Genomic DNA, 57671 nt, shown 5'->3' with positions numbered 1-57671 from the left:
TGCCATCACGCTGTGACTATAATGCTTAAGCGTCTGGTTAAGCGAGTTATGAATAAAACAGCGCTTAACCGCACGACTTATATTAAAGGCTTATGCTTTAACCGCATCGACAATTTTTTGCGCCGCATCTGCTAGGCCTTGAGCTGAAATGATTTTCACATCAGATTGCTCTAGTAGCTCAGCACCTTTTTCAGCGTTATTACCTTCTAGACGGACAACGACAGGCACTTTTACGTTCACTTCTTTAACTGCTTCGATAATCGCTTCGGCAATCATGTCACAACGTACGATACCGCCGAAGATGTTGATTAGAACGCCTTCAACACTGCTGTCTTCTAGAATGATTTTGAACGCTTCAACAACGCGATCTTTGGTTGCACCGCCGCCAACGTCCAAGAAGTTAGCAGGTTTGCCGCCGTACAATTTGATGATGTCCATGGTCGCCATCGCAAGACCAGCACCGTTTACCATACAACCGATGTTACCTTCTAGGGCAACATAGTTTAGGTCAAATTCAGCTGCTTTGAGCTCGCGCTCGTTTTCTTGCGTTTTATCTTGTAGTGCTGCAATTTTAGGCAGGCGATATAAAGCGTTTGAGTCAATACCGATTTTGCCATCAACACAAACGATTTCGCCATTTTCGCGAACCGCTAATGGATTGATTTCTAATAATGCAAAATCATTGTCAACGAATGCTTGATAAGCGCCGCTCATCAATTTTACAAACTGGTTGATTTGCTTGCCTTCAAGACCCAGTTTAAATGCCACTTCACGTGCTTGGTAAGGCATTAAACCAACTAATGGATCAACGCTTACTTTAAAGATTTTTTCTGGAGTTTCGCTTGCGACTTCTTCGATATCAACGCCGCCTTCGGTTGATGCCATAAAAGTGACGCGACGCGTAGAACGGTCTACAACTGCACCAAGATATAGCTCAGTTTGTACTGGGTACATATCTTCTGCAACCAATACGAAGTTAACTGGTTGGCCTTCTGCGTCAGTCTGGAATGTAACCAGATTGGTACCGATAAGCTCTTCAGCAACTTGCTTTGCTTCTTCGCGAGTTTTAACGAGCTTCACACCGCCCGCTTTACCACGGCCACCAGCATGAACCTGCGCTTTAATAACCGCAATATCAGTAGGCGTCTTATCAAAAGCAGCAGCAGCTTCGTCGCCATTATGGGCGATGATGCCTTCTTGAATGGGCAAACCGTAGCTTTTTAATAGCTCTTTTGCTTGATACTCATGTAAATTCATTGATTGTATCCTTTATTTTTTACAATTAATAAAAAGTGAAAACAAGTGCAAGGCAGAATAACGCTGCCACACTTATGATGGCGGTGACCGTTATCATAATAGTGATAGCGGCCGCACCATCCGGTTAAACTTGATATTGACTCAAATGCTTTTCATTTTAAGCAAGTTAATCTCAAAAACTATTTACGTTTTTTACGCTGTATGGCATGAATCGCACGGCCATCTGCTGATAAAGCGGCTTCATGAACCGCTTCAGAAATGGTTGGATGCGCAAATGTCATCAACTGCAAATCTTCGATACTAGACACAAATTCCATCGCAATCATACCTTGATGGACAATATCGCCCGCACCAGCAGAAATGGCATGCATACCTAACAAACGATCTGTCTTAGCATCAGCAACAACTTTGATAGAGCCTTGTGCTTCACTTTGGGCAAGTGCACGGCCGTTCGCTGCTAGGTTAAATGAACCAGTTTTGACTTCATAACCCGCTTCAGTCGCTTCTTGCTCGGTCAAACCAACCCATGCAATTTCTGGATGGGTATAAATGACGTTGATAATGGTGTCATAGTTAACTTGTGCTTTTTCGCCATGAATGCGCTCAACCGCCATCATGCCTTCTTCCATCGCTTTATGCGCAAGCATAGGGCCACGAACCAAGTCACCGATTGCATAAACGCCGTCAAGGTTGGTTTTACATTGGTCATCGACATCGATAAGGCCGCGTTCAGTCAACGTGATACCACTGTCTGCGCCCAATAGTTTTTCAGAGTAAGCACGGCGACCAACACAAACAATCAGTTTATCAAAGCTTTCATCCGAGGCTTCGCCTTTTGCTTCGCTGGTCACGACAACTTGATCGCCTTTTACTTCAGCATTGGTTACTTTGGTATCAACGCGGATATCAAGACCTTGCTTTTTCAGCATTTTACCCGCTTCTTTAGCAATGTCTTTGTCAGCCGCTGCTAGGAAGCTTGGTAGCGCTTCATAGACAACCACTTCTGCGCCCAAGCGGCGCCATACTGAACCTAGCTCAAGACCAATGACGCCTGCGCCAATGACGCCTAAACGCTTTGGTACTTCGGTGAAATCAAGCGCGCCAGTAGAATCAACAATACGGTCGCCGTCAGTTTTTGCCACAGGAATATCGATAGGCACCGAACCTGCTGCAAGAATGACGTTTTTGGCGGTAATAGTCGTTTCACTTTCGTCTTCTAGAGCGGTAAATTTAACTTTTTTATCCGCACCTTTCCCGTCTTCTAATGTGCCCCAGCCTTGTAGCCAGTCAACGCCATTGCCTTTTAGCAATGCCGCCACGCCGCCAGTCAATTGCTTAACGATAGCTTCTTTACGGCCAATCATTTGCTCGATATCGATAGCAACGTCACCGGTGCTGATACCATGTTCAGCAAGGTCATGCTTGGTCGCTTCATAACGATGTGATGAATCAAGTAAGGCTTTTGATGGGATACAACCGACGTTTAAGCAAGTACCACCCAGTGCTGGCTCACCTTTATACACGCGTTTTTCGATACAAGCCACGCTCATACCCAATTGACCTGCACGAATAGCGGCTTCGTAACCACCAGGACCGCCGCCGATGACGACTAAATCATAATTGTCTTTCATAGTACGTTCCTATTTTTAATTTGGTTCTAATTTATTTCTAATTTTATGAGGATTTAAATGACTGGTTAGACTACTGAATGATAAATGACACTTTTATTCTGTCGTTAATACACCGCAAAAAGAGTTGCATTTATTTGACAATAAACCACAATCACCTCGTCCAAAGTGAAAAAGCTTGTATCAGTGGTTACCGATACAAGCTTAAAAGCTTACAGGTCTAGGAGTAGCATGGTTGGATCTTCGACCAACTCTTTGATAGTAACTAAGAACTGTACCGCTTCTTTGCCGTCAATCATACGATGGTCATATGATAGTGCTAGGTACATCATTGGTAAAATTTCAACTTTACCGTCGACTGCCATTGGGCGGTCGTTGATAGCGTGCATACCTAAGATAGCAGTTTGTGGTGGATTCAAGATAGGCGTTGACATGAGTGAACCAAAGACGCCGCCGTTTGAAATAGTGAACGTACCGCCAGTCATGTCATCAAGACCAAGTTTACCTTGTTGTGCTTTACCACCAAACTCACGAATCTTAGCTTCAACATCAGACATGCTCATGCGGTCGGTATCACGCAATACAGGAACGACCAAACCACGATCTGAAGATACGGCAACACCGATATCATAGTAGCCGTGATAAACGATGTCATCGCCGTCTAGAGAAGCGTTAACCGCTGGGAAGCGTTTTAGTGCTTCAGTCGCCGCTTTAATAAACAATGACATAAAGCCTAGACGTACGCCATGACGCTTTTCAAATTGCTCTTTATACTTAGCACGCATATCCATCAACGGTTTCATGTTGACTTCGTTAAACGTGGTTAGCATCGCTGTTTCTTGTGAGGCAGCCAGTAGACGGTTAGCAACTGTTTTACGTAGACGCGTCATTGGTACGCGTTTTTCAGTACGCTCACCGGTTGATTCAGCAACTGGACGACCGCTATCAGATTTGATAGAGCTATCAGCTTTTAGCGTTGGGTTTGCCATGTCGGTTTTGGTTACACGACCACCGCGGCCACTGCCTTCGACGTTTTTAGGATCAACGCCAGATTCTTTCGCCGCTTTTCGTACCGCAGGACTTTGGTCTTTATGATCCGCTTCGTCTTTTTTATCTGTGGCTTGGACTGGCTCACCGCCATCGGTAGCTTGTTTCGGCTGTACTGGCGCTGCTGGTTGGTCTGGGTCAACTGCAGGCTCATCCGCGCTATCGCTGCTACCACCAGCAGAACTACCGCTAGCACCAGCTTCAAACTCGGCGATTAGCTCGTCTGACAAAATTGTATCGTCAACTTGCTTAACGATTTTGGTAACCACACCGTTATCAGGTGCAACCACTTCTAATACTACTTTATCAGTTTCGATTTCAGCCAATAAGTCGTCGCGGCTAACTTCTTGACCTTCAGTGACATGCCATTCCACGAGGGTGCCATCGGCAACCGATTCTGGAAAAACGGGGGCTTTAATTTCAGCCATCGATATACTCCTTAGATATTGATATTACTCTTTATTATTAAGTCGTGATAGGCAGTCAATACCATTCTCAATCGTCTTACTTTAATGGTAATAGCGGTACGGACTGTTATCGCCTGATTCGTGTATCTTATATAATCTGTTGCTTAAGCCAACTACTATTTAGATAGCTCATCCACACTGATACCAAGACTACCAGCAATAAGCGCTTGCTGTTGCTGAACATGTAGTTTTGGAGATCCTGTCGCTGGCGCCGCACTAGCAGGACGCGCAACTGGCTCCATGACTTTTGCCTTGGTTGGATGCGGCACAACAATGCGGAACATATGCGGCGCTAAATAGTACCAAGCGCCTTGGTTAAGTGGCTCTTCTTGCGTCCAAACAATCTCAGCTAAGTTACTATATTTTTCAATCTCAGCAATCAAACGCTCTTCTGGTAATGGGTATAGCTGCTCGATACGCACAATCGCTACGTGATCTAAACCTAGCGCACGGCGTTGTTCTAATAAGTCATAGTAAACTTTACCGCCGCACAGCACCATACGCGTTACGTTGTCGGCATTTTGCTGATCGATCTCTGGCAATACTGTCTCAAACTTGCCGTTCGCCAGCTCTTCTAGGGTTGAAGTTGCCAATTTATGACGTAGTAAACTCTTCGGTGACATGACGATTAATGGCTTACGAATCGGACGTACCGCTTGACGACGTAGGGCATGATAGATTTGCGCTGGGGTCGTTGGCGTAATCACTTGCATGTTGTCTTCAGCACATAACTGCAAGAAACGTTCAAGACGAGCAGATGAATGCTCAGGACCTTGACCTTCAAAGCCGTGTGGTAACAACATCGTTAGACCACAAACGCGCTGCCACTTAGTCTCACCACTTGAGATAAACTGGTCAATCACCACTTGTGCACCGTTCACGAAGTCACCAAACTGTGCTTCCCAAACAATCAGCGCATTTGGCACAGTCGTTGCATAACCATATTCAAAGGCTAGTACCGCTTCTTCTGATAACAATGAGTTATAGGTCGCAAAGCGCGCTTGCGTCTCACTGATATGTGAAAGGGGTACATACATGCTGCCGTCATTGACGTTATAGATTTCACTGTGACGATGCGAAAACGTACCACGGCCCACATCTTCACCAGTAATACGTACCAAGACATTGTCATGGTCAACCAATGATGCATATGCTAGTGTTTCAGCGGCGCCCCAGTTAAGTGGCTCTTCGCCTGTTTGCATGGCTAAACGCTGTTCGACCATTTTTTGTACTTGGCGTTGTAGCTTGTAACCTTCTGGCATTTCTGCCATACGGCGACCATAGCCTTTTAGCACTTCGATATCGACGCTGGTATCCCAATCGTCAACCAAATCATGACCTAAGTAAGGTTTCCAATCAACGAATAATTCTTCGTTAGGTTGACTCACTAGAGAGCTGGCAACGTATTCACCGCGGTCTAATGACTCACGATATTCATCTTCGTACTTTTGAGCTTCACTCTCACTCAACACGCCGGCTTTGATCAGTTGCTGTGCGTAAATAGTGCGAGTGGTTGGTAATTTTTTAATCACCGCATACATGAGTGGCTGAGTCGCTGATGGCTCATCGGCTTCGTTATGACCGTTACGGCGATAGCAGAATAAGTCAATGATAATGTCTTTATCAAACTCATGACGGTAATCTAATGCCAATTGTGCCGCGAAAACCACTGATTCAGGATCGTCACCGTTTACGTGCAAGATAGGTGCGTGCACCATTTTTGCAACATCAGTACAATACTCAGTCGAGCGCGCATCTTCTTGACGGCTGGTGGTAAAACCAACTTGGTTATTAATAACAATATGTACTGTACCGCCCGTGGTATAAGCGCGGGTTTGTGACATTTGGAAAGTTTCTTGCACCACACCTTGACCTGCAAAAGCCGCATCGCCATGAATAACAATCGGTAGTACAGAGTTGCCTGTTTTATTATCTTGTAGTGGTTGGTCATTACGGCGAACTTGACGCGCGCGTACCGAACCTTGCAATACTGGTGCGACAATCTCAAGGTGCGATGGGTTAAACGCCAATGCCAAATGCGCCTCACCGCCCGGTGTCATCACGTTCGATGAAAAACCATTGTGATATTTAACGTCACCTGAGCCTTTTTCTGGCTGCACTTTACCATCGAACTCATCAAACAAATCGGCAGGGTTTTTACCCAAGATATTAACCAACAAGTTTAAACGACCACGGTGAGCCATACCAATAACCATCTCTTTAGTACCATAACCGCCAGCACGTTGGATGATTTCATTGATAGCAGGAATAAAGCTCTCACCACCTTCTAGACCAAAGCGCTTAACACCCGTATATTTACGAGCCAAATATTTTTCTAAGCCTTCAGCAGCGGTTAAACGCTCAAGGATTGAGAGACGTTTTTCTTTATCAAACTCGATATAACCTAGATTGGTTTCTAGGTATTTTTCCATCCAGCGCTTTTCGGTGCTGGTGGTCACGTGCATATACTCCGTACCGATATAACGGCAGTAGACGCGCTCCATGATCTCGATGATTTCACGTAGCGTCGCTTCATCTTTACCAATATTTAAATCATTGGTTGGGAATACGGTATCAAGGTCGGCTTCAGAAAGATTGTGATAAGCAAGGGTTAAATCTTCCACTTCTGCACGTGGATGCAAATCTAATGGGTCAAGCTTAGCGCGGCGATGACCACGGCGGCGATAGGCTGAAATCAGCTGCTGCACGCCCATTTGTTTTGGGTCAGCACAATTTGAATCGCCAGCTTGTGAGCCAGAGGTGTCAGTATTTACTTTGTTCGCCGTTTGATTGCGCGCAAGCAACAAGAACTGATCTTTAATAGCATTGTGCTTGGCATCATTTGGCGTCTTGTATTGTTCAAAATACGCCTGCCAATCGTTATCAACGCTACTAGGATCATCTAGATATTGCTCATAGAGCGCTTCGATATATTGAGCATTGTCGGCAGCCAGTTCAGTATGATCTAGGCTCGCAGTTTCTTTAGTTATACTATTCATAATAATCGTCTATTTGATAGATAAATGAATGGAATCGTGCTTATTATTGTGTTGTTCGTTATAGGTTAGCGACATCAATCGTCGCTTTTTACCGTTAAAACTTGTCTTAACATTATCTTTTTATTAACCATATCTATAAGTTACCGCTTCTGGTCAATTAAAAACATCGTACCCAAGCTATCTCGTTATAAAAAAGATAATTGCAATACCATGCTTACTATTAAAATTATTTGTGAACGGTCGGTTTTCTTTAGTGGCTCGTTTGACAACATTAATTTATATATAATGCTTGCAACTATAACTAAATTATTAATAGCATGGTTTTACTCAAAAAATTTTGTCTTCAGTTAGCCTTTTAATTGGCTATTTTCGCTGAAGTGGCTTGCTATGGTAGAAAAATATAGGCGATATTACGCCAAACATACATTGCCGTATAGAGTAACATGCCTACCCTGTGGGCCATAGTTTGTTTGTTCAATACTAGGTATTTACGTAATGAATATCTATTATCATTTTTCGCAACTTTGTATCTGTAACACTAAACAATATTACCACATTCAATTATATAGGGAGACGGGCGATATAGCATGTCTTCTTACATACAAGCAACGTATTGTTAATACAGCCTTACTTACCCTCACGGATTTGCCACTGGCCCTCAACAATACCGCTCACGATATCAATATGGTCGTGTTAATAAAAAAAACAATGGCTTATCACTTAATAAATAGCTAAATGCTAATATTTTTTAATAAAAAACACCACCTAATGATAGGTGGTGTTTTTGATGGCGCTATTATAAAGCTAATTGAACATAAAAGGTAGACTAACCTGCATGATCAAGCAGTAAATTACGTAGATGACCAATGGCTTTGGTTGGATTCAAACCTTTTGGACAGACTGAAACACAGTTCATAATACCGCGGCAACGGAACAAGCTAAACGGATCGTCTAAACGTGCTAAACGCGCACGAGTGTCAGTATCACGGCTGTCAGAAACGAAACGGTTGGCATTCAATAGTGCTGCTGGCCCCAAGAACTTATCAGGGTTCCACCAGAACGATGGGCAGCTGGTTGAACAGCATGCACATAAGATACACTCATACAAACCGTTCAATTTTTCGCGTTGCTCAGGTGACTGCAAACGCTCTGTTGCTGGCGCTGGCTGGTCATTGATTAAGAACGGATGAACTTTTTCGTACTGCTCGTAAAATTGGTTCATATCGACAACCAAATCACGGACAACCGGTAAACCTGGTAACGGACGAACCGTTACTTTTTCAGGCAAGGTATTCATGTTGATTAGACATGCAAGACCATTTTTACCATTGATGTTCATGCCGTCAGAACCGCAAATACCTTCACGGCACGAGCGACGGAAGGTAAGTGTTTCATCTTCCTTTTTTAGGCGTAATAACACGTCAAGCAACATACGATCTGAGTCTAACAACTCAATCGTATAAGTTTGCATGCGCGGCGCTGCGTCCACATCAGGATCGTAGCGATAGATTTCGATGGTGCGAGTACCTCGGCTCATAATGCTAAACTCCACACGTAGATGATGGCGGGCTGACAAACCTTACAATCTAAAGACTGTAAACTATCAGCGCTGGTATGTCTAAATCTCAGCGCTGATAGCGGCCTGTCGCTGGCGGTCACCTTTTTAATAAATTAATAAGGGATAAAACGTTTTTTTTACAGTGCGTAAAAATCATGCGCACCCAGTCTAGAATTAATAGACGCGGACTTTTGGCTCGATATAATCGACGGTCAATGGCACTTTACGAACCGGCTTATAGATAATCTTATTGCCTTCAGAATACCATAAGGTATGCTTCATCCATTCTCTATCATTACGGCCGTTTGGTGCGTATTCATCATCTTCTGGACGATCATAGTCAGACACACTGTGCGCGCCGCGACTTTCGTGACGCTTAGCCGCTGATATCATCGTAGCTTTTGCCACTTCATACAAGTTAGCAACTTCGAACGCTTCGATACGCGCAGTGTTAAAGACTTGTGATTTATCCGCCAAATGGATTTGGTCGATTTTTTCACCTAGCGCTAGGATTTTCTCAACGCCTTCGTCCATCATCGCTTGCGTACGGAATACGCTGGCATGCGTTTGCATGGTTGCACGAATCTCGTCAGCGACGTCTTGCGCATTGTAGCCTGAAGTTGATTGTTGCAATTTGTCCAAACGACGCACAGTGAAATCAAGCACGTGTGGATCAAGCGGCTTGTAGTTATGATCTGCATGATGGAACTCATCAACGATATGCTTACCAGCAGCGCGACCAAAGACCAATAAATCAAGCAGTGAGTTGGTACCTAAACGGTTGGCACCGTGGACACTGACACACGCACACTCACCGATAGCATAAAGACCTTTAACGACGTTGCCTTTAGCATATAAACCGTCTTCATCGGTACCCGCTTCTAGATCCGGTACAATCACTTGACCATGGATAGTCGTTGGAATACCACCCATCATATAGTGAATGGTTGGGATGACTGGAATTGGCTCTTTAGTGATGTCAACGTTGGCGAAGTTCTTACCAATCTCAAATACTGATGGTAGACGCTTCATGATGGTTTCAACGCCTAAATGCGTCATATCCATTACGATATGGTCAGCATTTGGACCACAACCACGGCCTTCTTTGATTTCTTGGTCCATAGAGCGTGATACTAAATCACGTGGTGCCAAGTCTTTTACGGTTGGGGCATAACGCTCCATAAAGGCTTCGCCATCTTTATTACGTAAGATAGCGCCTTCACCGCGGCAACCTTCGGTCAATAGTACGCCTGCACCATGAACGCCCGTTGGGTGGAACTGCCAGAATTCCATGTCTTGTAGTGGAATACCTGCGCGAACCGCCATGCCAATACCGTCACCAGTATTGATATAAGCGTTGGTAGAGGCAGCAAAGATACGACCTGCGCCGCCTGTCGCTAATACAGTGATTGGCGACTGGAATACCGCAACAGTACCCGTTTCTTGTTCAATAGCGATGACGCCATTGATGTTACCAGCGTCGTCTTTGATCAAATCAAGGGCAATCCACTCGATAAAGAACTCAGTACCTTGCTGTAGATTTTTTTGATATAGCGTATGTAGTAGCGCGTGACCGGTACGGTCAGCAGCAGCACACGCACGCTGTACGGCTTTTTCGCCATAGTTTGAAGTATGACCACCGAATGGGCGCTGATAAATCGTGCCATCTTCGTTACGGTCAAACGGCATACCCATGTGCTCAAGCTCATACACCACTTTTGGCGCTTCACGGCACATGTACTCAATAGCGTCTTGGTCACCTAACCAATCTGACCCTTTAACGGTGTCATAAAAGTGAAAGTGCCAGTTATCATTGCTCATGTTACCCAAACTTGCACCGATACCGCCTTGAGCAGCAACGGTGTGCGAACGGGTTGGGAATACTTTGGTCAAGACTGCAACCTTCATGCCCGCTTCCGCTAAATGCAATGAGGCACGCATACCTGAGCCGCCGCCACCAACGATGACCGCGTCGTAGTTCAGGGTTTTAATATTACTAATGGTATTATCTTGTCTAGTTGCCATTACGGTTTTCCTAATGCCTGTTAATGCTTAGAAGTAAATAAAAAGGGTGGTCTGTATCTTATTGTGCGTTAACGCTAGCAAGCTTTTGCTGCAACGCTACTGACAATAATCAAAATACAATACAGACAGCCTTCAACCACTTAATTTGCATATCTATCGTTATATTGGGCTTGCTCACTTGTTCACAGCTTTTTCTATTAAATAAGCGTCATTTACCGTATCAGTAATTGTGAATTCAATGTGCGCCCAACGCTATGATTAGCTATGACTATTTTGGCTACTAACGGATGTCTATCACCTAAGCACTTTAAAGTACGTTATTTAAAATAAACGCTTTCAAATAAGCGAATCATCGCCAATGCTGTCAGCTTTATCCGTTGTTATGGTTAGATATTTAATTTATAAAAATCAGATAAATCAATATCTAAACCTATGATTAATGGTTAAACCGCAACAACACCGAAGCCGTTACCCCAAAAAATCATAATGCCCCAAAATAGGAAAACTAAAATAGCGATAATCATTAATGACTGTAGCACTAAACGTAGACCTGCTGCGCTTGAGCCCAGTTTGCCAGTGGTAATATAGTCAGTAAATACCGTCCACATACCAACCCAAGCATGACCAGCCAACGCCAAGACGGCCAATAAGCTGAACAGACGCATCGGTAAACTGGTCATAAAATCAGACCATTCAACGAAGCTTACATTGCCATGAGTTAAGAAGAAGCACAGTAATACCACACTGTATACGGCTAAAACCACACCACTGATACGCTGGACAATCCAATCACGTGAACCTGAGCCGGTTAGACCAGTAGCGCTTTTGATTCCTGAATCATTTTTCATTAGAACATCACCCATACAAATGACGCGACAATTAAGATTGCTGCAATTACAAAGCTAATCATAGAAGCGGCACGGCCAGATTTTAGCTCCTCATTCATACCCATATCAGCAAATAAATGCTTGATACCCATCACAAAGTGATAAGCGATGGCGGCGACGAAAATCCACGCCAAAAAGCGAACAAGGACATTGTCAAATATGGCTTCAAAACTCTCAGGCGACGCCAAAGAATTCTGTAATATCCATAACATGACAGGAATAAGTAGAAATAAAATAATGCCAGAGATACGATGCAAGATTGAAGCTATCGCAATCGGTGAGCGATTAACGCTAATCACTTGGCTTAAGGGCAGATCAATAGGTCGGTTGCTTTTCACAGCGGGCATCCTTTTTGCGGTTATACTCCTGTATCTGCTATCAACGCTTGGTACAAATACACTTCTATAAGCGGCGAGCAACACATGAGATGAATAAGGTAAGGAAGGGCTAGCTGACGTTATTTCATTTGCGCTAAATTTGATAGATAGATTTTATATAGTAAACACGCTCTCTATATATCGTTTCTATGAGACCTTTTTCTATAAGGCTTCTATAGATTTCTATAAGGACTCTATAGACGGCTCAACCTCGCTTGTGGAACAGATAATCCCTACCAATAACAAGCTGTCTGCGTGTTTTATAATAGTAAGCACGCAGCATGGGATAAATCGATTAACTAGTCTATTTTTACTGCTTGCCATCAACAAAAAAAGATAACGCCAGGGTGTCATCTCTATATTATCATTTTTTATTAAGGTAAACTTCACTGTTGGATATCTAAAAATAGAACAGTTAACAAGAATATTTAAGCGATAAGCTGGGTTCTGGTCTATAAAGCGAACGTCCAATCATAAAAAAGCAGCAGTAAAGCTAGGCTTTATCAGCGACTTAATTACGTTGATTTATCAATTTGCGCAAAGCTAGTGCCAGTTAAATCCCTCCAATTATAAAATGACTGCGCCATAATTACAAATTTATCCCCTAAATAGTGGTTATCGGTGATTATTTAACAAAAAGCTAGCTATTAGTAAGACGAATTTATTAGTATTGGTGTATCAGAATCACTTTTTGACCCCAAATAATCTGTCGGCTACTCATACTCTGTCTAACGCATGGTCCATTGAGGCAAATAGTAAAAGTGTTTATTTTGCGATAAGGTGTTAATTTTTATAATGTTAATGAGAATCATTACTTTAGAAGTAAACAGCGGACATGCGGCTAAATTACCAAATAGACATATTTTGATACAAAGTTTACAGTCGTTTAGTACGACTAATGCACACCTATTACAGACATTACTGCTAAAAGTCTTTTCAAAACCTCAGTAATTACTGCTAATATAGCCTGCATATTAAATGGGTTAGAATTTTTTGACCGTTTAACAAGTGAAGACGCGAGGGTATGCGTCGATATAATTTTATTCCAACAAGTTAAAAACAATGGAGAGCAGTTTATGGCTGACAACAATGCCAAATTAAGCGTAAATGGTAAAGAATACGAATTTCCTATTATTGAAGGTACTTTAGGGCGTCCAGTTATCGATATTGCTGCTCTACAAGATTCAGGCTTTTGGTCTTATGACCCAGGTTTTAAAGTAACCGCTCCTGTTGAATCTAAGATTACTTACATTGATGGCGGTAAAGGTGAGTTATTACACCGTGGCTACCCTATCGACCAGTTAGCAAACAATGCTGAATACTTAGAAGTGGCGTATGCACTGATTCATGGTGATCTACCAAACGCTGAGCAAAAAGCAGATTTCTATGAAAAGGTTCGTAAACATACGGGTGTTCATGACCAATTACGTAAATTCTTTGAAGGTTTCCGCCGTGACGCGCATCCAATGGCGATTATGGTTGGTGTCGTTGGTGCTTTATCCGCGTTTTATCATGACAACTTAGACGTCAGCAACGAAGCACACCGTGAAATCACCGCTATCCGTCTAATCGCTAAAATGCCAACGCTTGCAGCGATGAGTTATAAATACTCGCAAGGCGAACCGTTCATGTATCCACGTAATGATTTTAATTACGCAGAAAACTTCTTATACATGATGTTCGCAACGCCTGCTGATGTTGACTACGAAACCAATGACGTGATTACTCGCGCGATGGACAAAATCTTTACTTTGCATGCTGACCACGAGCAAAACGCTTCAACCTCTACTGTACGTCTAGCAGGCTCTACTGGTGCTAACCCTTATGCGTGTATCGCTGCAGGTATCGCCGCCCTTTGGGGTCCATCACATGGCGGCGCTAACGAAGCTGTCCTTGAGATGCTAGATGAAATTGGTTCGGTAGAAAACGTTCCTGAATTTATGGAAAAAGTGAAAAGCCGTGAAGTAAAACTGATGGGCTTTGGTCACCGTGTTTACAAAAACTTTGACCCACGCGCACAAGTGATGAAAGAAACTTGTGACGAAGTATTGGGCGCATTGGGTATCAATGATCCTAAGCTTGAGCTTGCTATGGCACTTGAGAAAATCGCTTTAGAAGACCCGTACTTCGTTGAGCGCAACCTGTATCCAAACGTTGATTTTTACTCTGGCATTATCTTAAAAGCCATCGGTATCCCAACGTCAATGTTTACTGTTATCTTCTCACTCGCGCGTACTTCTGGCTGGATCAGTCATTGGTTAGAAATGCACAGCGCTCCGTTCAAAATCGGTCGCCCACGTCAATTATATACTGGTGAGACGCATCGCGACTTCATTAAAGTTGAAGACCGGAAATAGTAAGCTGTTATTGGCAGCATAAAAAATCCCGCGACTGAGCGGGATTTTTTTATGGTCTAAATTTAATAACATCATGACTACTTATGCTTTATTGAAATTCTTTTAAGGTCTGCTCATATTTTGCAATTTGCTCATCATAACCTTGGATGGTTTCATTAAATTTTGCCATCAGTCTCTCAAACTCTTGCTGTTGGTCGATTTTCATTTGCTGCATATCCATGACCTGTTGGGCTTCTATTTGCTCCCAAACCTGATGCTGGATAATCAAACGCGCCAGCGCCGGACTTTTTGCACTTAGTCGACCAGCGATTTCTGCATGTTCAAATAACTGCGGCGTCAAGGTGGCAATGTTAATCAAGGTATCAACCTCTTCTGCACTAAGCGGCGTAGTCACAGGTTGATAAAGCGCCTCTATCGCTTGCTGATAGCTTTCTATAATCTGCTCATCTGTCAACATCACAGGTTTGCGCGGCTCAAGACTGATACGTTTTAGCACCGTTAAATCGCGCTCGCCAACCTCGGTACTGGTATTAATATTCGCGTCCGTAGTAGCATTAGCGTCAACTTCAGAGTCATTGCTAACGTCTGACTCACTATTGCTATTGTCCGTATCAGCGGCTGAATTCGTAGCAGTTGATTTTGCTATTTGCTCAGAATCGGTAGTATTTGCAACTGGATTAGCAGTATTAGACGGCTTAGCATTGTCTACTGACGCAGCAGAGGTGTTATCTGGCAACAAATCATTGCCACTGTCTGAGGCGTCTGCCGCTTGTAGCGATTCATATTCGGCTTGTAGACGCTGCTGTAAACTTTTCGCTTGCGCGAGATACAAGGGTTGAAATTGCTCTATGCGCGCAGCAGCGGAGTCACTTTTACGCATCGGCTGACTGTCCTCTACGCTGGTTTTTTCTTTGGGTTGACTATTATCAGCTACTGGTGCTTCTGCTTGCTGCTGACAGCCGCTTAGCAATAAAATTCCAGTCATGGCGGCCGCTAGCAAGGAGCGCGTACGCGGCGGCATAATTGCTTCATTTAGCAACCTTGTATTTATATAGGTATGATGAGTCTCACCATCAGGCTTTACGAGCAAATTTTTAAACATCCGAGTTCTCATCCTTATTAAAAGCAGTGCGCTTATATGCTGGGGCTACTAGCTACTTTATTTTGTCTATATGTTTAGCAGCTTGTTATTATAAAAAGGTTCAGTCATCATATAAATATCATAGGATAAAAGAAAGACTAAACTTTAAATGTGCCATGAGTTTTATGTTCGTCGCGGGTTCTATTATGGTCATGGCTTTTATCGATTTTTTGTGTCGCTAAAAATGGAATACAACTTTCAAAACCCTGACAATCGCGACCTTGCTGTCGACTGATAAAATAATCTTGTACCATGCGTGCTTGCTGCTCAATACCATAGTTGAAAAAAGGTTTGCCAGCGGCAAGTACATAATCATAGCGGCGATCAATCATAGCACCGCGCACGACTTTAAGACCTTGCTGCAATTGCCACACATGGGTCAATTCATGAATAAGCCAGCTTTGCTTACCCAATGATGATTGGCTAAAATCTGTGACCCAGTCGGCTGGGTGGAAATAAATATTACCATTAGGACTGACAGCGTAGTTTTTTAGTACCCAGCATGCGGTTTTTAGCTGAACTTGCTCAAGCCGGATACTATCACCAAACACCGAACGAGCCAGTGCTATCTCTCCAGCCGCCAGCTGACGCGAACGCTGCTTGGTAGCTTTAAGAGGCCTAGCACGAAGAGACTCAGCGCGTTTAAATAAACGCTTGAAAGCAGATAGCGACAGCATAAATGTCTTACCTCGTATTGGTTGCTCGTTTTATATTTGATAATTTGTCATAACATGATTGGTCATCACTGCTAAACCATTAATAAGGTCGAAATCGCGTAAAACAAAGCCTTTAAGACATAAGCTGTACACTTAGCTGACTTTTATTAACGTAAATCTGCGTTAGCCTAGCTATAGTCACAACAATACAAAAAACAGTCGTTTAATTGATAATAGAGATTTTTATGCCGCCCAATTTTCATGCTGATACGCCCCTTGCTCAGCGTATGCGCCCAACGACGCTCGACGCTATTATTGGACAAGAGCACCTGTTATCAGCAGGCGCACCGTTACGGCGCTTGGTTGAGCAAGGGCACCTGCCATCGATTATTTTGCATGGCGAAGCAGGCATTGGGAAGACCACCATCGCGATGCTATTGGCTGATGCGGTTGGCCGACCTTTTCATGCGTTATCGGCATTAAATACGGGCGTGAAGCAATTACGTGAAGTGCTAGAAACAAAAGACTCGTTAAGTTTTGAATCGCCGGTGGTATTTATCGATGAGATTCACCGCTTTAACAAAGCGCAGCAAGATGCGTTACTTGGGGCGGTAGAGTCAGGTGATATTACGTTAATTGGGGCGACGACTGAAAACCCGTCGTTTAGTGTGAATAACGCCCTGCTATCGCGCTGCCAAGTGTATCGTCTAGAGCCGCTCACACCTGAGCAAATCAGCGCCGTATTGCAGCGCGCGCTATTAGAAGACAATATCCTTAAAAACCTGACAGTTGATTTGCAGGCGCAAGAGACGATTAGCCAATTGGCACACGGTGATGCCAGAAAAGCGCTCAATCTATTAGAGCTTGCCATTCAAACGGCAGATAGCAAACAATCGCCATTAATTATCAATGATGAATTGGTCGCTCGGGTCGCTCAGACGGCGCTGGTGCGCTACGATAAAGATGGCGAGCAGCATTATGATATCATCTCGGCCATGATAAAATCTGTACGCGGCTCAGACCCTGATGCGGCGCTATATTGGATGGCACGGATGCTAGTTGGCGGTGAGCCTGCTGATTTTATCGCACGGCGTTTGGTTATTTTAGCTAGCGAAGATATTGGTAATGCCAATCCAAACGCCCTGCTCCTTGCCGATGCTGCACTACGTAGCGTACAGTCTATCGGCATGCCAGAAGCGCGCATTATCTTGGGGCAAGTGGTAGTTTATCTGGCGACCAGCGCCAAGAGTAACAGCACTTATAAGGCCATCAATGCGGCAATGGCCTTGGCAGAAAAAGACGCCTCGCCTGTACCGCTGCATTTGCGTAATGGCGTGACCAAATTGATGCGCAATCAGGGCTATGGTGAAGGTTATGTATATCCGCACAATTATCCCAATCATTATTATCCGCAAAGCTATCTGCCGAACAATTTAATCGGCACCAGTTTTTATGAATTTGCGGACAATCAGCGCGAGCAGCACAGCAAGCAGTTTATGGACTGGCTAAAAACCCAAGCAGCCAGTAATGAATAACAGCATATTTGCTTGCATCATTGATAATACTTATCGCTATTTTTAAGCGATTAATAGACATATTGGCAAGATGACGCAGCACGGTAGGGTGAAAAGCGTTAAAATGGCCTCATAATGATATATACAAGTCGATTGAGCACAGCAATTTTATTGCTTATTGCTGTTATTTATATGGCTGTTATTAAGCCACGCCATGCTTTATCACAGCGCTTGACGCCCTCTGCTGCTACAATAGACAAATAATAATTTAACCTTATCATCAAACCCATCTATACATAATAAAATATTGAGACTTCCTATGAGTTTAAATACGATTCCTGAGATTATCGAAGACATTCGTGCTGGCAAAATGGTCATCTTAATGGATGACGAAGATCGCGAAAACGAAGGCGATATCATCATGGCCGCGACCCACGTGCGCCCTGATGATATCAACTTTATGATTACCCACGCTCGTGGTTTGGTTTGCTTAACCTTATCAGAAGCGCGCTGCCAACAGCTGGCATTGCCGCTGATGTCCGACCGTAACGAGGCAAAGTTTAGCACCAACTTCACCGTTTCTATTGAAGCCGCTGAAGGCGTGACCACAGGTATTTCTGCTGCCGACCGCGCTCGTACCATTCAAGCAGCAGTGTCTTCTTCAGCAAAACCAGAAGATATCGTCCAGCCTGGGCATATTTTCCCAATCATGGCACAAAATGGCGGCGTCCTGCACCGTGCCGGTCATACCGAAGCAGGTTGTGATTTGGCCCGCCTAGCAGGGTTGGAGCCAGCAGCCGTTATCGTTGAGATCATTAAAGACGATGGCACGATGGCGCGACGTGATGACCTTGAGATATTTGCCAAAGAGCATGGTCTTAAAATTGGGACGATTGCCGATTTGATTAACTACCGCATTGCCAATGAGCAAACGGTCGAAGAGGTTGAGTCCCATCCGTTTGAGACCGAATACGGTACCTTTACCTTGCATCGCTTCCGCGAGTTTGGTGCAGACGAAACTCATTTAGCTTTGGTGAAAGGTGATGTCAGCGAAGGCGTCAGTACCGTTCGTGTACATGGCTTCCATCCTTTACGTGACTTGTTTGCGGCGAAGAATGACACCACTGGTCGTAGCGGCTGGAGCGTACGCTCAGCACTAGAAGAAATAAACAATTCAGAGCGCGGCGTGTTGGTTTGGATCGGCAATCATCAACCGATTGACTTGGGAGAGGCGCTGGATAAAGCGGCTGAAAATCAGTCCATGTCTACTATCGCTCAGCAGCCTTATCGTAGTATCGGGGTTGGCGCACAGATTTTACGTCATTTGGGCGTGCGTGATATGCGCTTACTGTCGTCACCGATGAAGTTTTATGCGCTGTCAGGTTTTGATTTAAATGTAGTAGACTTTATTCATGCGCCTAAGCAAAAATAAAGCCTAGAAATTAAAAAGCACAGCAACATAACAAAGGCACGCTAATATCATTTAGCGTGCCTTTTTATTTTTAACGGTATCATTTTAGTGATATTGATACTTAATAATTTGGCCGACTTTTCAAAGTTTTTAAATTTTTTAAAATTCGGGCGTATGGTTAAATTTTGCCTCTAGTTTCAATAACCGCTCACGCTCCTCATTGCTCCACGGCAATTTATCCTTACCATCACTGTCTAAACGGACGATAACGGCATCAGCGATCGCGACAATCGCCTCTTGAGCACAGCTATAATAGCTATATTCCATCACGATACTGGTATTGCCCAAGCGCTGGCAACGCACGCCTAATAATAACGTATCGGGATAAGTCACCGGGCGTAAATACTGACAGCTCGATTGCGCCAATACTGTCACCATACTGCCATCAAACATACCTAGCGCTTGCAGATAGCCAATCCGTGCTGACTCCGCATAACGATAATAGACCACGTTATTTAGATGATTAAAGGCATCCATCTCGCCCCAATGGATCGGCTGCTGATGAATGATTGGATAATGCGCTAGCTCGCTAGGACGGTTGTCATCTACGCCATTATTATTTACGTTTGTGTGTTGTTCAAAAGCACTCATCACTGCATTTCTCTTATTTTTTTATAGAATTTTAAAAACGACCATTAACGCTTAGGCTTATCTAAAATTTGCGTGGTCAATAATGGCGTTGGCTGTGGCGCCGTGGCAATCAGGCGATCTAACCAGTCGACAACTTCTGCGATATTATGAGGGGCAGATTTGGTTTGACCTTTATCTTTAGAAGTTGCGTTACTCGTTGTTTGAGCGTTTTTATTATCGGTAGCGGATTTTGAAGCAGACGTATCTACTAGAATTTGTAGCTGTTTACGTGCTTGCCGCAGATAGCCAATCAGCTGATCTTTTTCACGCATATTGCTTGCTTGACTGGCAAGATTTAAGGTCATAATCACTTCATGAATGATAAGCTCTTTACGGGTTATGCCGACATCGTTAGCGCTAGTATAAGACGCGTTAGTTGTAAGAGCAGGACGCTGATAACTATGCAAAAACGCTTGGATATTTTGAATGGCTAAGTTTTGTAACTGCCAAGGACTCGGCTGCGAGCTTCTTGCTTGCAAGCGTTCTATGTCTTTCATCAAACTTTGCTTGATTACCACGGTAAGCGCAGGGGCAATCTCATTACTGCTTTGAGACAGTTGCCAATGCAGACCGCGCAACAACTCAATCGCCGCACTCTCATTATTATCCGCCAATAATCTATCGGCCGCCTGTATCTGAATGCGCAACAAATCAAGCTGGTTTTGCGCTTGGCTATTAGCAGCGACGCGCGGCTCTGGCAGCGTCTGCTGACTCATCGCAAAGATGCGATCGTCCATCTCATTTAGGCGGCTGACGACTTGCTCATTACTTTGCAAGCGCTCATTTATACTGTGCTCAAAGCGCTGTTGACTAATAAACAACCACAGCAGAGCAGCAATAAGCAATAATATGACCAGCCATTGCAAACGTACCAAAAACATATTTGCTTGCCGGCGCTGCTGAATAGCAGAAGGCTCCTTAGCTAACGAGTCAGAATTCATGGACATAAGGCAGCACCGTTGGTGAATAATTTTTTAAGCAAATATAAAATAAATGGCTTGAGAAAAGGAAGTGTTTTTTAACTGCAACCGACTAGCGGTGTATGGATTGCCGCAAAAATGGTTTCGGGCGCCAAATCTTCCACGCGCCAGTAACTTAATCCCTGACCAGCAACCATATTGGCTAAGCGCTCACCTAGTACGACATAAGCAAAATCGTTGAGTTGCAGCGGCGCACGGTTTGATTTTTCTGCATTGGCTTTTTGCGCTGCCACCTCTGTAACAATCGCTTGCCAATGCTCAAACGCTGTGCCACTACTGACAATCACGATAGGTTTTGGCTGCTCAGTTTTTTGTTTAACAAACTGGGCGTGCCACACTTTATACTGCGCCATAGCATCATTAGGCATTTTGCGCTCATACCAAGCGATGCTATCGATATGGACACCGCGCGCCTGTAAGGTATTGACCAATAAACGCCGCCCACCAAGCCCGCGCCATACCAACAGCTTATCGCCTGCTTTTAAACTTTCGATTTCCGGCATCGCTAACATACCTTCATTATTAGCAATCAGAGGTTGCAATACTTGATAATTCGTCGCATCGAGTTTAGCGTCATTTAATACCGCTGCCGTGGCTTCTCCTACCGCTATCAGATGGCTTGGTGCTGTTAAACCTTTAAAACTAACGTCTTTTTGCGCGCTATTATTTACCTCAGCCAATTGAGCTTGGCGTTCATGCTCAAGCGCCTGCCAAACGGCTAAGCCAGAAGCTGCTGCTGTCGGACTTACAATAACAAGCGCCTGATAATCACCGGCAAACCATTGGCGCATCAATGCCATGTCTTGCTCGGTCGTTGGCCGCGCCTCTAAGGACAACATCGGTATATCAACCACTGAAAATCCTGCCGCCTGCAAATGATTGGTCAGCGGCGCCGCACGTTCAACTGGACGCGTATTGATGACCACTGGCGGCAGCGATGCTGGCTTATTAATGGTTTGGTTTGAAGCAGTAGACTCAGAGGATGACCAAGACATAAACATACCGTGACAGAAGTTTTGGAAAGTAAGCTTACGCATACAGCCATTGCAGCGACTTTATGCGTAACTGGACAGCGACATTTTATTGTTATGCAACTTAAAAGTTATTTTATAAGCTTTATTTAGACTGATAAATCGCTGATAAAATATCACCCGCACCAATGGCTAGTAGCATCTCAGCGACTTCAATACCTAACTGATTGGCTTGCGCTTCTTGTTCGACTTGACTGCCAGTTAAGGTCAAGCGTTTATCAGCTTTGAGTAGCTCGCTACCGTCTTCTTGACCGACGCGGCCGCGTAGCCATAATACATTACCATTGTCGTTATTACCGTTTTGGCCATTGTTTTTGCTACTGCTATCGTCGTCTGCATCAGCCATTTGTAACACAGCATAAGCGGCAATTGGCACTTGGCAACCGCCCTGTAAATGACGGTTTAGCGCACGCTCAGCGATAAGACGGATACGAGCTTTGTCATCATTTAACGGTGCTAATAATTTTAAAACCTCGTCGTCACCTTCGCGGCATTCAATCGCAAGTGCTCCTTGGCCAACGGCTGGCAAGCAAATATCTATATCCAACTCACTACGAATGCGCTCGTCATGCTCGATACGCTGTAAACCACTGGTTGCTAAGATAATAGCATCATACTCGCCGGCATCGAGCTTACCTAAGCGCGTACCAACGTTGCCACGCAGGGTCTTGATTTGTAAATCGGGACGATAGGCTTTGATTTGACATTGACGACGCAAGCTTGCGGTACCAACCACTGCTCCCTGTGGTAACTCATCGATATTATGATAAGTATTCGATACAAAGGCATCGGTTGGCGAAGCGCGTTTACAATAAACACCAAGCGTCAAGCCTTCTGGCAATTCCATCGGCACGTCTTTTAAAGAATGTACCGCGATATCTGCCTGTTTATCATATAACGCCTGCTCAAGCTCTTTAACAAACAAACCCTTACCACCAATTTTTGCCAGCGGCGTATCCAAAATCTTATCGCCTTTGGTGACAATTTTTAGCAGGTTAATGGTCAGCTCAGGATACAGCGTCAGTAGGCGGTCACGAATGTGCTCCGCTTGCCATAATGCCAATGGACTTTGGCGGGTGGCGATATTTAAGGTAGTCAAAGCAGGTTGCTGCATGGTGCTCATAAAAGGCCTCAATAGATTCGATATAAAATCGCGTTGCTGAATAACAGTTACTTAACGACAACCGCTCAACAACGGTCGCTCAACAACAAAGGATTCATTATCTTTACAATAATGCGAATGTATAGTCAAAATACCCTAAAAACGCTACGGTATTGCTGATATCAATTTTTCGTAGCCTCTGTCTGCTCAGGCACAGCAAGCAAGAAAAATTGATATCAGCAGTGCGTGATGCATTGATATTACTTTTCTCTCACTATAGTATTCAATATAAACGTTAAATGTCTTTAAACTGAGTGCTACAAAAAAATACCCCTATTTAAGCATAAATAAGGGTTTGATGATATGGCAGGATTATTTCAACAGATTACTGCGCTTGCTGCTTAGTGCTTTCTAGGATGGTTTACCTGTAGACAGTTTGCCGCTACATATTCTGAATTTTTTCACGTAATGCTGGTAGGTGGCGGCGACTGACTGCTAAAGTTTCATCAATACCTTTAAAGTGCAGCTGAAATTGTCCGGCATCGAGTGTTTCTAAAAAATCTAGATATTTAATATTGATAATGGCGTTGCGATGGACGCGAAACAATTTGCCTTCAAATTCTTGCTCAAGCTCTTTTAACGTATCATCAATAAGTACAATGCCGTCTTTGTGGCGTACTTTGACGTACTTTTGATCGGCGGTAAAATAATAGATGTCTTTGAGCTCAATCAGCTCTACACCGCGGTGGGTACGCGCCACGATATGTTCGCGCACTGGGCGCGCGGTTGGATTCTCAAGTTTGCGAATCTCGTTTAATTGCGCCGCATTGAGATTGGTGGCTTTTTTTAGCGCCTCGAGTAATTCATCTTTATTGGCAGGTTTTAACAGATAACCGATGGCGTTGGCTTTGAGCGCCGCGATGGCATAATGGTCATACGCCGTGACAAAGATAATGGCAGGTGGATGGTTTAACGTTGCAAGCTCTTGCGCGCACTCGACGCCATCCATCTCTGGCATGCGAATATCGAGCAATATAATGTCTGGTTGCTCAGATTTTACGGCGATAATGGCCTCTATGCCGGTTTTTGCCTGGGCAACCACTTCATGACCTGACTCTTTGACTATTCTAACCAAACGCTCCCGAGCTAAGGGCTCATCATCACAAACAACAATCCGCATTCAAACTCCTTTATAAGTGCCTACTTATAAATCTTTTAGAGTATTAATAACCTATCAATCTTTAACACTTATCCCTTAGTAAGAATGCAACTCCCTACTTAAGTTATAAACCAACTGCCGCACTTGTGCAAGCCACGAATCTAACTTTGCCGTTTAAATGCTTTAGCCGTGCATAACAGCTTAGACTGTGCAATAAATATGCCACGATAAATGCTTTGTAATAAATGACTGACGCTTACAATTTAGAGAATAGATTTTTAGGGAAAACGTTTTAAAAAGGAAGAAAGAAAGGATTATAAACTGACATCTTGCAGCGGATAGCTAATATTAGTAAGAATTTGTTTATTCATGATGCTGCTTTGGATGTCGGCACTTTGACCAAAATAGGCGCGCAGACGTTGCGCCTGAATCATAAAATCCATATGTTGGCGCAAGTCATGGTTAATCAACAAGGATTTTTTCGGCAGCTGTACGCTAATAGTAATGTCGACCCGATGCTGTAACCAAGTGACTTTTATATCAATATAAATGGTTTCAGTGGTCATCCTAATGACGTTCACCAGCATTTTTTCAATCACGCTTTGTAAGGTTAACGCCGTAATCACCATATCATACATAACGTCTTCTTTTGGCAATTGCCAGTTTATTACCAACTTATCTGCCAAGCGGATGGATTCAATAGCCAAGTAATGCTCACACAGGGCAATCTCTTCTTCAAAGCTGATCTCACGCGCGCCATTAAAACTGGCACGAAATAGCGCTGAGACGTGCTGCAATAAAACAGCGGCGCGCTGCGGCTCAGACTCAATCAGCGACATCAAAGTATTGATGGTATTAAAAAAGAAATGCGGCGCTAGGCGAGCTTTTAACACATCATTTTGGGCACTCAATTTTTGCTCAAATGAGTGCTTTAGCGCATTTAGCTCACGATAACGCCTTAAAAAAAACAACAAGGCGGCAACGGTAAATCCGGCGGCTATCACCGTATTAAACACAATGATTGAGATAAAATCCGCCAAGTTATAGTTAAACCAGCCAGCGTTTATCATAATGAGCAAGGCCAACGCGACGGTCACCGCCGTGGCAGTGGTCAAAATGAGTAAAACATACATACTGACGGTCGTTACGCGTAAGCCTTTAAAAACTGGACGTAGATAATCGATGAGATAAAAAGAAGGAATCAAGGCCAAGCTGGTTTGAATGAATCTTGCCATAAACTTGATAATAAACTGCATCTCATTAACCACGCTATGACGATCGACAACCGCCACAAACAGCGACCAAAAAAAGATTGCCAGCAGCCATTGCCAAGGCTTCATCATCTCCATGAGCTTGGGCATAAAAAACTCTAAGCGCTCCGCTAGCAAGGCAACCTCATCATTTGCTATACTTGAGTTCTTATTCTCTTGACTTGTCTTGTACCGATATGAACGCCAACTCTTCAAATAGTATTAATCCTAATTCAAATAAAAATTCATCTACTCCTGATTCTAGCATAGATGCTTCTATAACCAACACTCCTGCGCCGCAAAGCGCTACAAGTGGTCAAGGTCAGCAGATGTGGGGCGGGCGCTTTAGTGAAGCGACTGATAGCTTCGTTGCCGCCTTTACCGCATCCGTCGGCTTTGACCAACGCTTTGCTCGTCACGATATCCAAGGCTCAATCGCCCATGCGACCATGCTGAAAGAATGTGGCATTTTAAGTGCGGATGAGGTTGCGACCATTATCGATGGTTTACAGCAAGTGCTGCGCGAGATTGAAGCCGGTGAGTTTAACTGGTCAATTGCGCTTGAAGACGTGCACATGAATGTCGAATCGCGCTTGACGGATATCGTCGGTGCGGTTGGTAAGAAACTACATACTGGCCGTAGCCGTAACGATCAGGTTGCGACCGATATTCGTCTATGGTTGCGTGAAGAAACCGACAATATCATCGCGCTACTGGTACGTTTGCAAAGCGGATTATTAGATTTAGCCGAACAGCATACCGACACCATCATGCCGGGCTTTACCCATCTGCAAACCGCGCAGCCCGTGAGCTTTGGTCATCATGTGATGGCATGGTTTGAGATGCTCTACCGCGATACCGAGCGTCTGGTCGATGCCCGTCGCCGTATCAATCAGATGCCGCTTGGTAGTGCTGCCCTTGCTGGCACGACCTTTCCGATTGATCGCACCATCACAGCCAAATTGCTAGGTTTTGACGGTATTTGCCAAAACTCTTTAGACGCTGTCTCAGACCGTGACTTTGCCATTGAGTTTACCTCGGCGGCTTCTATCTTAATGATGCATATGTCGCGTATGAGCGAAGAGATTATCCTATGGATGTCAGCGCAATTTAACTTTGTGCAGATACCAGATCGCTTTTGTACTGGCTCATCTATCATGCCACAAAAGAAAAACCCTGACGTGCCAGAGTTAGTACGCGGTAAAGCGGCGCGTGTGTTTGGCCAACTAATGACGCTGCTTAGCCTGATGAAAAGTCAGCCGCTTGCCTATAATAAAGACAACCAAGAAGACAAAGAGCCGCTATTTGATTGCGTCGATACTTTGACGGGTTCGCTACTCGCCTTTGCCGATATGCTGCCGAACATCACCCCAAATAAAGAAAATATGCGCGCCGCCACCATGAAAGGCTATGCAACTGCGACTGACCTAGCCGATTATTTGGTTCGCCGCGGTGTTGCTTTCCGTGATGCTCATGAAGTGGTCGGCAATGCCGTTGCTTTGGGTATTCGCGAGGGTGTTGATTTGAGCGATTTGTCATTGGCGCAGTTGCAGCAGTTTAGCGCTGCTATTGGCGATGATGTTTTTGACTATCTAACGCTAGAAGGCTCATTGGCCGCTCGTGACCATTTAGGCGGTACCGCGCCAAATCAAGTCAAACAGGCAGTGGTTAATGGACGCGCGCGCCTAAAAGCGTTTGCTTAAAAGCCTTTTTAAAGTTGAAGCTAGCAATAAAACTGTGCTTTAGAACCAGCGCTTTTCTCTAACACCCGCCATTGTGCGGGTGTTTTTTTGTCATGCCTGATTTTGCCAGAATTAGATAGATTTGATGTTACCTTCTCTACACCTGATACGCTTTGCTAAATCGTGCAAGCGCGTTATGATAGATGAATACCAATATTCGACACGATAATTTAATACCCCTAATTAATGAGGATTGCCTGATGACTGAGACTTTTAATCCACAAGCCAATACCGTTTTTTGCCGCAAATATAAGCAAGAATTGCCAAAAATGCCGCATCCGCCATTTCCTAATAAAAAAGGTCAAGAGCTACAAGAAACCGTCTCTGACAAAGCTTGGAAAGAATGGCTTGAGCAGCAAACCATGCTGATTAACGAAAACCATCTCAGCATGATGGACCCTGAAGCCAAAAAGTTCTTAACCGAGCAACGCGAGAAGTTTTTGGACAACGAAGACTATGAGCGCGCGCAGGGCTGGACACCAGAAAAATAATACGCACGGTGATTTTATTAATTAAAAAGAATGTCATTAATTGAAAAACTGTCATTGATTAAAAGACAGTGATTACATTAATAACAGCAAGATTGCCTCTCTACTAACAAACGGCAAATGACTAGGCATCATCCCTATAATTTGTTAGTATGAGACTGATTTACAACACTGACAGACTCGGGGTGCGGTGTATGACAAGCTTAGTTTATAAGGTTGTCATACATTCGCTGAGAGATCACCCGCCGAACCTGATGCGGTTAGTACCGACGCAGGGAAGTCTTAAGACTATGTTTTATATACAAAGGGCGCGCAGAAATGCCTTTTTATTATTGCTCATACTTCATGTGCTAGCGTTTTTACGCGGCCATGAGGCAAGCAATAAAAAGCGGCGCCTACCAATCATTTAACAACCGCATTAGATTCATTTTCAATGAAATTTGAATTTAAGAATAGTGCACGTTTTTGATGATTGAATTTGTCTATCTTGCATCGTCTTGCCCCGCAGCTACTGGCGGTGTTGCTTTTATTCAAAAACCAACACGCTAGGACAGCATATGAACCTCACACAAAATACTTCAACTCCTATTGCCAAAACTTCTGACAAAAAAGTCGACGCCCTAAAAACGCCTGCCCATCGTACCGCCAATGATGCTCGCTTTGAAGAAGACGCGCGCGACCTACACCGCATCTTACCCGCTTCTAAAAAAGTCTATATCGAGGGCTCACGTCCTGATATTCAAGTACCGATGCGCGAGATCACCCTTGACCCTACCCCCATACAAGGGGTAAGCGAGTCCGAATGGGAACAAAATCCACCGTTTTATGTCTATGACACCTCAGGCGTCTATACCGACCCTAATGCCACTATTGATTTGACCAAAGGTCTGCCAAAACTACGCGAAGGTTGGATAGCTGAGCGCGGCGATACCGAGCAGCTTGCTGGTTTATCAAGCTCATATGGGCAGGCGCGCGCCCGTGATATCAGTACGGCCAATCTTAAATTTGCGCATATCGACAAACCACGTCGCGCCTTAGCAGGAAAAAACGTCACGCAAATGTACTATGCACGTCGCGGCATTATTACCCCTGAAATGGAATATATCGCCATTCGTGAGACGCAAAAACAGCATGAACTGACCGATATGCGCCAGCATGACGGCGAGAGCTTCGGTGCCAATACGCCAAAAATCATCACCCCTGAGTTTGTCCGTGATGAAGTGGCCGCTGGTCGCGCCATTATCCCCAACAACATCAATCACCCTGAATCTGAGCCGATGATTATCGGGCGTAACTTCTTGGTGAAAATTAACGCCAATATCGGTAACTCAGCGCTCGGCTCATCTATCGATGAAGAAGTGTCAAAAATGACCTGGGCAACACGCTGGGGCGCCGATACTATTATGGATTTATCGACCGGTAACCATATCCATGAGACCCGTGAATGGTTGATTCGCAACTCACCAGTGCCAATTGGTACGGTGCCGATTTATCAAGCCTTAGAGAAAGTCGATGGCGTTGCCGAAGATTTAACTTGGGAGATATTCCGCGATACATTGATTGAGCAAGCCGAACAGGGCGTTGATTACTTTACCATTCACGCCGGTGTACTGCTACGTTATGTACCTCTAACCGCCAATCGCTTGACGGGCATCGTCTCGCGTGGCGGATCTATCATGGCACAGTGGTGCCTTGCCCATCATCAAGAAAGCTTTTTATATACGCATTTTGAAGATATCTGCGAGATTATGAAGCAGTACGATGTGGCGTTTAGCTTAGGCGATGGACTGCGTCCTGGCTGTTTGCAAGATGCTAATGACGAAGCACAGTTTGGTGAGCTACGTACCCTTGGCGAGTTGACCAAAGTCGCATGGAAGCACGATGTGCAGGTGATGATTGAAGGCCCTGGACACGTGGCGATGAACCGTATTAAAGAAAATATGGACTTGCAGCTTGAGCTATGTAGCGACGCGCCTTTTTATACTTTAGGGCCATTAACCACTGATATTGCGCCTGGTTATGACCATATCACCAGTGCCATTGGGGCGGCAATGATTGGCTGGTTTGGCACAGCGATGCTCTGTTATGTGACGCCAAAGGAGCATCTCGGTTTGCCCAATAAAAAAGACGTCAAGGACGGCATCATCACTTATAAAATCGCCGCTCATGCTGCCGACCTTGCTAAAGGCCATCCGGGTGCACAGGCACGTGACAATGCTTTGTCCAAAGCGCGTTTTGAGTTCCGCTGGGATGATCAGTTTAATCTGGCGCTCGACCCTGATACGGCGCGTGAATATCATGACGAGACGCTACCAAAAGACGCCCATAAGTCGGCGCACTTTTGCTCGATGTGTGGTCCTAAATTCTGCTCGATGAAAATCACTCAAAACGTGCGCGAGTATGCTAAAGGTTTAGATGCAAAAGAGAATCTAAGCGCAGACGTCATGAGCGCAACTGAGATTGCGCAAGGTATGGCAGAGATGACTGAGAAATATAACAAAGAAGGACGTCAATTGTATAAAGAGGTTTAAGCGATTAACGTTGATCCTTAAAACGTTGACCCTTAATTCACAAAAAAGCGCTACTCATAAGTAGCGCTTTTTATTGCAAACAGTTTTATCTTTATAGTAGATTAAATCTTTGATGCTTCGTAAATCTCTTTAATAGAAGTATTAATCGTATCAGCAAACTCTGCGTCGCTTTGTTGCTTACTTAAGCCCTCAGTAAAAGCGCGCGAGAAGCTCGCAATCATACCGGGATTTTTCTTCAATTTTTCGCAGGCGTCATGACGACTGTAACCGCCAGATAGCGCAACGACTTTTAGCACTTTTGGATGTTCAATCAGCTCTTGATAAAATCCGTCTTCTTCAGGCAAAGTCAGTTTTAGCATCACTTGATGATCATCGTCTAAAAACTCAAGATTGTGCAAAATACTGGTTTTAAGGATGATTTCGCAGTCATGCTTTTTGCTACTGTTGATATCCACTTCTGGCTCAACAATCGGCATAAAACCTTTAGAGAGAATTTGCTTTGCGACATCAAACTGCTGCTGGACGACAAGCTCGATACCATCGACACTTGGCTCATAAATGACTGAGCGCATCTTGGTGCCAAATACCGGATAATTTTTTGCCTTATCCAACAACAAGTCTAGATTTGGCATCGGACGCATCACCTGTACGCCGTTCATGTGTTCAGCCAAACCCTTATCTACCTTTAAAAACGGTACGATATTTTTATCTTCCCATAGGTAATTGGCGGTCGGTTTGCCATTAACCTCGCGCTCCATGGTATCTTCAAATAAAATCGCCCCGAGTACACGCTCATTATCAAAGGCATCACAAGTCATGATACGGGTGCGCATTTCATGCACCAAATCAAACATCGCTTCATCATTGTCATAAGCATCGCCGCTGACGCCATAGTTCTCTAATGCTTTTGGCGTGCTGCCACCACTTTGGTCAAGCGCGGCGATAAATCCTGAGCCATTTTTTATATGCTGTAGTTGTTTTTCGTATTCCATTGAATGGGTATCCTATCCTAATTAATAAGGGTCAAACGTTATTATAATAAGTCAATCAGCCCTCAACCGTGTGAGCCTGACTGTCAATTACCTTATCATAGGACATGCCACCTGCCTATTGTTGATAAGTTAAAATTTTGCCTATTTCACAGTGGCGAGATTAAAGCAAAAACAATACCGCTACACAGCCAATCGCCAATAATAAACCGACGATATTGATATGATTAAGGCGCTCTTTAAATACGCCTACTCCAATTAAAGTTGCTACTGCAATCACGCCGACGTTCATGCCTGTAAAGACGATACTTGGCGACTCAGACAATACTTGATGGGCGCGTATATAAGCATATATATTGCCCATATTGAGCGCGCCAAGTAATAATCCTGCGCTAAGGGCATTGCTCTGCCAGCGCACGCGAGTGCTAAGCAGGTAAACGAGCAGCAGCAAACCTGCCAGCCCAAAGGTCACAAATAAGGTTAAAGGAAACGCCGCGCCTTGTTTGGCAACTTGTTTGAATAAAATATCAATCACGCCATAGCCTAGCCAAACGCCAAACAACCAGAGTGGCGTCTGCTTTGCTTGGCTATTTATAAGCCCATGCTGCGGACGATAAACCAAAGCACCAAGCGCCAAAAACCCTAACAACAGACCAAATATGCGCGTACCCGTCAGTACTTCGCCAAATAATAAAAATGCAGCAACGATAGGAATGATAAGCGATAAACGCTGAGCAGCATCGGTTGCTACCATCCCGACCGATTCAATCGCCCGCCCAAGGATAATAAACACTGCTGGCAACAAGATACCAAGCGCAATAATGATGCCCCAGGCATTGCCAAGTGCGCCGATACTACTAACATCTGGTTTTAATAACAGCCAAGTTAATAGAAATGCCACGGGATATCCCGCCACGATGGTTTGGCGAATATCGATATTTTTTTGGCGTAATATTTTTAAAAGTACGGAAACAGCGACGCTACAGAGCACCGCTATCGTTAAATACATCATCAACTTTATCCTTGTTAAGTCGCAACTTTGCGCGTTTATTATTTTTATATGAGTAAAAAATACTTATTCATTAGCTGATTTCTCGTTTACTAAAACGTATAAATAAAGGAAAGCAATAAACTAAAAGAAAAATGGAATGTAACAAAATATTTCACCTGCAGCAATCTAATTATTGTGCGCTTGATTGTTCAGCTTACAATTAGCATGCAAGCATGAGGACGAATTTTGTTAAAATAACCAGCAATCCTAATAACAAAAGTAACGATTCACGATAGCGCTTAACGGCGTTTATCTTGGCGTACTGCTATGAATGCTCCCTGACTGCCTATGAATGCTCTATTTCGATTTTTTGAAACTCGTCTGCCCGCCTTTCCTGAGACGCCTATGCCGCTGCCCTCGCCGCGTGAAGGTATGCTCAAATTTATGTGGGCATGTACCAAAGGGCTACGCGGTTGGTTATTGCTATTTATGATTTTGTCCGCTGGCATCGGTATCTACGAGGCCATGCTATTTGCGTGGATTGGCAATATCGTCGATTGGCTTGGCGTTTATACGCCGCAAAATCTGTGGGCAGAAAAAGGCGATATGCTGCTTTTGATACTGGCCGTGATGATTTTAAGTCCGCTTTGGATTGCACTATCGTCATTTATTCATTTCCAAACCTTGCAAGGCGTCTTCCCGATGCAGATGCGCTGGCGTTTTCATCAGCGTATGCTTGGGCAATCGATGCAGTTTTATCAAGACGAGTTCTCAGGTCGCGTCTCTGCTAAAGTGATGCAAACGGCGTTGGCGGTGCGCGATACCGTGATGACGGTCACTGACATGTTTATGTACGTCGCCGTTTACTTTATTACTTCTGGCATTATTTTATTTAATTTAGACAGCTTATTATTGATTCCATTTATTGTGTGGTTTGTCTTGGTATGGCTGGCGATGTGGTATTTTATTCCCAAACTTAAACAAACGGCGATTGTACAGGCCGATGCTCGCGCGTTAATGACGGGCCGCATCACTGATGCGTATGCCAATATCATGACGGTCAAACTGTTTAGCCACTCGCGCCGCGAGCTCGATTATGCCAAAAATGCCATGGGACAGTTTTTAGGTACGGTCCATGCGCAAATGCGCTGGGTCAGCTACCTTGAGGTATCAACCCACCTAATCAGTGTGATTTTGGTCAGTAGTACGGCCGGTATCGGAATTTATTTATGGCAACAAAGCGCTGTTGGTGTTGGGGCAATTGCCGCTGCCACGGCGATGGCGCTGCGATTAAATGGCCTGACGCGCTGGATTATGTGGCAAACTGCTAGCCTGTTTGAAAGTATCGGGACGGTACAAGACGGGATGCGCACATTATCTGCGCCGCAAACCATCGTTGATAAGCCAAATGCCGCTATCCTTAAAGTCAGCGATGGTCGTATCGTTTTCGACCATGTTGATTTTAGTTATGAAGGCGAAGACGATGCCACAGGTTTAAACAAGCATAAATCAGACAAGCCTCTAGATAACACGCATGAAGATGCTGTTATTCCTGCTGCGGATTCTGCTGCGGGAACTTCATACGCCAAGCTATTAGATAACTTTTACTTAGATATCAAACCGGGTGAGAAAATCGGTTTGGTTGGGCGTTCAGGCGCTGGTAAATCAACTTTGGTTAATCTACTCCTGCGCTTCTTTGATGTTGATAAAGGGAAAATCTATATCGACGGGCAAGCGATTGACGAAGTTACCCAAGAATCGCTGCGTCAGCAAATCGGTATGGTCACCCAAGATACCTCGTTATTGCACCGTACTGTGCGCGAAAATATCGCTTACGGTCGTCCTGACGCAACCGATGAGGAAATCATTACAGCTGCTAAGCAAGCGCAAGCGTGGGACTTTATCAAAGATTTATACGATGATAAAGGCAATACCGGTCTTGATACCCAAGTCGGCGAGCGCGGCGTTAAGCTCTCGGGCGGTCAACGTCAGCGCATCGCTATCTCACGCGTGATGCTAAAAAATGCGCCGATTTTGTTACTGGACGAGGCGACCAGTGCACTTGATTCTGAGATTGAATTTGCCATTACCGAAAGCCTAAACGATATCATGACCGGCAAAACTGTGATTGCGATTGCGCATCGATTATCGACCATTGCCGCGCTAGATAGATTGGTGGTCATGGATAAAGGCCGTATCATCGAGCAAGGCAGTCATGATGAACTACTGGCGTTAAATGGCGTTTATGCGCGTTTATGGCAGCGTCAAAGTGGCGGCTTCTTAGGTGAAGACAACTAATTGAAAACTAACAATAAAATGTAAGATAACGGTTAAAAAACCGCCACAAGGAAGTGTGATTTTTATGGAAACTTTTACCAAACGTATTAATATCAGTGGCAAGCAAGCGCGCTATTATGATTTAGAGCAGTTGAACCAAGCTGTAAATCACGCAGACAAACCAAACCACCATAAACGCCCACCTGCCCATTTTTATGGCGGCAATAGTTTCACTGTTGGTACTTATGCGCCATTGTTAAATGAGCTCGCAACAGAGTTTGATTTATCGGCATTAGCGCTACGTGGCTATTGGTATGACAAACCGCAAGCGCCGCGTCTGACCCGCGAGCAAGATGCCGATATACTGATTGAGTTTTTGGAAAAAACTCAAGACGCCCCTATCGTGGGGATCGGGCATTCGCAAGGCGCAACAGCGACCGCCATAGCAGCAGCGAAACGTCCCGATTTATTCTCGCAGTTATATCTTATCGAGCCTGTCACCTTTACTAAAAAACAAGCAACGCTTTATAACTTACTACCGCGCAAGATATTGCTAAGCCGTGAACCTTTTAAAAGCACCCTAACCAAGCAGGTTACATGGGCAAGTATCGATGATTATTATGAGCATTTGCGCGCACAACGGGCTTATAAACGTATCAGTGATGAGCACTTAAAAGTATTTGCTGAGCAAAGTTTGACGGCCAATAATAATGGCAGCTATAGCTTGATGTTTGCCCCCGAGCAAGAGCTTGCCAATTATTTTGGTGCGCCTCATATCGATGCAGCATTAAAAAAACTGCGCTGCCCTTATACCTTAATCACCGGCAAACCAACTTTGTTTATCAATGATAAAGTACGCAAACAATGGCAAGGATTTGTTCCCGCAGATAGCATTATATCTTTGCCAGATTACGGTCATCTTTTGCCAATGGAAGCACCTGAATTGTGCGCGCAAATTATTAATGAACATTATGAGAGCAATAAATAAGCCGAGCGATATGGAATGTAGGATATACGGAATATGAGCGATGAGCGACCTTTTTGCCCCTGCACCGACCGATAATTTATTGCCTTATGATGGCAAGGTAAATGATTTAGGAATCGTGATTGACTATCCAAGTGCCCTATATTATGCCTTGTTGACGACGCTGCCTTGGCAATCTGATATCGTCACTTTATTTGGTAAGACCCACGTCACCACTCGGCAAATAGTATGGATGGGCGACAGCGCTGCCAGTTATCAATATTCTGGGCACAGGCGGCAAGCCATTGCATGGACAGACTCGGTGTTTCATGTGAAACATCATATCGAGCGGCAACTATTAAAAATCGGAGTTAATGCCAACTTTAATTCTTGTTTGCTAAATTACTATCCGACTGGCGACGATGGTATGGGGTATCATGCCGATGATGAGAAGGAGCTTGGCGAGCAGCCGATTATCGCCTCTTTGTCACTCGGAGCGACGCGCAAGTTTGTCTTGAAGCATAAAAAAACTCAAGATAAAGTCGAGCTTTATCTTGAGTCCGGTCAGCTTATCGTCATGCATGGTGAGACGCAAAAATATTGGAAGCATACTGTCACTAAGACAAAAACAGTTTTAGAGGGACGTATTAGCTTAACCTTTAGGCAAATGATATTAGGTTAAGCGGGTTTGGCTTAATTTAAGCAACTCTGCCTTAGCTTGCTTTGAGCACAATCTTGCCAAAGGTATCGCCTTTTTCTAGCTCGCGATGGGCAGTAACTACTTCAGATAATGGATAAGTTTGCTGAATTTGTAAAATTAGCGTGCCATCAGCGACATCTTGTAAAACCTTTGCCATATCTTCGCCATTTGGCTTTACCGCGTAGCCGTCGACGCTCAAGTTTTTATTACTACCGGCAGCTTTTAGTTTATCAACCCAAATGGTCGGTAGCACTTTAACGCGACCACCAGATTTGAGTGTGCTCAAAGCACGCACGCCGGCATCGTCACCGACCAAGTCCATCAGTACATCGGCTTGTAAGTCAGGAAAATCTTGGTCTTTGGTATAATCAATCCAACCTGCCAACTTGCTTTTATCTATCAAATCGTCAAGTTTGGCGTATTTTTCTGGTGAGCAAATAAGCGTGACTTTGATATTATCTGACGCTACCTTTTTCAGCAAAAACTGAATCGCTAAATGTCCAACGCCGCCCGCTGGCGCGTTTATCACCACGTGTTCACCGTCTTTAATGTCGGCAAATTCTACAAACTGTAGCGCCGTTTGCCCGATACAAGGCAATGCTCCTGCTTGCTCTAATGTCACCGCCTGTGGTACTTTTGCCAGTAAATCAGCATCGACCGCCACGTATTCAGCGTAGCAGCTGCCATCAAAACTAAGGGCCGCGACGTCATCTCCAATCATAAATTTATCGCTATTACTTTTGACCACTATCCCTGCAACATCAAAGCCTAAAATAGCGGGCTCGCCTTTATCAAAGTTATTTTTTTGAATCGCATCGGCGCCCCAGCCTTTACCTTGACGGGTTTTATAATCGACGGGATTGATACCGGCATAAGCGACTTGTATTAATACTTGGTTGTCCTTTAATTCAGGAATAGCCACGCCGTCTTGATATGTCATGACTTCAGGTTCGCCAAACTCGCCTATCTGTACGGCGTGCTGCGTCGTTGGTAGGTGTTTATCAGACATGATTTTTCATCCTTGTATTATTCTAATTTCTCTTTTTCGGCTAGTTTCTTACTTGTTATCCATTAACTGATAACAGCAATTCATAACAATGCTAACTCTGTACTTAGCGGCAAATGATCCGATAGTGTTGACCAAGGCTTACCGGTATGCACCCAGGCGTCTTTTACCCTTAGATTGCGCACATAGATGCGGTCTAGACTGAGCACAGGCAGTTTTGCTGGAAAAGTCGGTAGCAATTTGCCATGACAATGCTTAAAAGCTTCGGTCATCCCTAAGCTTGAAGCGAGCCTGTCACAAGACATTTTTTTCCAATCATTAAAATCACCTGCCAAAATCAGCGGCTGATCGGCAGCAATCTCATTACGCACATAATTGGAGATGGCTTCGTACTGCTTGATACGGTCGCGCTCAAAGAGGTTTAAATGGGCGCATAACACCACCACTGGCATCTCCCACCCTAGCGGCTGCACTTCACAGTGCAAGACACCGCGCTGCTCAAGTTTATTCACCGTAATATTGACGTTATGTTTTGGGTCTAGCGGAAAGCGACTCAACACCGCATTGCCATGATGACCGTTTTCATACTCTGAGTTTTTGCCATAGCTGTTTTGCAGTTGCAGATATTCACCAAACCATTCGTGCTGTGATTGGTCGGGGTATTCGTTATATTGCATATTGCGCTTGAGGTTTTGCCCCTGCACTTCTTGCAGGCAAAGAATGTCTGAGCCGATGATATCAAGCGCTTGGGCGATACCCTGTATCTTCACTTGGCGATTCATCGGCGACATGCCTTTATGAATGTTGTAGCTGGTTAAAACAAAAGAGGTGGTATTAGTCATAAATTTATCAGTTATAAACTCAATATGGATAGCGTAAGGGTGAACAGCGTTTTATTAAAAACTTATCAAATGACACCGGTCATCAGATAAACATGAACCTAGGTTATTATAAAAAAGAGCATTGATTCATATCGAACCAATGCTCCCATATTATACCTAAGTCGTAACGATGGCTAACTCATTAACGAATAGCAGCTATCAATTAATAGCGCGTTACCAGAGCAATTGGCTGATCTTCACCCATCAGCTCCTGCGGCATGAATACGGCTTTGCCACCGTTATGAATGACGTGTTCGATGATTTCACCAACCGCATCATCAGTCACGCCTTGGGCAGTCGCATCATCAGCCATGCTTAAAGTCTGCGCCGCTTCATCGATCATAGCCGGTTGCATGTAACCGCGACGAACATATAAAGTCTCGCCAACCCCTTGGAAGGCGCTGCGGTACACTTCTTGTAAATCCGTTTGCAGCATATTGGCACCGCGCGCTTTGTCAATTTCACCCATAGCGGCTTGATGTAATGACGAGCGATAATTTTCAACCGCTTCTTGTACGCTATCAATGATATGCTGCGCGCTGCCTTCTTCCAAATTGGTGGCATTTGAAACGGTAGCAATAATATTATCTGGACGATCACAAACATCTTTATAATAACCGATATTTTTGGTATCCCCAACGATGACTAAAGGCATTTTATGCTCGCCCCATAGCTCTTGTACGCTCTTATCTACTTGGTTAAAGAACTCTTTTAGATAGCTACTCTCGTTATTTGCTGAGCGATCAGAGCCTGCATTACCCGTTGTATATAAACCATTATTTTCTACAGGAAACGGAATATTTTCCATATTGTTTTGTGCATCAGTATCTTGATCAAACTCCTTGACCACACGGTCGTTAGACGCTTCAATCAAGCGCGCCTTATCACGGGTTAATACTACCGTATAATAATGCACGGCGCTGGCCATATCACGCACCAAATCACGCGTTGCAAATCTATCAGAGATGATCACGCGCTCTTTGGTATCAATAGGCATACGGACGATTTGAGCATCGTCAGTGCTAGCAAATATGGCTAAGGTATCTAAGTTATAGTTGTGATTTAGGTCACTGGTTTTATTTTTGATATTTTCTAAAATAGAGGTGGCGGTACTTTTGTCGTACTCGTTATTTAGGCGCTCTTCGACGACTTTTAATTGGTTTTTTAGGGCGATAGGATCCTTTTGATTGTCAGGATGCTCACGGTGGGTTTTGACAAAAATACTGACCGCTGGATTGGCTTTGGTCTCACGTAGACTTTTAAGAGTTGCTTTCATAAATACTGCTCCTTATCTTATTATGATTGGTTGGTATTGCAAAATTGTCTTAGAATTTGAAAATTATTTTTAATAACTGCCTTGTATTTAATTTATTATATTAAGTCCTTGTATTACTAAGATGCTAACAACTTGTCCTCACTCCCTGTAGGGTTAATTTGCAAGTAAATGATGACGCTTTGTAAGTGAAACTTAGCTAACTATCGGTCATATCGATAATTAGCGCCGGGTTATTATCCAATTGGACATTTCTAAAAATCCCATTTGTAAAATGAACACTCTAAAACCAATTATAACGCTGGCTTGTATTTCAACCGCGTCATACCCATCTTTTAGATAACCTTTACTTTAAATTACGTCTTAAATAACGTTCATAGCACTTTATCTAAATCATAATAATTTATTCATTACTAACAGACCTTGACTAACAGACATTGGATACCTTTCTTTATGAACTCTATTGCTCCAGATTTACACCTTGTTGATTTTTCCAGTACCACACCTGATGCCTTACAAAGCCAGGTCATCAGTGCTATCGATGCTGCCAACCGTTTTTTAGATGAGATGTCGGCAGATAGCAATCTTAGCACTGAGCAGGCATTGGCAGAGGTGATGAGCTTTGACCATATAAACCTGGCGTTAGATCGTAGTTGGGGGATTTTGTCGCATCTTAATAGCGTTATGAGTAGCGATGAGATTCGTCATGTCCATCATGAATTGTTGCCCAAGCTGTCTGCTTATGGCACGCGTGTTGGTCAGCATCAGCCGCTATTTAGTCGCTATCAAACGATCGTCAATGATCAGGCTTTCTTTGCTGCTCTAGAACCTGCGCGGGCGCGAGCGATTGAGCTTGCGCTGCGTAGCTTTGAGCTATCAGGCGTTGCGCTACCCAAAGCTGAACAAGAAACCTTTGCTGCTATTCAAAGTGAATTGTCGACTTTATCAGCGACGTTCTCAGACCATATCTTGGATGCTACTCAGGCGTATGCCTTACCGCTTGAACAAGGCCAATTAGCAGGGTTAACTGAGAGTGGTTTGGCGCTATTAGCGGACGCAGGTGAACAGTATAAAGCGCGTGAGCTTGCCAGCGGTACGCTCACTCAAGCACAAATTGATGCGTTGCCGACGCCTTATTATGTGGCAAGCTTAAATATTCCTGTTTATCTTGCCGTCATGACCCATGCCGATGATCGCAATCTACGCGAGACGCTGTACCATGCTTATGTGACCCGCGCCTCTGAGTTTGATGCGCATACCAATGCCAAAGGTGAAGCGCTCAATAATGCCGATATCATGGGCCAAATTCTGCAATTACGCGCGCAAAAGGCCAAGTTATTAGGCTTTGATAACTATGCAGAAGTGTCACTGTCGACCAAAATGGCAGATAGCGTTGTAGAGGTTGAAACCTTTTTACGCGATTTAGCCGCGCAAGCAACCCCAGCCGCTAAGCAAGACTTAGCGCAGTTGCAAAAGTATGCGCAGGCTTATGGTATTAATGACTTGCAGCCATGGGACAGCGCTTATATTGCCGAAAAAGTAAAACAGAGCGAGTTTAGTTTATCGCAAGAGGAGATACGTCCTTATTTCCCACTACCGAAAGTGATTAGCGGATTATTTACGATCGTTGAGCGCTTATACGGTATCAAGGTACAAGAGCACAGTGAGTCTGTGTCGCGCTGGCACGATGACGTACGTTTTTATCAATTATTTGACGCCGATGATCACTTGCTTGGTGGCTTTTACTTTGATTTATTTGCTCGTAGCGGCAAACGCGGCGGCGCGTGGATGAGCGGTTTTCAATCACGTTATACCTATACGGAGCAAGACCATCAGCAGCTACCGGTCTGCTTTATGGTCGGCAACTTCACCCCTGCCCTCGATGGTAAACCAAGCCTATTGACTCACGATGAAGTACTCACTTTGTTTCACGAATTCGGTCACGGTTTGCACCATTTACTCACCCAAGTCACCGTTAGTGATGTCGCTGGTGTCAATGGCGTTGAGTGGGACGCGGTCGAATTGCCCAGTCAATTTATGGAAAACTGGGCGTGGGATGCCGAAGGGATTGCTTTAATAAGTAGCCATGTTGAAAGCGGCGAACCCTTGCCAAAAGACAAACTTGCCGCCCTACTAGCGGTCAAAAACTTCCAAAGCGGCATGCAAACCTTACGTCAAATCGAGTTTGCGCTTTTTGATTTATTGATTCATGCGCACACACCAGCCCTTAATTATGAAGGTATCTTGGCGACGCTAAACGCCGTGCGCGATGATATTGCGATTATGCAGACACCGGATTATAACCGTTTTGCTAATGGCTTTAGCCATATCTTTGCTGGGGGTTATGCCGCCGGTTATTACTCATATAAATGGGCGGAGCTTTTATCTGCCGATGCGTTTAGTAAGTTTGAAGAAGAAGGTATTTTTAACCCAACCACAGGAAAAGCCTTCCGCGAGACTATTTTATCAGTCGGTGGTAGTTTCCCTGCTAAGACCAATTTTGAGAACTTCCGAGGTCGCAGCGCCAGTATCGATGCTTTACTACGGCATAGTGGTTTTGACAATACTAAAAATGACGTTGCTAAAAATGACGTTGCTAAAGCCAATGTTCAAACGACGCGCGAGGTCATCTAAATGCGCTATCAATCATCAACGCCAAAGCGCCGGTTTTTAGCAGGCGTTCGCTGCCCTAAATGTCAGGCGATGGATGCAGTGATGCAAGTAAATATCGTCACACCCGAACCTGACGAATACATCGAATGTACGCAGTGCGGACATACAGAGCGCCGCCCCGATCCCGATACTATCAGTGCTAAGAACCATTTAGAGGACCAGATCGCGCGTGATGCGATGTCGACTGGTACCAGTGGGACAGTCAAATTCAAGCCATAAGCAATAAAAGCTGTATCGTCAAGTCCTAATGACACTTAGCCTATCTACCAATAGATAGGCTTTTTATTTTGAGTTTGCTATAGTATGCCTACTTATATTTTTGACATAAATCGACCATTGTATGAATAAAAAACAAACACCGCCTTTATCAGTTAAACCATTAAAAAAACAACCAGTGAAACAACGCAATAAATGGTGGCCAATTGTCATACTAGCTGTTTTCTTAATTGGCTACTTGGTTTGGAAAAACAATTCGCTAGACACTGAAAAGGCGCCGATCGAAAGCACAACACCTACTGCCGAGTCTATTGAGCAAAATAACGCTGCGCAAGCAGATACCACCTCATTAGATGATGGTGAACTAACTTTGGATAGCGATAGCTCGATAAGTACAAACAGCCAAATCCCTGATCCCGACGCTATTCTAAATGCGCCCTTGCCGGAAAATGATAGTTTAGCAAAAGAAGAAATAGATCGCTTAGAAGATGAGCGTCAGCGCTTAGCAGAACAAGAGAAGCTGGCAGCGGAACAGTTGGCAATGAATAAGCAGCTGACAGAGATGAAAGAAGAGCAAATCGCCCTCCTGGAGGAGCAAATTGCCCAATTAGAAGCTGCTGAAAGCGCGAAAAACAGTGTAAAATAATATTCATTTCACAAAGGGGCAGATAGATAAATGGCAAGTCTACAACTTACTCACGCCCCTATTTTAAATAGCAGCGCCCAATTGCTGGTATTGCCAGTGAATAACGCCGGTATTCTGTTAGACCCTATCCTTACGCGCAGCAAAAACTTATATCCTGATAACTACCAACATTACTTTCGTGCCTGCCGCGAGGGTAGCCTAATGGTTGGTAGCTGTTTGATGCATAAACGCGCACGTGAGCAAGCTGGGCTTGGCGTCAGTAGCAACGGTAGCCAACCAAGTTATATTGCCAACCTCGTGATATCGGATCATCCCTATCATTCACCGAGGGTAAGTTGGCTAAGCGCAGCTCTAGTCGATTTACAACAGCAACTTATCCCGCTTATCCGTTATCAAGGTATACGTAGGATTGCCTTGCTAGCGCGCCCACTTATTGCTCATTATTCGCAAAAAAATTCTGCTCAAAATAATATTGCTGATAACGCTGAAATGACAACGTCTATTGCTTTAGACTGGCATAGCGATATCTTGCCGCTCATCAACCAGCATTTGCAAGATTTACCAAAGCTGCATATCGATATCCACCTTCCTAAAGATATCAGCATATAAATCATTTTCTCCCTATCCTCACCTTTTTGAAGACATAAAAAAACCGCCTTGTTTGCTAATATCAGCAACCAAAGCGGTTTTTTTTATCTAACTAATTCAAAAAACGCGAATTAGCTTTGCTCGATACCTTTCATGGTCAGCTTAATACGACCACGGTTATCAACGTCTTGTACCAATACGCTGACGGTTTGACCTTCTTTTAGATAGTCAGAAACATTTTCTACGCGCTCATCGGCGATTTGCGAGATATGTACGAGGCCATCGGTGTTTGGCAAGACGTTAACGAAAGCACCGAAGTCAACGATACGCGCAACCGTACCTTGATAAGTTTTACCAACTTCTACTTCTGCGGTAATGGCTTCAATTTTGCCGATAGCCGCTTTGGTTGCTGCTTTGTTTTCACCAAAAATACGAATCGTACCAGCATCATCGATATCAATAACTGCGCCAGTTTCTTCGGTTAGCTGACGAATCGTTGCGCCACCTTTACCAATCACATCGCGGATTTTTTCTGGGTTGATTTCGATGACCGCATAGTTAGGCGCATGAGCGTTGATTTCCGTACGGCTTGCAGGCAATACTTTGTTCATCGCTTCTAGGATATGAATACGACCAGCATGGGCTTGCTTAAGCGCTTGCTCCATAATGTCTGGGGTAATGCCTTCGATTTTAATATCCATCTGTAGCGCGGTGATACCATCTTTTGTGCCTGCTACTTTAAAGTCCATATCGCCAAGATGATCTTCATCACCTAGGATGTCAGACAATACCGCAAAGCGCTCGCCTTCTTTTACCAGACCCATTGCGATACCCGCAACTGGTGCTTTTAGTGGTACGCCAGCGTCCATCAATGCCAAGCTTGCGCCGCAAACCGAAGCCATTGAAGAGGAACCATTTGATTCGGTGATTTCAGATACTACACGAATCACGTACGGGAAGCGTTCGCTATCTGGCAGCATCGCTTCAACACCGCGGCGCGCTAGGCGACCATGACCGATTTCACGGCGTTTTGGCACACCTTCACGGCCGGTCTCACCAACTGAGAAATGTGGGAAGTTATAATGCAACATGAAATGGTCACGAATCGTACCAGCCAATGAATCAATCATGTTTACATCACGGGTGTTACCAAGCGTGGTGGTTACTAATGCTTGCGTCTCGCCGCGGGTAAATAATGCTGAACCATGGGTATATGGTAATACGCCTACTTGTACATCTAGCGCACGAACGGTTTCAAGATCACGGCCATCGATACGCGGCTTACCTGACAAGATATTGTCACGAACGGTGCGGTATTTTAACTCTTCATAAATTTCTTTTAATTCAGATACCGTATCGTTATACGTTTCTGCTTCGGCGTCACCTGCCAATGCTTCGATGATCGCTTGTTTGATTTCGTCAAGTTTGCTATAGCGCTCTTGCTTATTGGTAATAGTATAAGCATCAGCCACTTGCTCACCAAACTGCGCTTTCATGCTGGTTTCTAACGCTTGATCGCGAACAGGCGCGGTATATTGCTGCTTAGCGGTACCAACCTCTTCTGCCAATGACGCGATATTATCAATGACGATTTGCTGCTGCTGATGACCGTATAAAACCGCACCTAACATTTGGTCTTCAGACAATTCTTTCGCTTCTGATTCAACCATCAATACTGCAGATTTGGTACCCGCAACCACCAAGTCAAGGTCGCTGTCTTTAAGCTGCTCAAGCGTTGGGTTAAGGACATATTCGCCATTGATAAAGCCAACACGCGCTGCTGCTACCGGACCATTAAATGGCGCATCAGAAATAGCCAGCGCTGCTGAAGCACCGATGAGTGCCGCGATATCTGCTGACTGAGTTTTATCAGACGAGACAACCGTTGCCGTAATTTGAATTTCGTTCACATAGCCTTCAGGGAATAGCGGACGAATCGGACGGTCAATCAGACGCGACGTTAAGGTTTCATTTTCGCTGGCACGGCCTTCACGTTTACCATATGCACCTGGAATTTTACCAGCCGCATACATTTTTTCTTGATAGTTGACGGTCAATGGAAAGAAGTTTTGACCTTCTTTAGCATCCGACTTTACTACTGCCGCTACTAGGACAGTCACGCCGCCCATGTGAACCAAAATAGAGTTTGCTTGACGCGCGATACGGCCCGTTTCAATAACGACCTGCTGGTCGCCGTACTGGAATTCACGCTTAATGGTATTAAACATTGTCATATAATTTTCCTAATATTGACTGACGAAAGGGATATCAGCATTATAAAAAGCTGATATCTGTCATTAAAAATTCTTGGTAACTGGTTACTCGTGATTGGCTACTAATTGACGTTAACATAATTGGAAACTGGGTCGATTAGAGCAATTTTGTTACCTATTTATTTGATACCTTTATTTAAATAACGATTTCACGTTATTTGCTGACTAAAATCTGCTTTGCTAGCCACTGTTTGATAAATAATACTCATCACGCTAAACCTTATAAATAATTAATCGAGCGCGAATACTACTCTCAAACTCATAAGGCATTATTTTACAGTGATTTATAGCCATTGACCAATGAAATGCCAAACTGTCTGTTTGCGCATTACCGTTATAAGCATTTCAGTATAAAAAAGTCGGTTAAAATAGGAGTTTGTCACATTAAACGTATGCCGCTAAGGGATAATTTTTTAACAGTCAAACTCATATAAATACGCATAAAAAAACGGCGTGAAACTATTCCACACCGTCTTTAGAGAAAATCTATTTTATCGAGCTTAGCAAGCAAATACCAAGTGGCTTAGCAAAAAATTTAAAATGCTGCCATATTAGCGCATAATCTTTTTTGGTCGCCATTGGTACTATTACTACCAAATTAACGACGTAGACCTAATTGGCTAATAAGGGTGGTATAACGACCAAGGTCTTTACCTTTTAAGTAGTCAAGCAGTTTACGACGCGTGTTAACCATACGGATAAGACCACGACGGCTATGATGGTCTGCTTTGTGCTCTTTAAAATGGTTCTGTAAATCGTTGATACGAGCACTCAATAGTGCTACTTGAACTTCTGGAGAACCAGTGTCATTTTCGCCACGTTGGTATTGAGCAATGATTTGTTCACGATCAGAATTGGTTAGCATAAATCTCTCCGGCAATGCTAAATGTACTAAGATACTTTCAATTTAAAGCATCTAGGCACAATAGAATAAAAAATAAAAAGTTTAACCGTCATTCAGGACAACCCTGCATTACTAGAGTTGACCTAGTGTACGACAAACTTATCAATTAGAACGTTTAGTTAAGAATAAAGCGAAAATTAAACGTGACAGCGATTATAACAAAAAACTGCTGAACTAGCAGCAGTTTTTATAGTAGTTTTACAATTTTTGCAGAGAAAAATTGATTAAGGTCTAAATTTATAAGACTGACGTTTTATCAACTATTTATCATTCTTAACGTCGTCCTGCGTAGCATTACCGCCAAGCTCATTATCTTCAAGAGGAGCCGTCGTTGCTTCCGCTAAACTATCTGGAATATTATCTTCTTTAGGATTGATATCTTCGGCTTGTTGTTTAATTTTTTTCTCTTGCGCGTCCATGTTGTCTTTTGAGTCGGTCATAAATACTCCTAGTTATCATTATTTTTCTACCAATTAATTTATCAATCATTAGTAAATTTAATAAAGTATAAGATTAACTATTTTTCTTCTTTAGCATTTTTTAAATTATCAGCAATACGGTCTGCAGCCGCTTCAGTATCTTCTGTATGATTGTCTTCTGTTTGACCTTTTAGGGCAGCAGTTGCTGATTCTGAACGTTGTTGCTCAAGCTTGGTATCATTCGGATTAGGATTTGACATAATAATTTCCTTTTTTGTAGTTATGAATTCTGTAGTTATGATTTTAAAGTTATGGTAATTTCGTAAAGTCAATATAAATAAATCGTTAATAAATAGTAGCTGTTTCTTTTAGGTAATCTATAAAATTTAATTGGTTTATTAATCTAAGATAACGCTTTATCAATAGCAGCCACAAAATCGTTAATGTCATCTGGATTACGTGAGGTGATTAGATTGCCGTCCACTTGCACGCTTTTATCTACAAAATTTGCACCAGCATTTTCTAAGTCTGTCTGTAACGAGTGATAAGCTGTCAAAGTTTTGCCTTTAGCAATACCTGTATTAATCAATACCCAAGGCGCGTGGCAAATGACCGCCAATGGTTTACCTGCATTGTTAATAGCATTAATGATACTGTGCGCTTCTTCGTTACCGCGCATGGTATCGGCATTCACCGTGCCACCTGGCAAAACCAGTGCCTCATAATCAGCAACGTTAGCGTCTTTAGCAAATATATCTGCAGTAAAGGTATCACCCTTATTGACGTCCTGCTGCATGCCTTGGACTTCTTTGTCTTTATTGGTCGTAATGAGGACTGTTTTATAACCTTTATCTTTTAATTGGTTGTTAACTTCTTCATATTCAGCTTGTTCGAAGTTATTATGTAATAAGAAAGCAATGGTTTTCATAATAATCCTTATACTTTAGATTTCAACTTTAGGTATGAGTATTTTTAAAATACATTTTTTATTATTAATCTCAGATACTTTTTATATTAGTTAATGTCTTTTTATTTTTATATATACTGCTTTTTTATAATTCTAATATTTAATAAAATCCCATTTTTATAATTTTTACTTCCTTATATTTTTTATATCCTTGTCGCGCTTTCCGTAGCTGACTTAACTAAGGTACAAAAAAAGCAGGTTTCACTATAGGTGAAACCTGCAATAAAATGTGATGATATGTGATTAGTGTAAACTCTTAGTAAGTTTTACCCAATTTCAGTTATGGCTACTACCGTTTATTTAAGCATTAACGCTACAACTGGATAAGCTTTTTCGGCTGTAGTCGCCCGTTTAAACTTACCGCTCCTAAACCAATAAACTGCCCTTGCTCATCTATAAGACGAATATCTACGGGCATTTCATGAGGTAATAAGGTTTCACTATCTTCTTTGTCACCGTCATTCTCATAATGCTGTTGTTCGATAGCCGTTGTAATATAGCTTCGTATATCGTCCGTCAGCTGCTCGGTGACATTTAAGCGCTGTCCCATATGGACACGGACACACTGCTCGGCCGTTAAGGTAAGCTCAGTATCAAGGGTGATACAAGCATCAACGGGTAATAGGTGGGTTAGGCGACTCTCAAGCGACAACGCTTCTAGATCGGCCAAACCAATCGCATTATCAATCTTAAAACTACCAACCTGTAGGCGCCGTAAAGCGGTGAGATGCCCTAGCGTGCCAAGGGTTTTAGCGATATCTTCTGCCAATACTCGTACGTATGTACCTTTCGAGCAAGTCACTATCAACTGAATTTGTTGCGCATCGATTGCGGTTAAATCAATGGCTTTAATGACAATATCTCTTGCGGGCCGCTCAATCTCAATACCTGCTCGCGCATATTCATACAATTTTTTGCCATCTTTTTTTAGCGCCGAATACATCGGAGGAATTTGCTGCTGTGGCCCTAAAAATTGCTGAGCAATGTTTTCTAATATGGCATGATCAAACTGTGGAATAAGTGCTTCAGCAACAATCTGCCCGTCGGCATCACCCGTATCGGTTTGACTACCCAAAAGAATGGTTGCTTGATAGGTTTTATCGGCATCGAGTTGATAGTGACTAAACTTGGTAGCCTCACCTAAGCAAATGGGCAATAAACCCGTTGCCATCGGATCGAGTGTGCCTGTATGACCAGCTTTTTTACTGTCATGGTTGGGTGATTTAAACAGGTATTTCACCTTTGACACTACTTGTTGCGAGGTCATACCTTGTGGCTTATCCACTAATATTACGCCCGAGACTTTGATTTTATCAGGCGTTTTAAGCGTTTTTGCAGCGGCTGGCGTAGAGGTGTTAGTAGAGGCGGTCGACATAATAGCTATTACTCGTTAATTTCTTGCTCATCAGACTCGTTTTGCTCAGTTTTGGTCACAGCCTTATTGATAAGATCCATCATATAGTTGCCACGCGCCGTCACTTCATCATAATGAAAGCGTAAACGCGGTGTGGTACGCGTTTTTAGACTGTGGCTTAATTCGGTACGCAAAAAACCCGCCGCTTTATTGAGGACCTTGATGCTGTCTTCATGGCTAGATTTGGTCATCGCATCGTTAAGCTCAGGCTCCATGATGGTGACGTAAATATCTGCGTAACCCAAGTCTGGGCTGACTTTAACGCTAGAGATAGTGACAAAGCCTGTCAAACGCGGGTCATTGACTTCGTCACGGATAAGAACCGCAAGCTCACGCTGAATCTGATCAGCCAAGCGTTGTAAACGTTGATTCATGTTATTACCTTATTGGTCATACAGCTTATTTTTATTAAAAAACTCTCATTAAAAACGCATGAACGTTATATCTAATGACATTAAACATAAAACACAATGTCCTTGCTAAAAAAGGCCTAGCAGGGTGTACCTGTTAGGCCTAAGTACAGCTGAATATTAAGAATTGTCAAACGACTGCTTTAGATAGTACGAGCGAATTCTTGGATTTCAAAGACTTCGATTTTATCACCCGCTTCGACGTCGTAACCACGAACCGCTAGACCACACTCCATACCGGTACGTACTTCATTAACGTCTTCTTTATAGCGACGTAATGATTGCAATTGACCCGTAAAGATAACTTGGTCATCACGCAAGACGCGGATAGGTTTGTTGCGATAAATCGTTCCTTCAACCACCATACAACCGGCAGCAGCACCAAACTTACTAGAACGGAATACTTCGCGAACCTCAGCAACACCCAAGATTTTCTCACGATGTTCTGGTGCTAGCATACCACTCATTGCCGCTTTGACATCATCAATCAAGCCATAGATAACGCTGTAATAGCGGATATCCATTTTAGCAGCGTCCGCTTTACGGCGTGCGGTTGCGTCTGCACGGACGTTAAAGCCTAATAATACCGCTTCGCTCGATTCAGCCAATGTCACATCAGATTCAGAGATTGGACCAACGCCTGAGCTAATCACTCGAACTTTAACTTCATCCGTCGATAACTCATTTAGAGCCGCAAGTAACGCTTCAAGCGAACCACGCACGTCAGTTTTTAAGACGATATTTAAGAATGACACATCGCCTTGTTCCATCTGATCAAACATGCTCTCTAGACGCATGGCGTTCTGACGTTCAAGCTGGCGCTCGCGCTCACGGTTGGTTCTGAAATCTGCCACTTCACGGGCTTTTTTCTCGTCGGTTAAGACTAAGAACTCGCTACCAGCAGCAGGTGTTTCAGGTAAACCTAATATCTCTACAGGGATAGACGGACCAGCAGATTTGATTCGTTGACCATTTTCATCGGTCATGGCACGAACCTTACCGTAATGCTCACCTGCTAGTACTAAGTCGCCCTGTTTTAAGGTGCCTTTTTTAACTAGGACACTGACAACTGGCCCGCGACCTTTTTCAAGTCGTGATTCAATAACGACACCTTGAGCAGCACCGTCTAACGGTGCTTCTAGCTCCATTAGCTCAGCTTGTAGACTGATAAGCTCTAGTAGCTCATCAATACCGTCACCCGTTTTGGCTGAGATACGCGCCATTGGGGTATCACCGCCCCATTCTTCTGAAACCACTTCTTTAGCAGTGAGTTCATTAAGTACGCGATCAGGATCGGCGCTTGGCTTATCCATTTTGTTGATAGCAACGATGATAGGCGTACCAGCAGCGCGCGCATGATCAATCGCTTCTTCGGTTTGCGGCATCATACCATCATCGGCAGCAACGACGATGACAACAATATCCGTTGCCTGTGCACCGCGTGAACGCATAGCACTAAAGGCGGCGTGACCTGGGGTATCAAGGAAAGTAATAACACCGCGATCGGTTTTCACATGGTAAGCACCGATATGCTGGGTAATACCGCCCGCTTCACCGGTAGCAACTTTCGTTGTGCGGATTTTATCGAGTAATGAGGTTTTACCGTGGTCAACGTGACCCATAATAGTGACAACTGGTGGACGCGTTTGCACGTTACTGCTACGCTCATCTACCGCATCTTGTAGATCGTCTTCGACCTTGGTATCACTAACCGGTACTGGGTTATGACCCATTTCTTCAACAATCAGACTGGCCGTTGCTTGATCAATGGTGTCAGACTCGCGCGCGATTTCACCCATTTTCATGAGCAGTTTGGTCACTTCGCGAGCTTTAACCGCCATACGCTGTGCCAAATCAGAAACCGTAATGTGTTCACTGATCTCAACATCGTAAACGATTTTATCGACTGGTTTTTCAAACTTATGCTGTGAGGCTTGCGTTGAGCGTAAACCGTTTTTACGGTTTTTGATTTCACGCTCGTCCTGATTTTTACGGCGACCACGACCGCGAGCACTGGTGCTACTGGTGCCGCGCTTGATTTCGCGACGTTCTTTTTCAAACGACTCTTCTAGAGCGTCACCGACCAAACCTTCGGCTAATGGCTCATCTTTACGAACTTCAGTTGCAGGCTGATCGGTATATTTACCAGCCATTTTACGCATTTGCTCAAGCGTGCGCTTTTGCGCTTCTTCGGCTTGCGCGCGGCGAGTTTCTGCTTCGATTTCACGCAGGCGGGCTTCTTCTTTTTCACGAGCTTCGCGAGCTTTACGCTCAGCTGCGGTCTCAACTTTTGGTTTTGTGGCGGCAACTTTTTTCTTCGGCTGCTCTTTCGGTTTAACTTCTACCGCCGCTTTACCGCCTTTTTTCACCACTACTGAGGTTGAGATATCGTCATTCTTATCGTCTGACTTCTTGCTCGAACCTAAGCTTGCACGCATCGCTGCCAACGTAGCCGCTTGACGTTCTTCCGCCTTTTTCTTAGTAGCGGCACGCTCTTCTGCTTCTTTAGTTGCTCGCTCTTGTGCTTCAATCATGGCTTGTTCGCGCGCTGCCAATTCTTCCGCCATCTTTTCTGGATCAGGCTTCTCGAATACTTTCTTTTTGCGCACTTCTACATTAACGCTCTTAGATTTACCTGAAGAGCCGGTCACGCGTGCGGTGCTGGTCGTTTTAGATTTCAGGCTAATACGTCGCTTTTCTTGCTGGCCATGACTTTGCTTTAAATACGTCACCAACTTCTCTTGCTCAAGCTCGGTGACTAGGTCATCCTCTGCGCGAGCAGGCAGTCCAGCATCTACCAGTTGCTGTTGTACAGCACTTGCGGTTTTGCCTACCATATCTGCCAGTTCTTTGACGGTCTTATCTGCCATTTATTATCACCTACTGTCTATTATTTGCTATATGTTCAATTCAGTTGTTGGCTACAAATGATTGGGTTAAGGCTAGTATTTATAACGCATTTGATTGGATTACGTCATACCAGCCCTTATTATCGATAGCATATCACTAAAAGACAGCGATATGCAGTTACCGCTTATTCATTGAACCAAGATTCCCGAGCTTTCATGATGAGTTTTCCTGCGGTTTCAGAGTCTAAACCTTCGATATCTTCTAGATCGAAGACGGCTTGTTCTGCCAAGTCATCCACGGTAATGATGTCTTTTTGTGCCATTTTATAAGCCCAACTGACCGTCATTCCTTCAAGATCTTGTAGCTCTTGACTTGGCTCTTTCATGTTCTGTTGTTTGACCAATTCATCGGCGATAACCACTTCTTTGGCACGCTCTTGAATCATGTCAATCGCTTCGTCGTCTAACCCTTCGATATCATAGAAAGTTTCGACTGGTACATAAGCGACTTCTTCAATACTGGTAAAACCAATATCAACCAGCGCTTGGGCAAGATCTTTATCGACCTCTAAGCGCTCATAAAATAATTCGATAAAGGCCTTACTTTCGTTTTCTTGACGTTGCTGATACTCTTCCTCTAACATCATATTGAGCTTATAGCCGGTTAATTCAGAGGCTAAACGCACGTTTTGACCTTGTGAGCCAATCGCCCGCGCCAATTGATCATTGGTGCTAAAGATAATATCCGCCGTTTGCGTGTCTTCATCTAAGATGATACTGCTGACGTCCGCTGGCTCTAGCGCACTGATGATAAATTGGGCTGGATCATCTGACCAAACCACCACATCGATACGCTCGCCATCAAGCTCTTGCTGTACCGCTTGGATACGCGTACCACGCATACCAATACAAGCACCAACTGGATCAATACGATGATCGTTGGTTTTAACCGCTATTTTAGCACGCGTGCCCGGCAAGCGCGCGACATTACGAATTTCAATAATTTGTTCAGCAATTTCAGGCACTTCTTTTTGCATCAATGCTGAGAGCATTTCAGGGTGCGTGCGTGATAGTAACAATTGAGCGCCGCGGTTTTCGCGGTTAACATGGTACAAAATGGCATTGATACGAGATTTTGGGCGCAATTGTTCACGAGGTAGCATCTGATCACGTGACAAATAGCCTTCAGCGTTGTCACCTAAATCAATAATATAACCATCGCGCGTTTGTTTTTTAACTTCGCCATACATCATCTCGCCAATACGTGGCTCAAATGCGTCGGCTACTAAATTGCGCTCTGCTTCACGGATTTTTTGAATAATAACTTGCTTGGCTTGCGTAGCTGCAATACGACCAAATTCAATCGATTCGATCTGCTCTTCTTTTATATCACCAATTGACCATTCGTCTTGGTCAAGATCGGTAATCGCCAGCTGACACGCAGGCATCTCATGGTCTTCATCTGCAACCACTGTCCAATAACGATAAGTATCATAATCGCCCGTCGCACGGTCAATAGCAACCCGTACCGCTACTTCTGGCTGATCGGTATAGACTTTTTTCTTCGTGGATACCACCAAAGCATCTTCGATTGCTTCAAAGATATCTTCAGGATTTAAGCCCTTTTCATTACTGACAGTTTCTACTACCGTTAAGATTTCACGACTCATGCTATACCTGTCCTATCGTTTTATAATTGACTTAAACTTTATCGTTAATGTGTTGACGTTATATTTTCACCATAAGCCAAAGGCTGTTTGGAGAGTAAAATATTCATTTATCAAGCTACTGTTTTTAAACTAAGCATCTTCATAAATCAAGTTGGCTTTGTCAATATTGCTTAATGCAATCTCAAACTGCTCACCATCAGTGGCGGTTAGCTTTAAAGAAGTATCATCAATACTGTCTAAAGTACCAGTTGCTTTGCGGCGTTTTTTATCGCCTTCACCAATCGCTTGAATCAAACGCAAGCTGACGGTTTGACCGACATAATCACGCATTTGCTCATCTGAGAAAAAGGCACGATCAAAACCTGGCGACGATACTTCCAAAATATATTCGCCAGCAATCGGGTCATGAACCTCAAGAATACCGCTCACTTGATGATTTACCGCGGCGCAGTCCTCGATGGTCACTTGCTTATCTTGGGCTTGGTCTTCTGGCAATGCCTCAATATAAATGCGTAACAACGAGCGACGACCTTGAGGCGCAAACTCAATACCCCACAGCGCCACATCACAAGCCGCTACCGCAGGGGCAATAATATTGGTCAGTTCTGTAACTTTTGTCGAAAGCTTCATAATCTATTTATCTTTTCTTATCCACGTAACTATCGTACTAAGCAAACTGTATTTTATATCGTAAAGCTTGTATTGATAGCACTTTGTTGTTTATCGATAACAATATTTATTGTTAATAATTAACTTTTATAAAAACTGGCTGCCGTCAAATTAAGACAATTCGCGCCTTAACTTATAAACCTACATTATTCTTAACGCTTAAACGCGTCACTATATAAATAAGATGTTTTATAACTCGTGCTTTTATATAAGGATGAGCCTAGAAAACATCAAGCTCAACCAGACAATGCTTTTATTATGTATAAAGCAGAACTATCGGTAAAGGTATGAGAAATAAAGGATAGTGCGCTTAACAAGCATCGCGGCGAATGACGATGGATAACGAATAGCATCGTACTCTATAGAGTTAGAGCTTAGCATAAGAAGGACAGATATCGCGATAACACCGACCATCAGATACAAAAAAACCCACAAACATAATGGTGGGCTAATCGTTACTGACAAATTTAGTGTACAAAACATCAGTATAAAAAGTGGTAGCGGGGGCTGGATTTGAACCAACGACCTTCGGGTTATGAGCCCGACGAGCTACCAGACTGCTCCACCCCGCATCAATCTAGAACGCATATTATAGAGAGGTTTTATAGGGCTGTCAATACTTATTTTAGATAATAATCAAATTAAGCATTAATGACGATGAACCTTGCTTTCTATAATGTTTGAGTACAACAACGTTCAAGTAAAACATCATACCGATAAAGCTTGGTGCGATTGGGGGGACTTGAACCCCCACAGCTTGCGCCACCACCCCCTCAAGATGGCGTGTCTACCAATTCCACCACAATCGCATTTTTCTTACTACTCTGTTTTTCAGCTTTAACCCTTTATAAGCGATGCTTAAGGAAGGCATCGAAAGTTAAAGACGGCTAAAAACAGAGAAGCATTGTAAATCTAACGTCTTAAAATAGCAAGTACTGCCTGAATTAAAAGATAGCGGTTAAAATTATCTGTCAAAAAATTAAGACAGACTTTAACGCCAATATAACTACTGAGGATTTTGCGTCAATGGGCGCGGTGTTTGTGGCGCTGATACTGGCGCATCTAAACGGAACTGGTCTTCTGCTTGTTTACGTGCATGTACGGCAAGCGTCATACTGGTGATAAAAAATATCACCGTTAATACCGCAGTGGCACGCGTCAAAAAGTTTGCAGTGCCGGCGGCGCCAAATACGGTACCTGATGAGCCCGCACCAAAAGAAGCTCCGGCGTCTGCACCTTTACCATGCTGTATCAAAATCAAGCCAATCATGGCAATCGCCACGATAATATGCAGGGCTAATATAAACGTAAACATGGTGGCCTCTTTTGCCGCGTAATGACGACTGATAACGTAAAATAAATCGTAGGATTAAATAATGTAAATAACTGGCGTTTAACGATTGCCCTCTAATATGGCCAATAACGCCAAACCAGTTGTGTAAATAAAGCAATCATCTAAATAAGGCGCATTGTACACGATTGCAAGGGCACTGTTAAAGCCACTTTTGCCAACTGCGAAAGACATTTTTTGAGCAAAGTCATTGTTCAATATGGATTAAATTGTAATTTTACTGAATACGACTACGCTTTATTGCCGCCAAAAGCTTTGGCAATCGCTAAAAAGCTTTCTGCTTTTAGCGATGCGCCGCCAACTAATGCCCCATCAATCATGCTATCAGCAGCAAAACTGTCGGCATTGTCAGCATTGACGCTACCACCATATAAAACCGTTATGTTGTCTAATTCGCCATTGAAGCTCGCAAGGGTTTGCTTAATATGTTGATGCGTCGTACTTACTTCAGCGACGGTTGGTACTTTGCCCGTGCCAATTGCCCAAACTGGCTCATAAGCGATGATTAAACGCTCTGACAAGTCTGTAGCAAGTTCAGGATTTTGCGCAAGTAAATCTTTAATCACCGCTAATTGCGCATCAATGACTGCCAGCGTTTCTTTGGCATCGTACTGCGCTTGGGTTTCGCCAATGCAAAATATGACGCCTAAGTTTTGCGCGAGGGCGTGAGTCATTTTTTGCAATAAGCAATCATGAGATTCTTGATGGTACTGGCGGCGTTCAGAGTGACCTAATATCGTCCATGTTGCGCCAGTATCAGCAACTTGCTGCGCTGAACAATCACCAGTATAAGCGCCAGTACTGGGACTATAGGCGCTTATATCTTGAGCGGCGCTCAGTATTGAACTACCTTTTAGACGCTCACTGACAGCGGTTAAATGAATCAAACTCGGGGCGACCATCAATTGACAGTTATCGATATCCGCCTGCTCTTTTGTGCTAACAGCCGTTAATAAGTCATCTAGTAGCGCCTTGACGTCATGGCTCGTTGCTGGATTCTGCTTCCAATTCCCAATTACCCAAGCTTGCATACCCATTTACCTTATCTTATGTATTGCTGCCAATATGGCTCATATGCGCGCAAGTATAACAAATATTTCCCAAGTGCTATAGTGCGTTGCTATAGTATGAGGTGCTTAGCATTGGAACCGATTTTGCATAAAATTATTTGGTGGTGTTCTAAAAAGTATGCTGGCATCAGACATAGCCATAATTGACATAGAAGAATACCAAATCAAACACCT

General features: G+C 43.8%; 46 protein-coding genes, 2 tRNA genes and 1 riboswitch. Of the genes, 13 read left to right on the top strand and 35 right to left on the bottom strand.

The genetic code is table 11. The annotated features are described in order from the left end of the window. Positions 1-90: 90 nt before the first annotated feature. The 8 genes from sucC to sdhC all read right to left on the bottom strand — a co-directional run bounded on the left by sucC (position 91) and on the right by sdhC (position 12215). On the bottom strand, positions 91-1257 hold the full coding sequence (gene sucC / locus H9653_RS06410; RefSeq protein WP_068407827.1) for an ADP-forming succinate--CoA ligase subunit beta: 1167 nt from the start codon (positions 1255-1257) through the stop codon (positions 91-93). A gap of 179 nt (positions 1258-1436) precedes the next feature. Continuing rightward, complete coding sequence (lpdA, locus tag H9653_RS06405) at positions 1437-2888, bottom strand: dihydrolipoyl dehydrogenase (RefSeq protein WP_068407828.1); 1452 nt, start codon at positions 2886-2888, stop codon at positions 1437-1439. A 209-nt stretch (positions 2889-3097) separates the two neighbouring features. After that, positions 3098-4360, bottom strand: coding sequence for a 2-oxoglutarate dehydrogenase complex dihydrolipoyllysine-residue succinyltransferase (gene odhB / locus H9653_RS06400; protein WP_068407829.1), 1263 nt, complete (start codon positions 4358-4360; stop codon positions 3098-3100). Positions 4361-4515: 155 nt separating this feature from the next. Then, entirely contained in the window at positions 4516-7398 is a 2883-nt protein-coding gene (locus H9653_RS06395; protein WP_191691314.1) for a 2-oxoglutarate dehydrogenase E1 component, read from the bottom strand. Between the two features lie 826 nt (positions 7399-8224). Then, positions 8225-8935: a succinate dehydrogenase iron-sulfur subunit gene (locus H9653_RS06390; protein ID WP_191691312.1), complete on the bottom strand. Its 711-nt coding sequence runs from the start codon at positions 8933-8935 to the stop codon at positions 8225-8227. A 195-nt stretch (positions 8936-9130) separates the two neighbouring features. After that, complete coding sequence (sdhA, locus tag H9653_RS06385) at positions 9131-10981, bottom strand: succinate dehydrogenase flavoprotein subunit (RefSeq protein ID WP_191691310.1); 1851 nt, start codon at positions 10979-10981, stop codon at positions 9131-9133. 443 nt (positions 10982-11424) lie between these two features. After that, positions 11425-11811 (bottom strand): succinate dehydrogenase, hydrophobic membrane anchor protein, encoded by a 387-nt coding sequence (gene sdhD / locus H9653_RS06380; protein ID WP_318242157.1) that lies wholly within the window; start codon positions 11809-11811, stop codon positions 11425-11427. A 17-nt stretch (positions 11812-11828) separates the two neighbouring features. Continuing rightward, complete coding sequence (gene sdhC / locus H9653_RS06375; protein ID WP_191691306.1) at positions 11829-12215, bottom strand: succinate dehydrogenase, cytochrome b556 subunit; 387 nt, start codon at positions 12213-12215, stop codon at positions 11829-11831. A gap of 1106 nt (positions 12216-13321) precedes the next feature. On the opposite strand from sdhC, the gene gltA reads away from it, so the two are divergent. Further along, positions 13322-14602, top strand: a complete 1281-nt coding sequence (gene gltA / locus H9653_RS06370) for a citrate synthase (protein WP_191691304.1) — start codon at positions 13322-13324, stop codon at positions 14600-14602. Positions 14603-14690: 88 nt separating this feature from the next. Here the strand turns inward: gltA and H9653_RS06365 are convergent, their stop codons facing one another. Together H9653_RS06365 and H9653_RS06360 are read right to left on the bottom strand one after the other, a co-directional pair. Continuing rightward, the gene (locus H9653_RS06365) at positions 14691-15704 is read right to left on the bottom strand and encodes a hypothetical protein (protein ID WP_191691302.1); all 1014 of its coding nucleotides are present in this window, start codon (positions 15702-15704) and stop codon (positions 14691-14693) included. Between the two features lie 137 nt (positions 15705-15841). Continuing rightward, positions 15842-16417, bottom strand: a complete 576-nt coding sequence (locus H9653_RS06360; RefSeq protein ID WP_404814804.1) for a type IV secretion protein Rhs — start codon at positions 16415-16417, stop codon at positions 15842-15844. Between the two features lie 227 nt (positions 16418-16644). On the opposite strand from H9653_RS06360, the gene H9653_RS06355 reads away from it, so the two are divergent. Together H9653_RS06355 and ribBA are read left to right on the top strand one after the other, a co-directional pair. After that, positions 16645-17934, top strand: coding sequence for a replication-associated recombination protein A (locus H9653_RS06355; protein WP_191691300.1), 1290 nt, complete (start codon positions 16645-16647; stop codon positions 17932-17934). A 298-nt stretch (positions 17935-18232) separates the two neighbouring features. Then, positions 18233-19345 (top strand): bifunctional 3,4-dihydroxy-2-butanone-4-phosphate synthase/GTP cyclohydrolase II, encoded by a 1113-nt coding sequence (ribBA, locus tag H9653_RS06350; protein ID WP_068407844.1) that lies wholly within the window; start codon positions 18233-18235, stop codon positions 19343-19345. 138 nt (positions 19346-19483) lie between these two features. On the opposite strand, the gene H9653_RS06345 is transcribed toward ribBA, so the two are convergent. The 6 genes from H9653_RS06345 to H9653_RS06320 all read right to left on the bottom strand — a co-directional run bounded on the left by H9653_RS06345 (position 19484) and on the right by H9653_RS06320 (position 25647). Then, positions 19484-19975, bottom strand: coding sequence for an acyl-CoA thioesterase (locus H9653_RS06345; RefSeq protein WP_191691297.1), 492 nt, complete (start codon positions 19973-19975; stop codon positions 19484-19486). Between the two features lie 44 nt (positions 19976-20019). Further along, positions 20020-20961, bottom strand: coding sequence for a hypothetical protein (locus H9653_RS06340; RefSeq protein ID WP_191691296.1), 942 nt, complete (start codon positions 20959-20961; stop codon positions 20020-20022). A 71-nt stretch (positions 20962-21032) separates the two neighbouring features. Beyond that, positions 21033-21989 (bottom strand): uroporphyrinogen-III synthase, encoded by a 957-nt coding sequence (locus H9653_RS06335; RefSeq protein WP_191691294.1) that lies wholly within the window; start codon positions 21987-21989, stop codon positions 21033-21035. A gap of 121 nt (positions 21990-22110) precedes the next feature. Then, on the bottom strand, positions 22111-23148 hold the full coding sequence (hemC, locus tag H9653_RS06330; protein WP_191691292.1) for a hydroxymethylbilane synthase: 1038 nt from the start codon (positions 23146-23148) through the stop codon (positions 22111-22113). A 421-nt stretch (positions 23149-23569) separates the two neighbouring features. Further along, a complete protein-coding gene (locus tag H9653_RS06325) occupies positions 23570-24307 on the bottom strand; it encodes a LytR/AlgR family response regulator transcription factor (protein ID WP_068407854.1) in 738 nt (245 codons plus the stop codon). A 293-nt stretch (positions 24308-24600) separates the two neighbouring features. Continuing rightward, entirely contained in the window at positions 24601-25647 is a 1047-nt protein-coding gene (locus H9653_RS06320) for a sensor histidine kinase (protein ID WP_225211637.1), read from the bottom strand. Positions 25648-25865: 218 nt separating this feature from the next. Here H9653_RS06320 and argH point away from each other — a divergent pair, with 218 nt between their 5' ends. The 3 genes from argH (at position 25866) to thiC (ending at position 30297) form a co-directional block, all read left to right on the top strand. Beyond that, complete coding sequence (argH, locus tag H9653_RS06315; RefSeq protein WP_191691332.1) at positions 25866-27239, top strand: argininosuccinate lyase; 1374 nt, start codon at positions 25866-25868, stop codon at positions 27237-27239. Between the two features lie 239 nt (positions 27240-27478). Further along, positions 27479-27769 (top strand): oxidative damage protection protein, encoded by a 291-nt coding sequence (locus H9653_RS06310; protein WP_068407860.1) that lies wholly within the window; start codon positions 27479-27481, stop codon positions 27767-27769. 168 nt (positions 27770-27937) lie between these two features. Next, positions 27938-28061, top strand: a riboswitch (TPP riboswitch). A gap of 262 nt (positions 28062-28323) precedes the next feature. Beyond that, positions 28324-30297, top strand: coding sequence for a phosphomethylpyrimidine synthase ThiC (gene thiC, locus H9653_RS06305; RefSeq protein WP_225211636.1), 1974 nt, complete (start codon positions 28324-28326; stop codon positions 30295-30297). 101 nt (positions 30298-30398) lie between these two features. On the opposite strand, the gene H9653_RS06300 is transcribed toward thiC, so the two are convergent. Both H9653_RS06300 and H9653_RS06295 read right to left on the bottom strand, forming a co-directional pair. Further along, positions 30399-31289 (bottom strand): fructose bisphosphate aldolase, encoded by an 891-nt coding sequence (locus H9653_RS06300; protein ID WP_191691288.1) that lies wholly within the window; start codon positions 31287-31289, stop codon positions 30399-30401. 160 nt (positions 31290-31449) lie between these two features. Next, positions 31450-32298 carry an EamA/RhaT family transporter gene (locus H9653_RS06295; protein WP_191691286.1) on the bottom strand — a complete coding sequence of 283 codons (849 nt, stop codon included), beginning with the start codon at positions 32296-32298 and terminating at the stop codon, positions 31450-31452. Between the two features lie 327 nt (positions 32299-32625). On the opposite strand from H9653_RS06295, the gene H9653_RS06290 reads away from it, so the two are divergent. From H9653_RS06290 to H9653_RS06280, 3 genes are all read left to right on the top strand, one after another. Continuing rightward, positions 32626-34575, top strand: a complete 1950-nt coding sequence (locus H9653_RS06290; protein ID WP_191691284.1) for an ABC transporter ATP-binding protein — start codon at positions 32626-32628, stop codon at positions 34573-34575. Between the two features lie 64 nt (positions 34576-34639). Then, complete coding sequence (locus H9653_RS06285) at positions 34640-35542, top strand: alpha/beta fold hydrolase (RefSeq protein ID WP_191691282.1); 903 nt, start codon at positions 34640-34642, stop codon at positions 35540-35542. Between the two features lie 40 nt (positions 35543-35582). After that, on the top strand, positions 35583-36200 hold the full coding sequence (locus tag H9653_RS06280) for an alpha-ketoglutarate-dependent dioxygenase AlkB family protein (RefSeq protein WP_191691280.1): 618 nt from the start codon (positions 35583-35585) through the stop codon (positions 36198-36200). A gap of 31 nt (positions 36201-36231) precedes the next feature. On the opposite strand, the gene H9653_RS06275 is transcribed toward H9653_RS06280, so the two are convergent. From H9653_RS06275 to H9653_RS06265, 3 genes are all read right to left on the bottom strand, one after another. After that, positions 36232-37227, bottom strand: coding sequence for an NADP-dependent oxidoreductase (locus tag H9653_RS06275; protein ID WP_191691278.1), 996 nt, complete (start codon positions 37225-37227; stop codon positions 36232-36234). A gap of 80 nt (positions 37228-37307) precedes the next feature. Continuing rightward, positions 37308-38066, bottom strand: a complete 759-nt coding sequence (locus H9653_RS06270; protein ID WP_191691277.1) for an endonuclease/exonuclease/phosphatase family protein — start codon at positions 38064-38066, stop codon at positions 37308-37310. Positions 38067-38268: 202 nt separating this feature from the next. After that, complete coding sequence (locus H9653_RS06265) at positions 38269-39381, bottom strand: AOC03_06830 family ribosome hibernation factor (protein ID WP_191691275.1); 1113 nt, start codon at positions 39379-39381, stop codon at positions 38269-38271. A gap of 450 nt (positions 39382-39831) precedes the next feature. Between H9653_RS06265 and H9653_RS06260 the strand changes: the two genes are divergently transcribed. The 4 genes from H9653_RS06260 (at position 39832) to H9653_RS06245 (ending at position 43522) form a co-directional block, all read left to right on the top strand. Further along, positions 39832-42012: a M3 family metallopeptidase gene (locus tag H9653_RS06260; RefSeq protein ID WP_191691273.1), complete on the top strand. Its 2181-nt coding sequence runs from the start codon at positions 39832-39834 to the stop codon at positions 42010-42012. After that, positions 42013-42270 carry a YheV family putative zinc ribbon protein gene (locus tag H9653_RS06255; RefSeq protein ID WP_144296850.1) on the top strand — a complete coding sequence of 86 codons (258 nt, stop codon included), beginning with the start codon at positions 42013-42015 and terminating at the stop codon, positions 42268-42270. Positions 42271-42391: 121 nt separating this feature from the next. Then, the gene (locus tag H9653_RS06250; RefSeq protein WP_191691271.1) at positions 42392-42913 is read left to right on the top strand and encodes a hypothetical protein; all 522 of its coding nucleotides are present in this window, start codon (positions 42392-42394) and stop codon (positions 42911-42913) included. A gap of 30 nt (positions 42914-42943) precedes the next feature. Further along, a complete protein-coding gene (locus tag H9653_RS06245; RefSeq protein WP_191691269.1) occupies positions 42944-43522 on the top strand; it encodes a macro domain-containing protein in 579 nt (192 codons plus the stop codon). Positions 43523-43632: 110 nt separating this feature from the next. Here H9653_RS06245 and pnp read toward each other — a convergent pair whose 3' ends face one another. From pnp to tpiA, 14 genes are all read right to left on the bottom strand, one after another. Next, the gene (gene pnp / locus H9653_RS06240) at positions 43633-45735 is read right to left on the bottom strand and encodes a polyribonucleotide nucleotidyltransferase (protein WP_191691267.1); all 2103 of its coding nucleotides are present in this window, start codon (positions 45733-45735) and stop codon (positions 43633-43635) included. A gap of 637 nt (positions 45736-46372) precedes the next feature. Next, the gene (gene rpsO / locus H9653_RS06235; RefSeq protein ID WP_068407892.1) at positions 46373-46639 is read right to left on the bottom strand and encodes a 30S ribosomal protein S15; all 267 of its coding nucleotides are present in this window, start codon (positions 46637-46639) and stop codon (positions 46373-46375) included. Positions 46640-46938: 299 nt separating this feature from the next. Further along, complete coding sequence (locus H9653_RS06230) at positions 46939-47118, bottom strand: hypothetical protein (RefSeq protein WP_191691266.1); 180 nt, start codon at positions 47116-47118, stop codon at positions 46939-46941. Positions 47119-47195: 77 nt separating this feature from the next. After that, positions 47196-47357: a hypothetical protein gene (locus H9653_RS06225; protein ID WP_191691264.1), complete on the bottom strand. Its 162-nt coding sequence runs from the start codon at positions 47355-47357 to the stop codon at positions 47196-47198. 143 nt (positions 47358-47500) lie between these two features. Further along, on the bottom strand, positions 47501-48025 hold the full coding sequence (locus tag H9653_RS06220) for a type 1 glutamine amidotransferase domain-containing protein (RefSeq protein ID WP_191691262.1): 525 nt from the start codon (positions 48023-48025) through the stop codon (positions 47501-47503). Positions 48026-48377: 352 nt separating this feature from the next. Then, entirely contained in the window at positions 48378-49439 is a 1062-nt protein-coding gene (gene truB, locus H9653_RS06215; RefSeq protein WP_191691260.1) for a tRNA pseudouridine(55) synthase TruB, read from the bottom strand. An 8-nt stretch (positions 49440-49447) separates the two neighbouring features. Further along, the gene (locus H9653_RS06210; protein WP_068407899.1) at positions 49448-49852 is read right to left on the bottom strand and encodes a ribosome-binding factor A; all 405 of its coding nucleotides are present in this window, start codon (positions 49850-49852) and stop codon (positions 49448-49450) included. Positions 49853-50031: 179 nt separating this feature from the next. Beyond that, a complete protein-coding gene (gene infB / locus H9653_RS06205; protein ID WP_191691258.1) occupies positions 50032-52758 on the bottom strand; it encodes a translation initiation factor IF-2 in 2727 nt (908 codons plus the stop codon). Between the two features lie 164 nt (positions 52759-52922). Then, positions 52923-54407 (bottom strand): transcription termination factor NusA, encoded by a 1485-nt coding sequence (gene nusA / locus H9653_RS06200; protein WP_068407903.1) that lies wholly within the window; start codon positions 54405-54407, stop codon positions 52923-52925. Between the two features lie 129 nt (positions 54408-54536). Beyond that, positions 54537-55037: a ribosome maturation factor RimP gene (gene rimP, locus H9653_RS06195; protein ID WP_068407904.1), complete on the bottom strand. Its 501-nt coding sequence runs from the start codon at positions 55035-55037 to the stop codon at positions 54537-54539. Positions 55038-55571: 534 nt separating this feature from the next. Further along, positions 55572-55648: transfer RNA gene (locus H9653_RS06190), tRNA-Met, on the bottom strand. A 152-nt stretch (positions 55649-55800) separates the two neighbouring features. Beyond that, a tRNA-Leu gene (locus tag H9653_RS06185) sits at positions 55801-55885 on the bottom strand. Positions 55886-56082: 197 nt separating this feature from the next. Then, positions 56083-56391, bottom strand: coding sequence for a preprotein translocase subunit SecG (gene secG, locus H9653_RS06180; RefSeq protein WP_025652589.1), 309 nt, complete (start codon positions 56389-56391; stop codon positions 56083-56085). 266 nt (positions 56392-56657) lie between these two features. Then, entirely contained in the window at positions 56658-57458 is an 801-nt protein-coding gene (gene tpiA, locus H9653_RS06175; protein ID WP_191691256.1) for a triose-phosphate isomerase, read from the bottom strand. Between the last annotated feature and the right edge of the window lie 213 nt (positions 57459-57671).

It is taken from the genome of Psychrobacter communis, assembly GCF_014836505.1.
Lineage (GTDB): Bacteria > Pseudomonadota > Gammaproteobacteria > Pseudomonadales > Moraxellaceae > Psychrobacter > Psychrobacter faecalis.
The sequence above is the reverse complement of the archived record's forward strand: the minus strand, read 5'-3'. Positions and strand labels throughout refer to the sequence as shown.

What these genes read in the sequence shown, in the direction of transcription:
- sucC (WP_068407827.1), bottom strand. Translation starts at nt 1,257, where the DNA reads ATGAATTTACATGAGTATCAAGCAAAAGAGCTATTAAAAAGCTACGGT.
- lpdA (WP_068407828.1), bottom strand. Translation starts at nt 2,888, where the DNA reads ATGAAAGACAATTATGATTTAGTCGTCATCGGCGGCGGTCCTGGTGGT.
- odhB (WP_068407829.1), bottom strand. Translation starts at nt 4,360, where the DNA reads ATGGCTGAAATTAAAGCCCCCGTTTTTCCAGAATCGGTTGCCGATGGC.
- H9653_RS06395 (WP_191691314.1), bottom strand. Translation starts at nt 7,398, where the DNA reads ATGAATAGTATAACTAAAGAAACTGCGAGCCTAGATCATACTGAACTG.
- H9653_RS06390 (WP_191691312.1), bottom strand. Translation starts at nt 8,935, where the DNA reads ATGAGCCGAGGTACTCGCACCATCGAAATCTATCGCTACGATCCTGAT.
- sdhA (WP_191691310.1), bottom strand. Translation starts at nt 10,981, where the DNA reads ATGGCAACTAGACAAGATAATACCATTAGTAATATTAAAACCCTGAAC.
- sdhC (WP_191691306.1), bottom strand. Translation starts at nt 12,215, where the DNA reads ATGCCCGCTGTGAAAAGCAACCGACCTATTGATCTGCCCTTAAGCCAA.
- gltA (WP_191691304.1), top strand. Translation starts at nt 13,322, where the DNA reads ATGGCTGACAACAATGCCAAATTAAGCGTAAATGGTAAAGAATACGAA.
- H9653_RS06365 (WP_191691302.1), bottom strand. Translation starts at nt 15,704, where the DNA reads ATGTTTAAAAATTTGCTCGTAAAGCCTGATGGTGAGACTCATCATACC.
- H9653_RS06355 (WP_191691300.1), top strand. Translation starts at nt 16,645, where the DNA reads ATGCCGCCCAATTTTCATGCTGATACGCCCCTTGCTCAGCGTATGCGC.
- ribBA (WP_068407844.1), top strand. Translation starts at nt 18,233, where the DNA reads ATGAGTTTAAATACGATTCCTGAGATTATCGAAGACATTCGTGCTGGC.
- H9653_RS06345 (WP_191691297.1), bottom strand. Translation starts at nt 19,975, where the DNA reads ATGAGTGCTTTTGAACAACACACAAACGTAAATAATAATGGCGTAGAT.
- H9653_RS06340 (WP_191691296.1), bottom strand. Translation starts at nt 20,961, where the DNA reads ATGTCCATGAATTCTGACTCGTTAGCTAAGGAGCCTTCTGCTATTCAG.
- H9653_RS06335 (WP_191691294.1), bottom strand. Translation starts at nt 21,989, where the DNA reads ATGTCTTGGTCATCCTCTGAGTCTACTGCTTCAAACCAAACCATTAAT.
- hemC (WP_191691292.1), bottom strand. Translation starts at nt 23,148, where the DNA reads ATGAGCACCATGCAGCAACCTGCTTTGACTACCTTAAATATCGCCACC.
- H9653_RS06325 (WP_068407854.1), bottom strand. Translation starts at nt 24,307, where the DNA reads ATGCGGATTGTTGTTTGTGATGATGAGCCCTTAGCTCGGGAGCGTTTG.
- H9653_RS06320 (WP_225211637.1), bottom strand. Translation starts at nt 25,647, where the DNA reads ATGCCCAAGCTCATGGAGATGATGAAGCCTTGGCAATGGCTGCTGGCA.
- argH (WP_191691332.1), top strand. Translation starts at nt 25,866, where the DNA reads ATGTGGGGCGGGCGCTTTAGTGAAGCGACTGATAGCTTCGTTGCCGCC.
- H9653_RS06310 (WP_068407860.1), top strand. Translation starts at nt 27,479, where the DNA reads ATGACTGAGACTTTTAATCCACAAGCCAATACCGTTTTTTGCCGCAAA.
- thiC (WP_225211636.1), top strand. Translation starts at nt 28,324, where the DNA reads ATGAACCTCACACAAAATACTTCAACTCCTATTGCCAAAACTTCTGAC.
- H9653_RS06300 (WP_191691288.1), bottom strand. Translation starts at nt 31,289, where the DNA reads ATGGAATACGAAAAACAACTACAGCATATAAAAAATGGCTCAGGATTT.
- H9653_RS06295 (WP_191691286.1), bottom strand. Translation starts at nt 32,298, where the DNA reads ATGATGTATTTAACGATAGCGGTGCTCTGTAGCGTCGCTGTTTCCGTA.
- H9653_RS06290 (WP_191691284.1), top strand. Translation starts at nt 32,626, where the DNA reads ATGAATGCTCTATTTCGATTTTTTGAAACTCGTCTGCCCGCCTTTCCT.
- H9653_RS06285 (WP_191691282.1), top strand. Translation starts at nt 34,640, where the DNA reads ATGGAAACTTTTACCAAACGTATTAATATCAGTGGCAAGCAAGCGCGC.
- H9653_RS06280 (WP_191691280.1), top strand. Translation starts at nt 35,583, where the DNA reads ATGAGCGACCTTTTTGCCCCTGCACCGACCGATAATTTATTGCCTTAT.
- H9653_RS06275 (WP_191691278.1), bottom strand. Translation starts at nt 37,227, where the DNA reads ATGTCTGATAAACACCTACCAACGACGCAGCACGCCGTACAGATAGGC.
- H9653_RS06270 (WP_191691277.1), bottom strand. Translation starts at nt 38,066, where the DNA reads ATGACTAATACCACCTCTTTTGTTTTAACCAGCTACAACATTCATAAA.
- H9653_RS06265 (WP_191691275.1), bottom strand. Translation starts at nt 39,381, where the DNA reads ATGAAAGCAACTCTTAAAAGTCTACGTGAGACCAAAGCCAATCCAGCG.
- H9653_RS06260 (WP_191691273.1), top strand. Translation starts at nt 39,832, where the DNA reads ATGAACTCTATTGCTCCAGATTTACACCTTGTTGATTTTTCCAGTACC.
- H9653_RS06255 (WP_144296850.1), top strand. Translation starts at nt 42,013, where the DNA reads ATGCGCTATCAATCATCAACGCCAAAGCGCCGGTTTTTAGCAGGCGTT.
- H9653_RS06250 (WP_191691271.1), top strand. Translation starts at nt 42,392, where the DNA reads ATGAATAAAAAACAAACACCGCCTTTATCAGTTAAACCATTAAAAAAA.
- H9653_RS06245 (WP_191691269.1), top strand. Translation starts at nt 42,944, where the DNA reads ATGGCAAGTCTACAACTTACTCACGCCCCTATTTTAAATAGCAGCGCC.
- pnp (WP_191691267.1), bottom strand. Translation starts at nt 45,735, where the DNA reads ATGACAATGTTTAATACCATTAAGCGTGAATTCCAGTACGGCGACCAG.
- rpsO (WP_068407892.1), bottom strand. Translation starts at nt 46,639, where the DNA reads ATGCTAACCAATTCTGATCGTGAACAAATCATTGCTCAATACCAACGT.
- H9653_RS06230 (WP_191691266.1), bottom strand. Translation starts at nt 47,118, where the DNA reads ATGACCGACTCAAAAGACAACATGGACGCGCAAGAGAAAAAAATTAAA.
- H9653_RS06225 (WP_191691264.1), bottom strand. Translation starts at nt 47,357, where the DNA reads ATGTCAAATCCTAATCCGAATGATACCAAGCTTGAGCAACAACGTTCA.
- H9653_RS06220 (WP_191691262.1), bottom strand. Translation starts at nt 48,025, where the DNA reads ATGAAAACCATTGCTTTCTTATTACATAATAACTTCGAACAAGCTGAA.
- truB (WP_191691260.1), bottom strand. Translation starts at nt 49,439, where the DNA reads ATGTCGACCGCCTCTACTAACACCTCTACGCCAGCCGCTGCAAAAACG.
- H9653_RS06210 (WP_068407899.1), bottom strand. Translation starts at nt 49,852, where the DNA reads ATGAATCAACGTTTACAACGCTTGGCTGATCAGATTCAGCGTGAGCTT.
- infB (WP_191691258.1), bottom strand. Translation starts at nt 52,758, where the DNA reads ATGGCAGATAAGACCGTCAAAGAACTGGCAGATATGGTAGGCAAAACC.
- nusA (WP_068407903.1), bottom strand. Translation starts at nt 54,407, where the DNA reads ATGAGTCGTGAAATCTTAACGGTAGTAGAAACTGTCAGTAATGAAAAG.
- rimP (WP_068407904.1), bottom strand. Translation starts at nt 55,037, where the DNA reads ATGAAGCTTTCGACAAAAGTTACAGAACTGACCAATATTATTGCCCCT.
- secG (WP_025652589.1), bottom strand. Translation starts at nt 56,391, where the DNA reads ATGTTTACGTTTATATTAGCCCTGCATATTATCGTGGCGATTGCCATG.
- tpiA (WP_191691256.1), bottom strand. Translation starts at nt 57,458, where the DNA reads ATGCAAGCTTGGGTAATTGGGAATTGGAAGCAGAATCCAGCAACGAGC.